51 protein-coding genes and 2 pseudogenes (2 of these 53 only partly in view) are annotated in these 57,671 nt (G+C 71.6%); 18 read left to right on the forward strand and 35 right to left on the reverse strand.

Annotated features, from left to right (window positions below; all coding sequences use genetic code 11):
- Both IW248_RS10415 and IW248_RS10420 read right to left on the reverse strand, forming a co-directional pair.
- Positions 1–778: the 5' portion of a cytochrome P450 gene (locus IW248_RS10415; RefSeq protein ID WP_196926793.1), read on the reverse strand. 434 nt of this gene lie to the left of the window's left edge; only the first 778 of its 1,212 coding nucleotides appear in the window; it begins with the start codon at positions 776–778; its stop codon lies off the left edge, out of view.
- Between the two features lie 67 nt (positions 779–845).
- Positions 846–2,123 (reverse strand): SGNH/GDSL hydrolase family protein, encoded by a 1,278-nt coding sequence (locus tag IW248_RS10420; RefSeq protein WP_196930125.1) that lies wholly within the window; start codon positions 2,121–2,123, stop codon positions 846–848.
- Positions 2,124–2,435: 312 nt separating this feature from the next.
- Between IW248_RS10420 and IW248_RS10425 the strand changes: the two genes are divergently transcribed.
- From IW248_RS10425 to IW248_RS10440, 4 genes are all read left to right on the forward strand, one after another.
- Positions 2,436–3,995, forward strand: a complete 1,560-nt coding sequence (locus tag IW248_RS10425; RefSeq protein WP_196926794.1) for an AMP-binding protein — start codon at positions 2,436–2,438, stop codon at positions 3,993–3,995.
- Positions 3,992–5,215, forward strand: a complete 1,224-nt coding sequence (locus tag IW248_RS10430) for an MFS transporter (RefSeq protein ID WP_196926795.1) — start codon at positions 3,992–3,994, stop codon at positions 5,213–5,215. The genes IW248_RS10425 and IW248_RS10430 overlap by 4 nt, the downstream gene beginning before the upstream one ends.
- A 182-nt stretch (positions 5,216–5,397) precedes the next feature.
- Positions 5,398–6,336 (forward strand): sialidase family protein, encoded by a 939-nt coding sequence (locus tag IW248_RS10435; RefSeq protein ID WP_196926796.1) that lies wholly within the window; start codon positions 5,398–5,400, stop codon positions 6,334–6,336.
- A 39-nt stretch (positions 6,337–6,375) separates the two neighbouring features.
- Positions 6,376–7,128: an SGNH/GDSL hydrolase family protein gene (locus IW248_RS10440; RefSeq protein WP_196926797.1), complete on the forward strand. Its 753-nt coding sequence runs from the start codon at positions 6,376–6,378 to the stop codon at positions 7,126–7,128.
- A gap of 34 nt (positions 7,129–7,162) precedes the next feature.
- Here IW248_RS10440 and IW248_RS10445 read toward each other — a convergent pair whose 3' ends face one another.
- The 22 genes and pseudogenes from IW248_RS10445 to IW248_RS10550 all read right to left on the reverse strand — a co-directional run bounded on the left by IW248_RS10445 (position 7,163) and on the right by IW248_RS10550 (position 27,560).
- Complete coding sequence (locus tag IW248_RS10445; protein WP_196926798.1) at positions 7,163–8,521, reverse strand: hypothetical protein; 1,359 nt, start codon at positions 8,519–8,521, stop codon at positions 7,163–7,165.
- The gene (locus IW248_RS10450; RefSeq protein WP_196926799.1) at positions 8,518–9,486 is read right to left on the reverse strand and encodes an alpha-ketoacid dehydrogenase subunit beta; all 969 of its coding nucleotides are present in this window, start codon (positions 9,484–9,486) and stop codon (positions 8,518–8,520) included. Before IW248_RS10450 ends, IW248_RS10445 begins: the two co-directional genes overlap by 4 nt.
- Before the next feature lies 1 nt (position 9,487).
- Entirely contained in the window at positions 9,488–10,459 is a 972-nt protein-coding gene (locus IW248_RS10455; protein WP_196926800.1) for a thiamine pyrophosphate-dependent dehydrogenase E1 component subunit alpha, read from the reverse strand.
- A complete protein-coding gene (locus IW248_RS10460; protein WP_196926801.1) occupies positions 10,456–11,247 on the reverse strand; it encodes a DUF3050 domain-containing protein in 792 nt (263 codons plus the stop codon). Before IW248_RS10460 ends, IW248_RS10455 begins: the two co-directional genes overlap by 4 nt.
- Before the next feature lies 1 nt (position 11,248).
- Positions 11,249–11,359, reverse strand: a pseudogene (locus tag IW248_RS10465) (phytanoyl-CoA dioxygenase family protein); the annotation flags it as partial.
- Positions 11,360–11,374: 15 nt separating this feature from the next.
- Positions 11,375–12,613: a beta-ketoacyl-[acyl-carrier-protein] synthase family protein gene (locus tag IW248_RS10470; protein WP_196926802.1), complete on the reverse strand. Its 1,239-nt coding sequence runs from the start codon at positions 12,611–12,613 to the stop codon at positions 11,375–11,377.
- A complete protein-coding gene (locus IW248_RS10475; RefSeq protein WP_196926803.1) occupies positions 12,610–14,226 on the reverse strand; it encodes a class I adenylate-forming enzyme family protein in 1,617 nt (538 codons plus the stop codon). The genes IW248_RS10470 and IW248_RS10475 overlap by 4 nt, the downstream gene beginning before the upstream one ends.
- Entirely contained in the window at positions 14,223–14,669 is a 447-nt protein-coding gene (locus IW248_RS10480; protein WP_307787899.1) for a beta-ketoacyl synthase chain length factor, read from the reverse strand. Before IW248_RS10480 ends, IW248_RS10475 begins: the two co-directional genes overlap by 4 nt.
- Positions 14,670–14,800: 131 nt before the next feature.
- The gene (locus IW248_RS10485) at positions 14,801–15,910 is read right to left on the reverse strand and encodes a beta-ketoacyl-[acyl-carrier-protein] synthase family protein (RefSeq protein ID WP_196926805.1); all 1,110 of its coding nucleotides are present in this window, start codon (positions 15,908–15,910) and stop codon (positions 14,801–14,803) included.
- The gene (locus IW248_RS10490) at positions 15,903–16,148 is read right to left on the reverse strand and encodes an acyl carrier protein (protein WP_196926806.1); all 246 of its coding nucleotides are present in this window, start codon (positions 16,146–16,148) and stop codon (positions 15,903–15,905) included. The genes IW248_RS10485 and IW248_RS10490 overlap by 8 nt, the downstream gene beginning before the upstream one ends.
- Positions 16,148–16,414, reverse strand: coding sequence for an acyl carrier protein (locus tag IW248_RS10495; protein WP_196926807.1), 267 nt, complete (start codon positions 16,412–16,414; stop codon positions 16,148–16,150). Before IW248_RS10495 ends, IW248_RS10490 begins: the two co-directional genes overlap by 1 nt.
- A 161-nt stretch (positions 16,415–16,575) precedes the next feature.
- Positions 16,576–17,925, reverse strand: coding sequence for a class I adenylate-forming enzyme family protein (locus IW248_RS10500; RefSeq protein ID WP_196926808.1), 1,350 nt, complete (start codon positions 17,923–17,925; stop codon positions 16,576–16,578).
- A gap of 312 nt (positions 17,926–18,237) precedes the next feature.
- Positions 18,238–19,065, reverse strand: a complete 828-nt coding sequence (locus IW248_RS10505) for a M55 family metallopeptidase (protein WP_196926809.1) — start codon at positions 19,063–19,065, stop codon at positions 18,238–18,240.
- 305 nt (positions 19,066–19,370) lie between these two features.
- The gene (locus IW248_RS10510) at positions 19,371–19,688 is read right to left on the reverse strand and encodes an antibiotic biosynthesis monooxygenase family protein (protein ID WP_124815314.1); all 318 of its coding nucleotides are present in this window, start codon (positions 19,686–19,688) and stop codon (positions 19,371–19,373) included.
- Positions 19,685–20,941 (reverse strand): beta-ketoacyl synthase N-terminal-like domain-containing protein, encoded by a 1,257-nt coding sequence (locus IW248_RS10515; protein ID WP_196926810.1) that lies wholly within the window; start codon positions 20,939–20,941, stop codon positions 19,685–19,687. Before IW248_RS10515 ends, IW248_RS10510 begins: the two co-directional genes overlap by 4 nt.
- A 76-nt stretch (positions 20,942–21,017) precedes the next feature.
- The gene (locus IW248_RS10520; protein ID WP_196926811.1) at positions 21,018–22,292 is read right to left on the reverse strand and encodes a beta-ketoacyl-[acyl-carrier-protein] synthase family protein; all 1,275 of its coding nucleotides are present in this window, start codon (positions 22,290–22,292) and stop codon (positions 21,018–21,020) included.
- A gap of 55 nt (positions 22,293–22,347) precedes the next feature.
- A complete protein-coding gene (locus IW248_RS10525; RefSeq protein ID WP_030492081.1) occupies positions 22,348–22,755 on the reverse strand; it encodes a cupin domain-containing protein in 408 nt (135 codons plus the stop codon).
- Positions 22,748–23,503, reverse strand: coding sequence for an SRPBCC family protein (locus IW248_RS10530; RefSeq protein ID WP_196926812.1), 756 nt, complete (start codon positions 23,501–23,503; stop codon positions 22,748–22,750). The genes IW248_RS10525 and IW248_RS10530 overlap by 8 nt, the downstream gene beginning before the upstream one ends.
- On the reverse strand, positions 23,500–24,930 hold the full coding sequence (locus IW248_RS10535; RefSeq protein ID WP_196926813.1) for an acetyl-CoA carboxylase biotin carboxylase subunit: 1,431 nt from the start codon (positions 24,928–24,930) through the stop codon (positions 23,500–23,502). The genes IW248_RS10530 and IW248_RS10535 overlap by 4 nt, the downstream gene beginning before the upstream one ends.
- A 19-nt stretch (positions 24,931–24,949) precedes the next feature.
- Complete coding sequence (gene accB / locus IW248_RS10540) at positions 24,950–25,468, reverse strand: acetyl-CoA carboxylase biotin carboxyl carrier protein (protein WP_196926814.1); 519 nt, start codon at positions 25,466–25,468, stop codon at positions 24,950–24,952.
- Entirely contained in the window at positions 25,465–27,225 is a 1,761-nt protein-coding gene (locus tag IW248_RS10545) for an acetyl-CoA carboxylase carboxyltransferase subunit alpha (protein WP_196926815.1), read from the reverse strand. The genes accB and IW248_RS10545 overlap by 4 nt, the downstream gene beginning before the upstream one ends.
- Complete coding sequence (locus tag IW248_RS10550) at positions 27,222–27,560, reverse strand: TcmI family type II polyketide cyclase (RefSeq protein WP_196926816.1); 339 nt, start codon at positions 27,558–27,560, stop codon at positions 27,222–27,224. The genes IW248_RS10545 and IW248_RS10550 overlap by 4 nt, the downstream gene beginning before the upstream one ends.
- 424 nt (positions 27,561–27,984) lie before the next feature.
- Between IW248_RS10550 and IW248_RS10555 the strand changes: the two genes are divergently transcribed.
- The 4 genes and pseudogenes from IW248_RS10555 to IW248_RS33970 all read left to right on the forward strand — a co-directional run.
- Entirely contained in the window at positions 27,985–28,782 is a 798-nt protein-coding gene (locus tag IW248_RS10555; RefSeq protein WP_196926817.1) for an AfsR/SARP family transcriptional regulator, read from the forward strand.
- A gap of 132 nt (positions 28,783–28,914) precedes the next feature.
- Entirely contained in the window at positions 28,915–29,325 is a 411-nt protein-coding gene (locus tag IW248_RS10560) for a TcmI family type II polyketide cyclase (RefSeq protein WP_231396260.1), read from the forward strand.
- Between the two features lies 1 nt (position 29,326).
- A complete protein-coding gene (locus tag IW248_RS10565; protein ID WP_196926818.1) occupies positions 29,327–30,676 on the forward strand; it encodes an FAD-dependent oxidoreductase in 1,350 nt (449 codons plus the stop codon).
- A gap of 1,218 nt (positions 30,677–31,894) precedes the next feature.
- Positions 31,895–32,179: pseudogene (locus IW248_RS33970) on the forward strand (helix-hairpin-helix domain-containing protein); the annotation flags it as partial.
- 195 nt (positions 32,180–32,374) lie between these two features.
- On the opposite strand, the gene IW248_RS10575 reads toward IW248_RS33970, so the two are convergent.
- On the reverse strand, positions 32,375–32,554 hold the full coding sequence (locus tag IW248_RS10575) for a hypothetical protein (RefSeq protein ID WP_196926820.1): 180 nt from the start codon (positions 32,552–32,554) through the stop codon (positions 32,375–32,377).
- Positions 32,555–32,746: 192 nt separating this feature from the next.
- Positions 32,747–33,721, reverse strand: coding sequence for a lysylphosphatidylglycerol synthase transmembrane domain-containing protein (locus IW248_RS10580; protein WP_231396261.1), 975 nt, complete (start codon positions 33,719–33,721; stop codon positions 32,747–32,749).
- A 543-nt stretch (positions 33,722–34,264) separates the two neighbouring features.
- Between IW248_RS10580 and IW248_RS10585 the strand changes: the two genes are divergently transcribed.
- Positions 34,265–35,227 (forward strand): phosphotransferase family protein, encoded by a 963-nt coding sequence (locus IW248_RS10585; protein WP_196926822.1) that lies wholly within the window; start codon positions 34,265–34,267, stop codon positions 35,225–35,227.
- A 588-nt stretch (positions 35,228–35,815) separates the two neighbouring features.
- Here IW248_RS10585 and IW248_RS10590 read toward each other — a convergent pair.
- A complete protein-coding gene (locus IW248_RS10590; RefSeq protein ID WP_196926823.1) occupies positions 35,816–36,532 on the reverse strand; it encodes an isocitrate lyase/PEP mutase family protein in 717 nt (238 codons plus the stop codon).
- 57 nt (positions 36,533–36,589) lie between these two features.
- On the opposite strand from IW248_RS10590, the gene IW248_RS10595 reads away from it, so the two are divergent.
- Positions 36,590–37,180 carry a TetR/AcrR family transcriptional regulator gene (locus IW248_RS10595; protein WP_196926824.1) on the forward strand — a complete coding sequence of 197 codons (591 nt, stop codon included), beginning with the start codon at positions 36,590–36,592 and terminating at the stop codon, positions 37,178–37,180.
- Between the two features lie 25 nt (positions 37,181–37,205).
- Here the strand turns inward: IW248_RS10595 and IW248_RS10600 are convergent, their stop codons facing one another.
- Positions 37,206–37,508, reverse strand: a complete 303-nt coding sequence (locus tag IW248_RS10600; protein ID WP_196926825.1) for a GNAT family N-acetyltransferase — start codon at positions 37,506–37,508, stop codon at positions 37,206–37,208.
- 147 nt (positions 37,509–37,655) lie between these two features.
- On the opposite strand from IW248_RS10600, the gene IW248_RS10605 reads away from it, so the two are divergent.
- From IW248_RS10605 to IW248_RS10615, 3 genes are all read left to right on the forward strand, one after another.
- Positions 37,656–38,351: a DUF1223 domain-containing protein gene (locus IW248_RS10605; RefSeq protein WP_196926826.1), complete on the forward strand. Its 696-nt coding sequence runs from the start codon at positions 37,656–37,658 to the stop codon at positions 38,349–38,351.
- Positions 38,352–38,391: 40 nt separating this feature from the next.
- Complete coding sequence (locus tag IW248_RS10610) at positions 38,392–38,790, forward strand: MmcQ/YjbR family DNA-binding protein (protein WP_196926827.1); 399 nt, start codon at positions 38,392–38,394, stop codon at positions 38,788–38,790.
- A 155-nt stretch (positions 38,791–38,945) separates the two neighbouring features.
- The gene (locus IW248_RS10615) at positions 38,946–41,813 is read left to right on the forward strand and encodes a glycosyl hydrolase (RefSeq protein ID WP_196926828.1); all 2,868 of its coding nucleotides are present in this window, start codon (positions 38,946–38,948) and stop codon (positions 41,811–41,813) included.
- 98 nt (positions 41,814–41,911) lie between these two features.
- Here the strand turns inward: IW248_RS10615 and IW248_RS10620 are convergent, their stop codons facing one another.
- Both IW248_RS10620 and IW248_RS10625 read right to left on the reverse strand, forming a co-directional pair.
- Positions 41,912–43,291 (reverse strand): endo-1,4-beta-xylanase, encoded by a 1,380-nt coding sequence (locus IW248_RS10620; RefSeq protein ID WP_231396263.1) that lies wholly within the window; start codon positions 43,289–43,291, stop codon positions 41,912–41,914.
- A 339-nt stretch (positions 43,292–43,630) separates the two neighbouring features.
- Positions 43,631–45,406, reverse strand: coding sequence for a family 43 glycosylhydrolase (locus tag IW248_RS10625; protein ID WP_196930127.1), 1,776 nt, complete (start codon positions 45,404–45,406; stop codon positions 43,631–43,633).
- Positions 45,407–46,114: 708 nt separating this feature from the next.
- Here IW248_RS10625 and IW248_RS10630 point away from each other — a divergent pair.
- The 3 genes from IW248_RS10630 to IW248_RS10640 all read left to right on the forward strand — a co-directional run bounded on the left by IW248_RS10630 (position 46,115) and on the right by IW248_RS10640 (position 50,587).
- Positions 46,115–48,451, forward strand: a complete 2,337-nt coding sequence (locus IW248_RS10630; protein WP_196926829.1) for a beta-L-arabinofuranosidase domain-containing protein — start codon at positions 46,115–46,117, stop codon at positions 48,449–48,451.
- A 161-nt stretch (positions 48,452–48,612) separates the two neighbouring features.
- Positions 48,613–49,557, forward strand: a complete 945-nt coding sequence (locus IW248_RS10635; protein WP_196926830.1) for an SMP-30/gluconolactonase/LRE family protein — start codon at positions 48,613–48,615, stop codon at positions 49,555–49,557.
- A gap of 133 nt (positions 49,558–49,690) precedes the next feature.
- Entirely contained in the window at positions 49,691–50,587 is an 897-nt protein-coding gene (locus tag IW248_RS10640) for an endonuclease/exonuclease/phosphatase family protein (protein WP_307787900.1), read from the forward strand.
- Positions 50,588–50,633: 46 nt separating this feature from the next.
- Here the strand turns inward: IW248_RS10640 and IW248_RS10645 are convergent, their stop codons facing one another.
- Both IW248_RS10645 and IW248_RS10650 read right to left on the reverse strand, forming a co-directional pair.
- Complete coding sequence (locus tag IW248_RS10645) at positions 50,634–51,518, reverse strand: MHYT domain-containing protein (RefSeq protein WP_196926831.1); 885 nt, start codon at positions 51,516–51,518, stop codon at positions 50,634–50,636.
- A gap of 166 nt (positions 51,519–51,684) precedes the next feature.
- On the reverse strand, positions 51,685–54,486 hold the full coding sequence (locus tag IW248_RS10650) for a DEAD/DEAH box helicase (protein ID WP_196926832.1): 2,802 nt from the start codon (positions 54,484–54,486) through the stop codon (positions 51,685–51,687).
- Positions 54,487–54,572: 86 nt separating this feature from the next.
- On the opposite strand from IW248_RS10650, the gene IW248_RS10655 reads away from it, so the two are divergent.
- The gene (locus IW248_RS10655; protein ID WP_124821657.1) at positions 54,573–55,343 is read left to right on the forward strand and encodes an HAD family hydrolase; all 771 of its coding nucleotides are present in this window, start codon (positions 54,573–54,575) and stop codon (positions 55,341–55,343) included.
- An 18-nt stretch (positions 55,344–55,361) separates the two neighbouring features.
- Here IW248_RS10655 and IW248_RS10660 read toward each other — a convergent pair whose 3' ends face one another.
- Both IW248_RS10660 and IW248_RS10665 read right to left on the reverse strand, forming a co-directional pair.
- On the reverse strand, positions 55,362–55,757 hold the full coding sequence (locus IW248_RS10660) for a hypothetical protein (protein WP_196926833.1): 396 nt from the start codon (positions 55,755–55,757) through the stop codon (positions 55,362–55,364).
- Positions 55,754–56,050, reverse strand: a complete 297-nt coding sequence (locus tag IW248_RS10665; protein ID WP_231396265.1) for a hypothetical protein — start codon at positions 56,048–56,050, stop codon at positions 55,754–55,756. Before IW248_RS10665 ends, IW248_RS10660 begins: the two co-directional genes overlap by 4 nt.
- Positions 56,051–56,342: 292 nt before the next feature.
- On the opposite strand from IW248_RS10665, the gene IW248_RS10670 reads away from it, so the two are divergent.
- On the forward strand, positions 56,343–57,260 hold the full coding sequence (locus IW248_RS10670; RefSeq protein WP_196926835.1) for an EamA family transporter: 918 nt from the start codon (positions 56,343–56,345) through the stop codon (positions 57,258–57,260).
- On the opposite strand, the gene IW248_RS10675 is transcribed toward IW248_RS10670, so the two are convergent.
- On the reverse strand, positions 57,223–57,671 hold the 3' portion of the coding sequence (locus IW248_RS10675; protein WP_307788369.1) for a diacylglycerol kinase. It continues 475 nt past the right edge of the window; the window shows 449 of its 924 coding nt (coding positions 476–924); the start codon falls outside the window, past its right edge; its stop codon occupies positions 57,223–57,225. The genes IW248_RS10670 and IW248_RS10675 overlap by 38 nt on opposite strands.

A 57,671-nucleotide genomic window follows, 5' to 3' on the forward strand; every position in this document is an offset into this window, starting at 1 on the left:
ACAGCAACGGCAGCCCATTGCTGAGCATGTAGACGGTGGTGACGAAGCTGGCGTTGAACAGCACGATCAGGTTGCTGACCAGCTCCTCCTCGGTCAGCTCCACCTCCCCGGAGTCCAGCGCCTCGACCAACCCGCTGAGCAGGTCGTTCCCGGGCACTCGACGGCGGTGTTCAAGCAGCTCCCGGTAGAAGACCCGCAACTCCCGCGCGGCGGCGTTGGCCGCGGCCAGCCGCTGCGGGGTCTTCCCCGCCACGTCCAGGAACTCGTCGATCCACTCCACCCGCTCGCGGTACCACGGCAGGTCGGCGGCCGGGATACCGATGAACTCGGCCATCACCAGGGCCGGGATCGGGTACGCGAAGTCGGCCACGAAGTCGACAACGCCCTCCCCGGCGTCCGCCATCCGGTCCAACAGCTCGTCGACCACCCGCAGGATCACCGGTTCCAGAGCGCCGAGCCGGCGCGGCGTGAAGGTGCGGGAGAAGACGTGCCGCATCCGGGTGTGGTCGGGCGGGTTGACGAACATCATCGAGGTTTGGAAGGTACGCAGGATCTCCTGCTCCTCCCAGCCCGGCGGCGGCTGTTTCGTCCACTCCGGATCACGCAGCAACTCGTCGACGAGGTCGTAGCCGACCGCGACGGCGGCCACCGTAGGGTGCTCGGCGCGCGCCGGCACCGCGCTGATCGGGCCGAGCCGGTGCAGCGCGGCGTACCACGGGTACGGATCCTGTCTGCCCTGATCGCTGTACAGGCCGGTGAGTATCTCCTCCACGTCCACGGCCAACTCCTCCCCAGGATGTCGGTGGCCGGGGACGACGGGGATCACCCGCCGTCCCCGACCGTTGTCACAGGTCGAGCAGCCGCAGCGGCACGGCGTTGGCCAGTGCCTGGTTGCCGGCGTCGTTCGGGTGGATGTGGTCTCCCGAGTCGTACGCGGGCAGCAGTTGGCTCGGCCGGGCCGGGTCGCGCAGCACCCGGTCGAAGTCGAGCAGCCCGTCGAACTCCCGACTGCCGCGCAGGTACGCGTTCACCGCCTGGCGGGTGGCCTCCTTCTGCGGCGTCCACACGCCCGGCGCCCCGTGCCCCTCGTACGGTGTCAGCGTGGCCACCAGGCTGGTCAGCCCGCGCTGCTGGAGCTGCTGGTTGATCTGCCGCAGGGTGCCGATGATCGCCTCGGGTGCGTCGTTCGACATCCAGATGTCGTTGATGCCCAGGTGGGTGACGACGGTACGCACCCCGGTCTGCCCGAAGACGTCCTCGTTGAGACGGGCCGCCGCGTTCGGGCCGAGCTGGTAGTAGCCGGGGTAGCTGCCGTCGCCCGGCTCGGTGCCCTCGTGGTTGAGCCGGTTGCCGGCCAGGCTCAGGTTGAGCACGCCCGGGGTGCGCTTGTCCGGCCGGTCGGCGAGCAACCGGTCGGAGAGCAGGTCGGGCCAGCGCCGGTTGGCGTTGACGGTGCTGCCGTTGCCGTCGCCGATGGAGTCGCTGAGCACGACCAGCGCGCCGGGGCTGCCCTTGCGTTGCACGTCGACGCCGGAGAGGAAGAACCAGCAGCAGGTGGGGCGGGTGGTGAACCCGGTGCCCTCGGCCGCCCCGGTCAGGTCCCCCGCGCCGATGAAGTTGGCCTGCTGCGACTGGCCGTGGAACGTGGTCGGGCCGGTCGGCGTCGGGAAGTGCACTGTGACCACCAGGTCACTGTCGTCCGCGACCGGGAAGGCCAACGGGTCGCTGAGCAGTTCCGCGCCCCGGTTCATCGTCGCCGTGGTGGTGCCGGTGAAGGTCAGCGGGCGCACCGACGCCGCGTCGATGTCGGAAAGGTCGTCGGGGGTCGCGGTGTTCGGCCGGGCGACGGTGGCGCGACCGACAGCCACCGCCTGCTCGCCGTAGAGGTTGCTCAGGCGTACCCGCAGCGCCGGGCCGCCCACCGAGACATGCACGATCATCCGGACGCTCTGGTCGTTGAGACCGGTGTTGGTCAACCCGACCGAGTTGCCCCGGGTGACCGCGGTGGCCCAGCTGCCCGCCCACTCGGCGCGGTCGGGTCGGCCGGCGGCGGTGCCGGACGGACCGGCGCTGGCGACGACGGCGGGCGCGCCGGCGACCAACAGCGCGGCCGCGGCGGCGATGACATGCCATCTCTTCGGGGTTGCCGTTGCCATGGAACCTCCATCGTGTGGCAGCCCAGGGCCGTCCGCTGACGGCGCCCGTCTGGACGATGGTCCAGAAACCTAGCCGCCGCCGCTGACGGGCGTCAATCAACCTGATCGACGCGATCAAATGTCCGGCGGGCCGCTCGGATCGCCCGTCGGCACGGTTCCGACCAGCCGTTTCCGGCCTAGGCTTCCAGGCGGCGGCGGTGCGGTCGCCCAAGCGCGCCACCGTCGCGTCGTCACCGGGAGCTGCCCGGGACCGCCGCTTTCTCGGATGGGGGCTGCCGGATGACTGACGGACCCGGGCACACCACTACCTACGTGGACAGGGTGTTGGACCTGTTCGCCGAGTTCGGCGACCGGGAGGCGTTGGTCGGCGCCGATCAGCGACTCACCTACACCGAGGCCGCCGCGCGGGTTCGGGCGATGGCCGCGACGTTGACCCGGCACGGCGTACGGCCCGGGTCGGCGGTGCTGGTGACCGTCGCGAACGCGGTGGAGGGGCCGCTGCTGCAACTCGCCCTGCACCTGCTCGGCTGCCGGACGATGTGGGTCGCCCCGGTGACCGCGCGCCGGGAGGTCGACGAGTTCATCCGGTTGGCCCGCCCGGACGCGCTGGTCTACGACGCCCGGGACCGGGCCGGTCTGGGCCCGGAGCTGGCTGCCGCGCTGCCCGGCACGCCGGTGTGCTGTCTGGGCGCGGGTGGCGCCGGCCCCGACCTCACCGCCGACACCGACGTGGCGGAGCTGCCGGTGTCAGTGCCGGCACCCGAGTCGTTCCTGCAGACCAGCGGCACCACCGGAAGCCCCAAGCTGGTGCACCACCGGGAGAGTTTCTACGCCCAGATCCTCGCCCTGGCCGCCGACTTCCGCGCCGCCGGGTTCCCCCTGCTGCGGCACCTGTCGCACTCGCCGATGTGGCTGGCCAGCGGGCAGATCACCACATTGTTCAACCTGTTCACCGGTGGGGTGCTGTTCCTGCGCGACGACTGGGACCCGGTGGCCTTCGTGGACACCGTGCAGCGGGAACGGATCAACTCGACCTTCGTCACCCCGCCGATGCTCTACGAGGTGTTGGACCACCCGGCGCTGGTCGGGGCGGACTTCTCCGCCATGTTCATGTTCAACGTGGGCGCCGGGCCCGCCGCGCCCGCCCGGCTGCGCCAGGCCATCGCGCGGTTCGGCCCGGTGCTGCGCATCGTGTACGGCCTCAGCGAGGCGGTCGTGATCACCGCGCTGCCCGGGTTGACCGACGATCCGGAGCACCCGGAGCGGTTGGGCTCCTGCGGGCGGCCCTACGGCGACGTCCGCATCGAGATCCGCGGCGACGACGGCACCGTGCTGCCGACCGGCCGCGACGGCGTGGTGTGGGTGCACACCCGGCTGAGCTTCGCCGGCTACCACGGCCAGCCGGAGCTGACCGCGCAGACGCTCGTGGACGGCTGGGTGCGGACCCGCGACATCGGACACCTCGACGACGACGGCTACCTCTACCTGGTCGACCGGGCAGACGACGCGATCCTCACGCAACGACGGAGCTGGCCGATCTTCTGCCGCCCCATCGAGGACGTGCTGGCCGGGCACCCGCGGGTACGGGCCGCCGCCGTGATCGGCGTGCCGGACGAGACGGCCGGTGAGGTCCCGTACGCGTACGTGGTGCTCGGGCCGGGCGCGACGGTCACCGGGGCGGAGCTGATCGACCTGGTGACCGTCGACCTCAACGAGATGTGGGCACCGGCCGCTGTGGAGTTCCTCGACCGGTTGCCGGTGAACCGGTCGATGAAGGTGGACAAGCGGGCGCTGCGCGAGCGGTACGCGGCCCGCCGGGCGGCGGCGGTCGGGGCGTGACCGCCCGCCGACAACTGGTCGTCCTGGTCAGCGCGGACCTGATCTCCAACCTGGGCACCCGCATCTCGGTGGTGACCATTCCGTGGTTGGTGCTGGTCACCACCGGCAGCCCCACCAAGATGGGCCTTGTCGCGTTCGCCGAGACCCTGCCGTACCTGCTGTCCAGCGCGTTGGGCACACCCTGGGCGGACCGGATCGGCCTGCGCCGTACCTCGATCCTCTGCGACGGGGGCAGCGCGGTGGTGATGGTCGTCGTGGCGCTGACCCCGTGGTTGGGCTTCGTCCCGCTGGTGGCGCTCGTCGCGGTGGCCGGCGCGCTGCGGGGCATCGGGGACCGGGTGAAGCACGTGATGTTCCGCCCGGTCGCGGAGGCCGCCGGGGTGCCACTGATCCGGCTGACCTCCGCGTACGACGGGCTCAGCCGGGTGGTGACCCTGTTCGGCGCCGCAGTGGGCGGCCTGCTGATCGCCGTCTTCGGGGTGACCGAGGCGATCCTCATCGACGCGGCCAGCTTCGGGGTCTGCGCGCTGCTCATCGGCGTTCTGGTCCGCCCTCCGGCCGTCCCGACGCGACCCGCCCAGCCGGAAAGTTACCTGCGCGCCCTGCGGGGTGGCTTCAGCTACCTGGGCCGGGACCGGCCGCTGCTCGGCATGCTCGCCGTCATCTCGGCGCTGAACATGGTGGCCAACGCCAGCGTGGCCGTCTACATCCCGGTCTGGGTCGCCCGGGAGCTGCCCGGCCCGAGCGGTCTCGGCCTCGTGCTGGCCGCATTCTCGGCGGGCGCGCTGCTGGGCAACCTGGTGTTCACCGCGCTCGGGCCTCGGCTGCCCCGGCGGCTGACGTTCCTGGTCGGCGCGCTGATCGCCGGCACACCCCGGCTGGTGGCGCTGGCGATCAGCGACGAACTGCCGGTGGTGCTCGTGGTGACGTTCCTGTCCGGAATCGGCATCGCGGCGGTCAACCCGCTGCTCGGGGTGGCGCTCTACGAGCGGGTGCCGCCGGAGTTGCAGACCCGGGTGATCGGCATCGCCGGTTCGTTGGCGTTCGTCGGGTTGCCGGTCGGCGCGCTGCTCGGCGGTTGGTCGGTGGACGCCCTGGGGCTCACCCCGGCCCTGCTGACCATGGCGGCCGCGTGCCTGCTGGTCACCGCGTACCCGCTGCTGGTCAGGACGTCAGGCCCGGAAGCGCCGGCCCGGCCCACCCCCGTCACCACACAGTGACCGGCCCAGCCTCCTCTGTGGGTGCCAACTCCCCGCCCCAGCGCGCCGACGACGCAGCGCCCACGACGCCAATCCGACAGCGCCCGCGCGTTGTTCGTCGGACGTTCGGCTGCTGGCCGCGTGGGCGTCGGCCGGGGACGGCTAGCGTCGACAGTCGTCACCGCACCTGGAGGCCGCCGCGTATGCCGTCGTCACCCACCCGCCGCCGCGCCGCCGAGGTCACCGCCGTGCGCCGGATCGGCGACAGCGCGCCGCACAGCGCGTTCACCGACCTCGTCCGGTACGCCGGGAGCTGGTTCTGCGCCTTCCGGGAGGCCCGGACCCACCTCAGCGACGACGGCGTGCTCCGGGTGCTGACGTCGACCGACGGCCGGTCCTGGACCTCCGCGGCCGTCATCGCGCAGGCCGGCGCCGACCTGCGCGACCCGCGCTTCGTGGCGCGACCCGACGGGCGGCTGCAACTACTGGCGGCGGCCGTCACCGGTGAGGCCACCAAGACGTTCCAGACGGTGACCTGGCTCTGCGCCGACGGCCACACCTGGGGCGATCCGGCCCCGGTGGGCGAGCCGGGCGTCTGGGTGTGGCGGGCGGCCTGGCACGACGACGCCATGTACGGCGTCGGCTACGCCACCCGGGAGCCGAGGTTCGCCCGGCTCTACCGCAGCACGGACGGGATCGACCTGCGGCCCTGGGTGCCGACGCTGTTCGAGGACGGGTACCCCAACGAGTCCGGTCTGGTCTTCGACCCGGACGGCACCGCCCGGTGCCTGCTGCGGCGGGACGGGGCCACCGCGAGCGCGCAGCTCGGCCGGGCCGTTCCGCCGTACCGGGACTGGACCTGGACCGACCTGGGTGTCCAGGTGGGCGGGCCGACGCTGCTCCGGCTGCCCGACGGGCTACTGCTGGCCGGGGTGCGCCTGCACGACGGCGAGGTCCGCACCGCGATCTGCGTCGTCGACCCGGACCGGGGCGAGCTGTCCGAGCTGGTCGCGCTGCCGTCCGGCGGCGACACCAGCTACCCCGGCCTGGTCTGGCACGACGACCTGCTGTGGGTCAGCTACTACTCCTCCCACGAGGGACAGACCCACGTCTACCTGGCCGAGGTCAGGCTGACCGTCTGAGCCTGGCCGGGGCGCCCGCCGGTCGGTTAGCGTGCCCGCATGCCATCGACGCTCACCGAATCGACGGACCCGTACTGTCTGCGCCCCGGGGAGGCCGCCGAACTGCTGCACGGGCACCCGTGGCGGCGGTTCGTGGCGCTCGGCGACAGCGTCGTGGAGGGCATGTGTGAGCCGACACCGGGCTACCCGGACGTGCAGTGGGTCGACCGGCTCGCCGCCGAGCTGACCGCCGTGCGCCCCGAGCTGGCGTACCGGAATCTGGGTCGACGCGGGCTGCGCGCGCACCAGGTGCGGGCCACCCAGCTCGCCCCGGCGCTGGCCTTCGCACCGGACCTGGCGCTTGTCGTCTGTGGCGGCAACGACGCCTTCCACAGGGCGTACGACGCGGAGGCGGTGGACGCCGAGCTGACCGCGATGATTACCGCGCTGCGCGACGTGGGCGCCGACGTGATCACCGTGGGCATGTTCGACGTCTCGCACAGCCCGGCGGTGCCCGAGCACATCCGGCCCGGCCTGGGCGAACGCATGCGCCGCCTGTCCGCCCACACGGCAAACCTCGCCGAACGCCTGAGCACAATCCACGTGCACCTGACCGACCATCCGCTGACGGCCGACCCCACCCTCTACAGCACCGACGGCCGCCACGGCAGCGCCCGCAGCGACGCCATAGCAACAGCCCAAACCCTCCGCACCCTCTCCCCCCACCGCCCCTCCCCCCACCCCGACCCCACCCCCTCCGGCCCCGTTGATCATGAAGTTATTGCCACGACACGCCGCGCCGGAGCGCAATAACTTCATGATCGACGGGGGTCAGAGCCCGGGCGGGTCAGTCGCGCAGGAGGATTCCGGTTAGGAGGACGCCGTGGGCCAGGTTGAGGATTCCGTCGCAGCCGGGGTAGCCGACGCGGGCCAGGCCGCCGGAGGCTTGGCGGCCGAACAGGTACGGGGCCAGGGAGTACGGGACGTCGGCGGTGACCGTGTCGCCGGTCTCGATCTGGACGAAGTCCATCGACACCCGGTCGGTCGGCAGGTACTCCTGCAGGATGGCGCCGCCCTGGTCGACGGCGGCCCGCACACCGTCGGCCCAGTCCGCCGCGCTCAGCTCCGGGCCGAGCAGCACACCGTGCCCGGCCGAACCGTCGGCCGGTTTCGTCACGAGCGTGGCCTGCTCGGCGATGGCCCGGTCGAGCACCGCCGCGGTCAACGGCACCGTGTACGGCACGTGTCGGCGGATCAGCGCCTGGTCGTCGGCGGGCAGGCCGTCCACGTCCTCCCACAGCCAGCCGAACGTGGTCTTGTTGCCGAGCAGCCAGGCCGCCGCCGACACGAACATCGGTAGGGTGCCGGCGGCGAGGGCCACTGCCACCGCGTCCAGGCCGGCGGTCGGGGTGACCCGGTTGGGCACGAACAGCCGGAACAGCGCGTGGACCGGCGCGCCGTCGACGACGAGGCGGTTGTCGGCGTCCACTGTGGCGGTGGACACCGGGGCGATGACCAGGTCGATGCCGAAGTCCCGGGCCCGGACGGCGAGGGGGTCGAGGATCCGGATGAACGTCTGCGGGTCGTCGAGGCCCGGGTAGTCGGCGTCGAAGTCCATCAGCAGCGCCACCCGGGCGCCCTCGGGCAGCCGCAGCTCCTCGCGGATCGCCACGAACCTCTGGTCGAGCAGGGACGGCGCGGCCCGCACCGGCAGGTCGTCGAGGATGCCCTGCTCCCGGTAGAGGCGCGCGAACCGCTGGATGACGGTGTCGGCGTCGAACCCGCCGCCGAGGCTGCTGTCGATGTTGTACTCGACGAACTTGGGCACCCCGGCAGAGAAGATCACATCCGGCCGGTACGCGGCCAGCAGCGCCTCGGTCAGCGGCTCGGCGTCGTCCAGCAGCCTGGTCTCCCCCGTCGGTACGCCGAGCAGCCGGCGCAGCTCGCCGGCGGTGCCGGCCCGACGACGGCAGGTGTCGAGGATGAGTTGGGCGAGCCGGTCGCAGACCTCGTTCAGTTCCCGCCAGGCGTCGGCGGTAAGGACCGGAGGGCGGGCCAACCGCCACTGCTTGTTGTAGGTGGCCCGGCCGTGGAAGACCTGCTCCCAGGCCGCCGCCCCGCTGGTCACCATGGCCCGGCGGGCCGGTTCCGGCAGGTCGGTCCAGGCCCGGTCGGCCGCCGGCCACGCGTAGTTCGGGTCGATCATGACGTGTCCTTCATGGTCAGGTGGATGGCGGTGGCGAGCTGGTCCCGTCCGGGCTGGACGGCCCGGTCCAGTGCCGGGGCGAACGGCAGCACCGCCCCGTCCGGTCGGGTGACGCGGCGGGGCGGGGCGAGCAGCCGGACCCGTTCCACCACGCTGGCGATGATCTCGGCGGCCATCCCGCAGGAGCGGTTGGCGTCGTCGAGCACCACGATTCGCCCGGTGCGGGTGACCGACTCGGTGAGGCCGTCGATGTCGAACGGGTACAGGGTGCGCGGGTCGAACACCTCCACCGAGACCTGGTCGGCCAACTCCTCGGCGACCGCGAGCGCATCGTGCACCAGGTGCCCGATCGCGACCACTGTGACGTCGTCGCCGAAGCGGTGGATCCGTCCCCGGCCCAGCGGCACCGGGGTCAGGTCGTCGACGTCGTCGCGCAGGTCCATCGCACCAGCGGGGGCGAAGACCACCACCGGGTCGTCGTGGCGGATCGCGGTGACCAGCAGCCCGTACGCGTCGGCCGGGGTGGCCGGCACGACGGTGACCACGCCGACGTGGGCGAAGAGGCTGTACGGGTGGTCGGAGTGCTGCCCGGCCCACCCGGTGCGCGAACCGGAGCCGGGCACCAGGTAGGTGACGGGAACACTGCACTGACCGCCGGTCATCAGCGGGAACTTGTGCGCGTGGTTGACGATCTGCTCGAAGACCAGGAACAGCAGCGACGGAATCTGGAACTCCACCACCGGCCGTAGCCCGGCCAGCGCCGCCCCGGTGGCGAAACTGGTGAACGCCTGCTCCGACAGGGGGGTGTCGCGGACCCGTTCGGTCCCGAACCGCTTGGCCAGCCCGGTGGTCACCAGCGACGCCCCGACCTGGACGTCCTCGCCGAGCAGGAACACCGCCTCGTCGCGCGCCAACTCGTCGGCGAGGGCCCGGGTCAGCGCCCGGCGGTACGACAGTCGGGGCACCTCAACCACCTCCGGTGCGGGCGGTCAGACCGCTGGCGTACAGGTAGGTCAACGCGTCGGCCGGGTCGGGTTCGGGGCTGGCCAGGGCGAACCGCACCGCCGCGTCGAGGGTCGCCTCGACCTCGGCGTCCACGGCTGCGCGGTCGGTGTCGGAGAGGCGTTCACCCTGGATGCGCACCGGGTCCCGGGCCCGACCACGGGTCACCTCGTCGGGCGGGCGGTAGTCGAGGCGTACCGCGTGTTCGAAGGTGTGGTGGGCGTCGAAGCGGTAGGTCCGGGCCTCGATCAGCTCGGGGCCGCCGCCGGCGCGCATCCGGTCGACGGCGGCGGCCGCGGCCACGCGTACCGTCTCGGGGTCCTGGCCGTCGACCTGGACGGCCGGGAGGTCGAACGCGGCGGCCCGGCCGGCGATGCTGCCCGCCACCGCGCCGGCGACCGGCATGGTGGTGGCGTAGCCGTTGTTCTCGCAGACGAACAGCACCGGCACCCGCCAGAGCGCGGCAAGGTTGAACGCCTCCAGCAGCATCCCCTCGTTGACCGCGCCGTCGCCGAAGAAGCTCACCCCGACGGTGTCGCGGCCCCGGCGGCGGTGGGCCCAGACCGCGCCCGTGATGATCGCCCCGGAGGCGCCGACGATCGCGTTGGCGCCGAGGACCCCGATGCTCAGGTCGGCGGCGTGCATCGAGCCGCCCCGGCCGGCGTTGAGGCCGGTGACCCTCCCGCACAGTTCGGCGAGCATCCGGGCCGGGTCGGCTCCGCGGGCCAGCACGTGCCCGTGGCCACGGTGGGTGCCGGCGAGCACGTCGTCGGCACCCAGCGCCGCGCAGACGCCGGCGGCGATCCCCTCCTGACCGAGGTACGGGTGGATGCCGCCGACGATCTGCCCGGCGTGGACCAGTTCCACCGCCCGTTCCTCGAACCGGCGGATCAGCCGGACCGTGCGGTAGAGCCGGACCGGGTCGGCGTCGGTCACGCAGGCCCCTTGATGGCGGCCAGGATGTCGTCCCAGAGCCGGGCCCTGGCAGCGAGGGCGGTGTTGACCGTGTCGGCGCACTCCTGCCACTTGGCGTCGTCGTCGCCGCACAGGTCGGCGAGCATCTGCATGGCCATCGGGGTGTGCTGTTCGCCGTCGACCTCGATGTGCCGCTCCAGGTAGTCGACAAAGGTGTGCAGCCGGTTGCTGTGCTCGTTGACCGAGACGACCTGGGTGAACATGTCCGGGATCAGGTCCTCCCGGCCGAACGCGAAGGCCGCGGCCTGGCAGTGCACCGGGGTGGACTCGATGATCTGCCAGGTGGTCGCGGCGAACCTCGCCGACGCCTCCGGCACCCCGGCCTCGGCGAGCGCCTCGGTGACCGGCCGGCCGGCGCGCAGCAGGTCGATGAGGGCGTTCACCGCCGTGGTGTCCGCGCCGGCCTCGGCCATGCCCTGCACGTACAGCTCGAAGTGGCTGATGTAGCCGCCGCCCAGCTCGTCGCTCTCCTCGACCATGACGATGTCGTTGATGAGGCGGCGGCTACCGGTCGGGCCGGTCGGGACCCACGGCACGGTGACGCAGGTCAGCTGCCGCTGCAGCGACTTCAGCAGGGACATGAAGTCCCAGACCGCGAAGACGTGGTGCTGCATGAAGGTGACAAGCGCCTCGTGGGTGTCGAGGTTGACGTAGAGCGGGTGCTTGACCACGGCGTCGCGCCGGTCGGTCACCGCCCGCTCCAACCGCTCGATGCCCGGGTGCGTCTTACCCCAGTCGTACCGTGACATGTCAGCCTCCCTGCTGGGCGCGGTGGCGCCAGATGATCGGGCAGTAGTCGGGGTCCGCGTGGTCCGGCCGCCCGTCGTGGGTGCGGCGGACCAGCACGTCGTGGTTGTACGCGGGGTGCGGCATCGATCACCCCCTCGGCTCGGCGACGCGGGCCAGCAGCAGGCTCACGTTCTGGCCGCCGAACCCGAACGAGTTGGTGACCGCGTACTCCAGGTCGGCCTTGCGGGGTGTGCCACGGATGTGGTCCGCCGGGCAGGCCGGATCCGGATCGTCCAGGTGGTACGTCGGCGGCAGCAGCCCTCGGCCGAGCGCCATCGCGGTGGCCGCCGCCTCCAGCACCCCGGAGGCGCCGAGCAGGTGCCCGCTGAGCGCCTTGGTGGAGCTGACCGGCACACCGCCGACGCCGAAGACGTTGGCCAGGGCGGTGGTTTCGGCGATGTCACCGAGCTTCGTGCCGGTGCCGTGCGCGTTGACGTAACCGACGGCCGCCGCCGGCACACCGGCGCTGCGCAGCGCCCGGCGGATGCTGGCCGCCGCGCCGGCGCCGTCCGGGCGGGGCGCGGTCGGGTGGTACGCGTCGGTCGTCGCTCCGAAGCCGGCCACCTCGGCGTACCCGGTGACGCCCCGTGCCGCGGCGTGCTCGGCGCGTTCGAGTACCAGCAGCGCGGCGCCCTCGGACAGGACGAACCCGCTGCGGGAGGTGTCGAACGGCCGGCTCGCCCGGCTCGGGTCGGTGCCGGCGCGCGCCAACGCCCGCGCGTTGCCGAAGGTGTCGGCGAAGGTCGGGAAGAGCGGCGCCTCGCTGGCCCCGCAGAGCACCACGTCGACCTCCCCGGTCGCGATGAGCCGCACCCCGTCGGCGATCGCCTGGGCACCGGAGGCGCAGGCGGTGCCGACCGACGAGCTGTAGCCCCGGATGCCGTGCGCGATGGCGATCCGCGCCGCCGGCATGTTCGGCAGGATCCCGGTGAGCAGGTACGGGCTGACGGCCGACCGACCCCGGGCCGCCCGGGCCAGCACCTGCGACTCCAGGGTGGCCATCCCCCCGACCCCGCCGACGATCACACCGATCCGGTCGGGGTCGACGTCGCGGCCCACCTCGATGCCGGCGTCGGCCAGGGCGTCGGCGGCGGCCAGCAGGGCGAGAACGACGACCCGGTCCAGCACCCGGGTCTCCGGCCCGGACATGACGGTCCGCGGGTTGATGTCGGGCAGCAGGCCGGCGACGTCCAGCGACTCCCTCGCCGGATGCCCCTCCGGTGGGCGGGTCAGCCCGGACCGGCCGGTGGTCAACGCGTCGAAGGTCTCCTCGACGCCCCGCCCGACCGGCGTGAACAGACCCATACCCGTGATGAAGGCGGTCATGAGTTCGCCTCGGTGAGGTAGCGCTCGCGCAGGACCACCTTGCGGACCTTGCCGGTCACGGTGACCGGGATGTCGGCGGAGCGCACCGGCACGACCCGGCGCAGCGTCGCGCCGACGTCCGGGCCGAGGGCGGCGCGGACCCGCTCGGTGCGGTCCTCGGCCTCGTCGGCGCCCGCGGTCAACTCCAGCAGCACGTCGGTGACCACCGCGCCGGCCTCGGCGACGATCACCACAGTGCAGTCGGTGACGTCCGGGCAGGCGGCGAGGATCCGTTCCTCGGACAGCGCTGTGTAGAAGTGCCGCCCGGCACCGGCGTCGACCGAGTCGACCGCCCGGTCCAGGTGGTAGTAGCGGCCGTCGGCGTCGGCGCGGACCAGGTCACCTGTGAGGTACCAACCGCGCTGGCGGAAGCGGTGGGTGGTGACCGAGTCGTTCCAGTAGCCCCGGAACAGCGACGGCGAGTCGATGCCCAGGAAGCCCACCTCGCCGACCGGCACCGGTTCGCCGTCGGCGTCGAGGACCGCGACCTTGGCGAACTGGTACGGGCGGCCGATGCAGCGGCCGTACCTGTCGGTGTCGGCGCGGTGGGTGATGTGGAACATCGAGTGCCCCATCTCGCTGGAACCCAGCCCGTCGATGAAGACCGAACCGGGCACCTTCGCCACCCCGTCCCGGGTGACCGTGTCGTGCCAACCGACCGCGACGAGGCGGCGGATGTGCGGTTCGTGCGAGGCGTCACCCGTGTTGAACCACAGCCGCACCGAGTCCAGGTCGTACCCGGACAGGTCGAAGCGGGCCAGCTCCACCCAGGTGACCGAGAAGCCGAACACCCCGTCGGGGCGCCAGCGTTGGATCGCGTCCAGCACCCGCTCGCCGCCCTGCTCGGACAGCAGGAACATCTGCGCGCGGTTGCCCAGCGCCTGGTTGACCATCAGCACCGTGGCGGTGTGTGGCGCGGGCAGCGCGTTGAGGATCCGGGTGGTGCCCTGCGCCTGCGGCATGGTGAGCAGGTGCCGGGTGGCCGCGAAGAGGCTGGCGTGCGAGTGCAGCACCGCCTTGGGCACCCCGGTCGTACCGGAGGTGTGGGTGATCACGATCGGGTCGTCCGGGTGGTGCCGGTAGTGCGCCGGGGCCGTGGCCGGGTCACCCGTGCCGGCCTGCGCGGGGGTGCCGAGCAGCGGTACGCCCAGGTCGTGCCCGGCCAGCAGCGCGGTGTGCGCGTCGTCGGCCAGCACACCGACGCCCCGCAGGCGGCGGATGTACTCGGCGGCGATCTCCGGGCGGAGTTTGCCGTTCATCAGCGCCGGGATCGCCCCGAGCCGGGCCAGCGCCAGGAAGCTGAGCACCATGTCGGCGGCGGCGGTGGCCCAGACGGCGACCGGGTCGCGGGGGCGTACCCCGCGCTCGTGCAGCCAGGCGGCGCGGGCGGCGACCCGCTCGTCGAGCCGCCCCAGCGTCAGTGGCGTCTCGGCGGGGTGCCCGTCGACGGCGGTGTCGAAGGTCAGGCCGGGCCCGTCCGGGTCGGCGCCGTGCGCCAGTACCCGGGCCAGCACGTTGCCCGCACCCAGCTCGGTGTCGGCGGCCAGTGTGCCGCGCAGTCCCCGTGTCCTCATGGTCGTGCTCCTCCCCCCAGCAGCACCGCGACCGCCTCGGTCGGCCGGTCGGGTGCCTGTTCGATCAGGATCAGCAACACCTCGTCGGCGTCACCGTCGTCGCGCAGCAGGTCGGCCTCGGCGACCCCGTCGGTGTACGGGTCGCCGGTCGGGCTGAGACAGACCACCGGGCCACGCAGGCCCCAGCGGGCCGCGAGGTGCCCGGCGACGCTGTTGGGCACGGACTGGAAGAAGAACAGCGGGCCGATCCGCCCGCCGGTCTCGACGGTGGCCCGTACGTGCTGGGCGCTGGCGAGGTCTCCGCTGGCGCTGACCAGCACGATCCCGGTCCGCACCCCGGCGGGCACTCCCTCCGGCCCGTACCCCCGACGCAGACACCGCTCGGCGACGGTCACCACCACGGGCGCGAAGTCCGAGTGCACGAACCCCGGCACCCTCGCCACCGCGCCGTCACCTTCAGGCCACCAGGCCCGCGCCCTCTCCCCCGGCGATCTTGCGGTTTCGGTCGTCGGTTTGGGCGCTTGGTCGGATTCGTCGGGACAGAAAGTGCAAGATCGTGGGGATTCGGGGGCGGTCATCGGACGCCGACCAGGAGAGCGGTGTTGGCGCCACCGAAGGCGGCGTTGAGGGTCAGGGCGTGGGTTGCCGTCGTCCTCTGGGGACGGTCGGTCACCACGTTCACCGGGCAGGACTCGTCGGGGCCCAGCCAGCCCGCGTTGACCGGCAGCTCACCGTGGCGCAGCGCAAGCGCGGTGACCACCAGTTCGAGGAGCCCGGACGCCTCCAGCGCGTGCCCGTGCACCGACTTCGTGGAGCTGACCGGGACCCTCGTGGCGTGCCCGTCGAGGGCCCGGCGCAGTGCGGCCGCCTCGGCGGCGTCGCTCTGCGCGGTCCCTGTGGCGTTGGCGTTGACGTAGCCGACGGCCTGCGGTGGCAGCCCGGCCCGGCGCAGCGCGCCGTCGACCGCGCGGGCCAGCCCGGTGCCACCGGGCTCCGGCTGGCAGGGATGGAACGCGTCACCGGACCGTCCCCAACCGGCCACGGTGGCCACCGGATCAACACCGCGTCGTCGGCCGGTGCTCGACTCCAGCACCACCGCGGCCACCCCGTCACCCAGCAGCAACCCCCGGCGGCCAGCGCTGAACGGGCGGACCGCACCGTCGACCGCGAGGGCGCGACCGGCGTCGAAGAGCGCGAACTGGTCCGGCTCCACCAGGTAGCCGGCCGCGACCACCACCCGTTCGACCTCTCCCCGGGTGATCTGGGCTGCGGCGTCGGCCACCGCCGTGCTCGCCGAGACGCAGGCGCTGGTGTAGACCCGGGTGTGACCCGAGAGCCCACATCGGGTGGCGAGCTGACCGGCGAGCACGGTCGGGGTCGGACCCGCACCCGGGGTCGGGCCGCCGTGCACGGCGAGCAGCAGGGCGCACCCCGTGCGCTGCGCGCGGTTCAGGCCGGCCGCCCGGCAGGCCGCGTCGATCGCGAAGGCCAGTTCGTCGGGGAGCGTGCCGACCTCGGGCAGGGTGGCCGCCACGGTGACCCGGCGGGCGGCGGTGTCGAATCGGCCCACCGGCCCGAACGCCGGCACACCGGCCAGCACACCGGCGAGCTGCGCGTCGGCGCCCCGCCCGAGGGCGCTGACGGCGTGCATGCCGGTGAGCTGGGCGACACGCGCCTCAATCATCTGCGGAGGCGGTCAGCGACGCCCGCAGCACCACCAGGGCGTCATCCACGGTACGGATGCGGGCCAGGTCGTCGTCGGCGAGGTCGAGCCGGCGTTCGTAGCGCTGTTCGACGAGGTGCACCAGCCAGGCAAGCTCCATCGAGCCGATTCGGTCGGACACCTCGGCAGCCGGTTTCGCGGCGAGTTCGGCGAGCATGGTCATCAGGTCAGCTCGCCCCAGATCGGGCTGACCGCCCATCAGGCTCTGTCGCTCGTCGCCTCGGTGACGCGATTGGCGACCATTGTGGTGAACTCCCCCACCGTCATCAGGGCCAACTGCTCCGACTCGTCGTCGGCGAACGTCAGGCCGAAACGGTCCTCGACCCGGACGGCCAGGTCGGCCAGTGCGAGAGACTCCAGGTCGACGCCGGAGGGGCCGAGTGTGGTGTCGTCGTCGAGCCCTTCGACGTCGTAGTTCATGTCGGCGAGCTGCTCGACGACGAAGGCGTGGACCTCGGCTCTCATGGATACCCTCTCTGCGTGGCTCAGCTGACGGCGTCCGGTCGGGACACCGCCTACGTGTGGGTCGGCCGGGACACCGGCGGTCAGCCGGATCCGGCCGCTGTGCTGCTCCGCCCGCTGCCGGCGCTCGCGCCTGTCGACGTCGAGGTGGCGCAGTGGCCCGCTCACGGGTTGACCGCCGAGCGCAGCACGTCGATCGAGCGGACCAGCTTGCCGGTGGTGGTGCGGGGCAGCTGGTCGAGCAGGTGCAGCGCCCGGGGGCGTTTGTAGCCGGCCAACCGTTCGGCAAGGAGCTTGTCCAGCGTGTCCTCCGACAGTGGGCCGTCGGGTTGGACGTACGCGGTGATGCCGTCGTCCCAGAGCACCACCGCGGCGGCCACCCCGGTCAGCCCGGCGACGGTGGCCTCCACCTCGGTCAGGTCGACCTTCATCCCACCGACGGAGACCTGCGAGTCGAGTCGACCGCGCACCGTGACCAGGCCGGTGTCCTCATCGACGGTGCCGGCGTCGCGGGTGTGCAGCCAACCGTCGGACCAGCGAGACGGGTCACTCAGCCCGACGTACGGCGACGCCGGGCAGGACACCCACAGCTCACCGCCGGACTCGCGGACCTCGATGCCGGGCGCCGGGGTGATCGACGGGCGGTGCGCCCCGTACAGGTCGGTGCCGATCACCCCGACCTCGGTCATCCCGTACATGTTGCCCAGGGGCACCCCGTACCGGTCGGTGAACGCCCGGGCGACGGCGGCCGGCACCAGTTCGCCGCCGGTGGTCATCCGTCGCAGCTGCGGCAGTGGACGGGCCGGTCGGGTGGAGGCGAGCAGTCCGATGTGGAACGGCACACCGAGCACGGTGGCGGGCGTGGTGTCGGCGGTGATCGCGGCCAGCACGGCGTCGCCGCTGAGCCGCTCCGGCGGAACCAGCTCGACCCCGGCGTGCAGCCCGTAGAGCAGGCCACCGACCAGGCCGAGCACGTGCACCATCGAGGGCAGCAGGATGATCCGCTCGCCGGGGAGCGCCACCCCGTCGATCCGGGTGTAGCGGTGCACCTCGGCGACCAGGTCCGCGGCGGTACGGCCGATCACCTTGGACGGGCCGGTGGAGCCGGAGCTGAGCTGGATCACGGCGTGGCCGCTGACCGCCGGACGGTCGGCGTACCGTGTGACTCCCTCGGTGACGTCGACGAAGATCTTCAGCGCGCCGCCACCGGTCCGCAACGGGGCGACCACCACCTGCGGGGTCAACCGGGCCAGCGCGCGATCCACCTCGTGGTCGGTGAGCCGGTGGTCGAGCAGGATCGCCTGCCCCCCGGCGCGCCAGGTGGCCAGCAGGTTCACCACGTACGCAAGTGAGGGTGGCAACCGCAGCGCCGCGGCGCCGCCGGGGCGCAGTCCGGCGGCGGTGAGGCGGTCCTGCGCGGCGGTGACCAACCGGTGCAGGGTGGCCCGGTCGATGGGTTCGGGCAGACGCAGACAAACGTCGGTCGGGTGGCCGGCGAACAGGACTTCGTCCACCCATCCGGGGGCTGTCGCCGTAAGATTTTCCGCCACCACTACCGTTCACCGCCCAGCATCAAAGAGGGCGAATCCGCCCATCACGTACGCTTGTCGGGGTGCTGCGGGGAACCATACGACGCCCACAGGGTCATTGCTAGATGCGAATGGATGGATCAAAAGAAGCGGCCGGCCGGATTGCCGACAGCCCGTTCGGCGGACAGGATCGGGCGGCCGATTCGGCAGAGCGTCACCGAGGCATGACGCCTCGTACAACCGTCGCGCGGCCCCAGCCGGACGGCCGATGGCATCATGGTCACCGGGTGGCGCGTGCTAGCTCGGTTTGATGCTGGCCAGTTGGACGAGCAGCTGCACCAGCCGGTACGCCTCGGCGAAATCGACGGCGTGGAAGGCGACCGTCCGGCCGCCGCCGACGCGGGTCACACCCGGCACCAGAGTTGCGAGGTCGACCATGTACGGGCCGTACAGGTCGACCTCGACGTCCAGCGGCCCGGCCAGCTTCGTCGGGGATACCGAGGCACGCCGGGCGATGGCCTCGGCGGCAGCGTGGCGCAGCCGCTCCCGTGCCTCCTGCGGATGTAGAGCCACCGCGGCGGCCTGACCCAGGGTCTGCTTGACGGCAACGGTGATCGCCGAGGGCACCAGCTCACTGAATTCCGTGCAGGCGGTGTCGTCTCCGCTGAGCAGGACGACCGGCGCGTCGAGGTGTCCCGCCATGGCGACGTTGAGGCCGATCTCGCCCAGCGATCGTCCGGCCACCCGCACGTCGAGGATGGCGTCACTTATCGTGTGGGCGAGGACGGCGGGCCCGGCACCGGCCCGAGCGTGATAGCCGACGAGCAGAACGGCGTCCGTGTGCTCGTCCAGCCCTGCGAGCATGCCCAGCGGGCGGGGTTTGCCTCGCACGAGGTAAGCACGCCGGTCAAGGTCCTCCGGCAGGATGTTCCGAAACGTTCCATGTGCGTCGGCGACCCACACCACCGCGTCGGGTTCGGCATCGAGAACCCCGGCGATCACCGCGTTCGCCTCGGCGGTCATCAACGCCCGGCCGCGCTCGTAGTCGTACCGGTCGGGATTCGTCTCGGCGGGATGCACGATCCCCGAGATGCCCTCCAGGTCCACCGAGATCAGCACCTTCATGGCTACCTGACCCTACGCGCACTTTCCCCAATGTCGACCCCGCGCGGCGCAGGGCAGAGCCCCACCCCGTCCCGCCGCGCCGCGCCGCGCCGATCTTGCACTTTCTGTCGCCGAGACGCGTTAAATGCCCTCTATGTCGCGACAGTAAGTGCAAGATCGCGGGGCGGGTCCGTCGATCATGGAGTTGTGTGCCTTGCTTGTCCCGGTGAGGGGCACTTTGTCACCCACCACAACTCCATGATCGACGGGGGCAGGGCAGGGCAGGGCAGGGCGGGGCGGGGCGGGGCGGGGCAGGGGCGGAACCGTCAGGGCAGGGCTGGTGTTTGGGCGTGGATGTGGAAGCGCAGCGAACGGGCGTCGGTGAAGCACTCCCGCATCGGGCGTACCAGCTCCCGATGCTCGGGACTGCGTTCCCAGTCTTCGAAGTCGGCAAGGCTCGCCCACTCGCTGGTGATCAACCACTGCTCCGGGTCGGTCGCCGACCGGCACACCTGGTCGACCAGGTGCCCCGGCACGCCGCCGGCGACCAGGTGCCGCACCTGTTCGTACGCGGCGAGGAACTGCTCGGTGCGCGGCGCCGGCACCCGTACCAGGAAGACCACCCGCGCTCGTTTGTCGCTCATGACGCCTCTCCCCTCATCGGCGCGGCCCCGCGCAGGACCAGCGCGCTGTTGAACCCGTCGAAGCCCCGCGCGCAGACCAACGCCAGCCGGCTGCGCGGCCGGCGGTGTTCCCGCAGGAAGTCCAGCTCGCAGCCCTCGGCCACCTCGTCCGGCCCCGCCGACGCGGGCAACGTGTCGTGGGCGAAGGCCAGCAGCGCGGTGGCCACGTCCAATGCCGAGCCGCCCTGGTACGCCCGACCGGTAAGCGGTTTCTGCGTGGTCACCGGGGGCGGCCGGTCGGCGAACACGGCGCGCAACGCCTCGGCCTCGCTGCGGTCGTAGCGGCGCACGCCGAGCGCGTCGGGCAGCACCACGTCGATTCCGGCCGCGGCGACGCCCGCCCGGTCCAGGGCCAGGCGCATCGCCCGCGCGTACTGGGCCGGGTCGCCGCTGCTCTCCGCCGTGGTGTGCGCGGCGTCGTGGGTGGAGCCCCAACCGCTCACCTCGCCGTAGACCCGGGCGCCCCGAGCCAGCGCGTGCCCCAGCTCCTCCACCACGAACACCGCTCCCCCCTCGGCCGGCAGGTAGCCGCTGGCCGTGGCGTCGAACGGCCGGTACGCCCGCTCCGGGTCGGCCACGTCGCTGAGCAACCCGGAGCGCAGCTGGCAGGCCAGCGCGTACGGGCTCAACGGGCACTCGGTGGCGCCGGCGATCACGACCGGGGTGCCCCGACGTACCGCGCGGGCGGCGTGCGCCAGGCTGTCCAGCCCGCCGGCCGCCTCCGCGACCAGCACCCCGCTCGGGCCCTTGAACTGGTGGTGGATGGAGAGCTGCCCGACGCTGGCCGCGTAGAACCAGGCGATCGACTGGTACGCCCCGACGGTCCGCGACGTGCCGCCCCACAGCCGTTGCAGCTCCCGCTGACCGAACAGGTTGCCCCCGGACGAGCTGGCCAGGGTCATCGCGTAGCCGTACGGGTCGGGGGCCCGGTCGGGCAGGCCGGCGTCGGCCAACGCCAGCCGGGTGGCGGCGAAGCCGAGGTGCGTCCACCTGTCGGTCTGCACCAGTTGTCGACTGTCGGCGTACGAGTCGGCGGTGAAGCCGGGCACCTCCCCGCCGAAGCGGGTCGGATAGCCGGACGGGTCGAACAACGTGATCGGCCCGGTCCGGCGGGTGCCGGCGAGGACCGTGCGCCAGTGCGCGTCCGCGCCGATGCCGCTCGGCGCGACCACGCCGATGCCGGTCACCACGGCACGAGCGACCTCGGCGCTCACGCCAGCACTCCGCTTCGCTCCGCGCCGGCGCGAGACGCCACGCTGCTGTGCCCGATGGTTCGCTCGCTACGCTCGCTCACGCCAGCACCGCGCCGAGCATCCGACGGAAGACCATCGCCGACTGGAAACCTCCGAACCCGCTGCCCACCGAGAGGGCAACGTCCACCGGGACCTCCCGCGCCTCATTGGGTACGTAGTCCAAATCGCACTCCGGGTCCCGGGTACTCCAGTTCGCCGTCGGCGGCACCACACCGAACTCGATGGCGAGGGCGCACGCGGCCATCTCGATGGACCCGATCGCGCCGAGCGAGTGCCCGACCATCGACTTGATCGAGCTGATCGGTATTTGGTACGCGGCCTGGCCCAGCGCCCTCTTGAACGCGGCCGTCTCGTGTCTGTCGTTCTGCCGGGTACCCGAGCCGTGCGCGCTGATGTAGGAGACCTGCTCGGGCAGGATCCTGCCCTGCTTGAGCGCGTCGGTGACGGCGAGGCCCATCTCCAGCCCGTCCGGGCGCAGCCCGGTCATGTGGTAGCCGTTGCTGCGGCTGGCGTAGCCGGCCACCTCGCAGTAGATGTGCGCCCCCCGCCGCCGGGCGTGCCCGGCCTCCTCCAGCACCAGCACCGCCCCGCCCTCGGCCAGCACGAACCCGTGCCGGTCGGCGTCGAACGGGCGGGAGGCGTGTGCCGGGTCGTCGTTGTCCGGGCTGGTCGCCTTGATCGCGTCGAACGACGCGACAGTGACCGGCGAGATCGGCGAGTCGGACGCGCCGGCCAGCATCACGTCCGCCTCACCGTCCACGATCATCTGGTGGGCGTACCCGATGGCGTCGATGCCGGAGGTGCAGCCGGTGGAAACCACCTGCGCCGGGCCGTGCAACCCGTGCCGGCAGGCCACGTCCGCCGCGAGGCTGCTGGGCACCAGCGCCTGATAGAGGTACGGGCCACCGCGCGCCCCGTCCACCAGCCAACGCCGGCCGTGCTCGCTCACTGTGACGTACTCCTGCTCCAACGCCATCGTTCCGCCGACCGCCGTGCCCAGCACCACCCCGGCCCGGTCCCGTTCCGCGTCGGTGAGCACCAACTGAGCGTCGGCCACCGCCTCGGCGGAGCAGGCCAGCGCGAACTGCACGTACCGGTCGGCCCGGCGTCGCTCGGCCTCGCTGAGCCCCGCCGCGACCGGGTCGAAGTCGCACTCCCCGGCGATCTGGGACCGGAACGCCGACGGGTCGAAGAAGCTGATCCGCCGGGTGGCGGTCCGCCCCTCGGTGATGGTCTTCCAGAAGCGGTCCCGGCTGGCGCCGCCCGGGGCGACCACCCCAATCCCGGTCACCACCGTGCGGCGCCCCGTCATCGCGCCACCTCTGTTCGCGACTGCGGGGCTCGCAAACCCGGCTCACTCCTCGCGCTCACGACGACCCGCCCCGCTGTTCGACAAGCTCGGTGTCGACGTGACCCAACTCGGGCCGGGGGGCGAGGGGGCCCAGGTGGAAGACCACCTCGGCCGGTTCGACGCCGGTGTTGCGCAGTCGGTGCCGCACGTTCACCGGTACGAACAGTCCCTCGCCGGCGGCCAGCAACGTCGGCTGGTCGTCCAGGTCGACGGTGATCGCACCCCGCACCAGGTACAGGAACTCCTCGCTGTACGGGTGGTAGTGCTCGGCGATCCGCTCCCCGGGCGCGAGCGTGGCCACCCCGAGGAAGCCCGAGGTGCTGCCGACGGTGCGGGGGCCGAGCAGCACCCGCAGCTCACCGCCGCGGCGGCGGTCGGCGGGTACGTCCCGGGCGGCGATCGGGCGGGTGCTCAGGTCACTCATCGTCGGCCCCCGTCGGCTCGCCGCTGGCCGTCGGGCTGCCCTGGTCGGCGCGCTGCCAGGCGGTCCGCTCCACCCGGTCCTTGATCACCGCGAGTTGGATCACGCTGTTGGTGTTGATCCGCTCGGTCATCGCGGCGTTGTCGACCGGCGCGGTCGGCCTCATCGCGAAGTCCTGCGTCCAGGTCATCCGGGTGCCGCCCGCCTCCTCGGTGTAGCGCCAGTGGATGCGCATGTACTCGAACGGCCCGGTCTCCACCCGGTGCGCCCGGACCTGCCTGCTCACCGGGTCGGCGGTGCGCTCGCTGACCCAACTCCAGGACACCCCGTTCTCGTCGGGGTACATGGTGAGCCGGAACCGCACCGTGTGACCCTCGCGGTGCAGGATCTCCACCACGGCGTACTCGGTGAACAGCTCGGTCCAGTTCGCCACGTCGTTGGTGACCTCCCAGACCAGTCCCAACGGCGCGTCGATGACCACGCTGTTCTCGGTGTGCCCGGGTGGGTCGGCACGGCGGGCGACCAGGTCGGCCACCGCCGGGATGCTCAGCTGCCCGGCCTGTTCAGGGATGGCCACCTGCCAGCGGTCGGCGACGACCGCGGAGAGTTCCAGCAGGGCGAGCGAGTCCATGCCCAGCTCCTCCAGCGACGCGGCGGGCGCCCGGGCCGCGGCGTCGGCGTCCAGCCCGCAGTGCGCCACCAGGATGTCGGTGATCTCGGCGGTCATCGGGCGACCATGGGTGACGGTCATCGGGTCCTCCTGTGGGTTGCGTCGGGATCGGCGGCGGGCGCGGTGCGGGGTGCGGGAGTGGACGTCGGCCCCCGCGCGGGCGCGGCGAGCAGACGGTCGACCAGGCCGGTGGTGTAGCGGCCCTTGCGGAATGCGGCGTCGTCGAGCACCCGTCGGACGAACGGGATGGTGGTGTGCACGCCCGGACCGGCGACGTCGAACTCGTCCAGGGCACGTTCCAGCCGGTTGAGGGCCAACTCCCGGTCGGGCGCCCAGACGATCACCTTGGCCAGCAGGGAGTCGTACCAGGGGCCGACCAGGTAACCGGCGCTGGCGTGGGTGTCCACCCGGGTGAACGGGCCGCCGGGTGGGGTGAACCGCTCCAGCCGGCCGGGGGTGGGGGCGAAGCCGCGCTCGGGGTCCTCGGTGTTGACCCGGCACTCCACCGCGACGCCGTGCAGGCGGATCTCCTCCTGCCGCCAGCGCAGTGGCACCCCGGCGGCGATGTGCAGTTGCTCGTGCACCAGGTCGATCCCGGTGACCATCTCGGTCACCGGATGCTCCACCTGGATCCGACAGTTGATCTCCAGGAAGTGGAACTTCTCCTCGGCGTCGACCAGGAACTCCAGCGTGCCGGCACCGACGAAGCCGACCTGGAGCGCGCCCCGCAGGGCGGTCTCGGCGATGGTGTCGAGGACGGCGGCGGGCAGCGACGGGGCGGGCGCCTCCTCGACCAGTTTCTGGTGCCGGCGCTGCACCGAACAGTCCCGGGTGCCCAGGTGCACCCCGTTCCCGTGGGCGTCGCAGAGCACCTGCACCTCGACGTGCCGCGCCTCGGTGAGGTAGCGCTCGACGTACACCCGGTCGTCGCCGAAGGCGGCCTGCGCCGCGGCCCGGGTGCGGGTGTACGCCCGGCGCAGCTCACCCGGGGTGTGCACCACTGTCATCCCCCGGCCCCCGCCCCCGGCGGCGGCCTTCACGATCACCGGGTAGCCGACGGCCTCGGCCACCTCGGCCGCCGCGGCGGCGGTCGGCACCGGCGCGACACTGCCCGGCGACAGCGGCAGGCCGGCACGGCTCATCAGTGCCCGTGCCGAGGACTTGTCGGCCAGCGCGGCCATCACCGCCGGCGGCGGGCCGATGAACGTCAGCCCGTTGTCGGCGCAGATCTCGGCGAAGTCGGCGTCCTCGGAGAGGAAGCCGTAGCCGGGGTGCACGGCCTGCGCGCCCACCTGCCGGGCGGCCTCCACGATGGCGGCGGCGTTGAGGTAGCTGCGCCGACTCGACGCCGGTCCGATCCGGACGGCCTGGTCGGCGAGGCGGACCACCGCCGAGTCGGCGTCGGCGGCGGAGTAGACCACAGCCGTTCGCATGCCGAGCTCCTTGCAGGCGCGCAGCACCCGCAGCGCGATCTCACCCCGATTGGCGATCAGCACGGTCTCGAACATGGTCAACCACCCCGCGCTGTCATGCCGGGTCCAGGTCGACGAGCGGTTGGTCGTACTCGACCGGCTGGCCGTCCTCGACGAGGATCGCTGCCACCCGTCCGGCCCGGTCGGCGGTCACCTCGTTCATCAGCTTCATCGCCTCGACGATGGCGACCGGCTGGCCCGGGCGGACCAGGTCGCCCACCGCGACGAACGGCCGCGCGCCCGGCTCCGGCGCCCGGTAGAAGGTGCCGACGATCGGTGCCCGCACCGCGGCGCGCCCGGGCACCGGCGGCCGGATCGCCGCGGGCGGGGCGCCGGGCGCCGACGCCGTCTGGGCCGGTACGGCAGGTACGTCCGGTCGGGTCACGTCTTCGGGGTGCCACTCGACCTCCAGCACCGCCGGCCCGCTGCGCAGTCGGATCCGGCGCACCGGCCCGGCCAGCTCGGCGATCAGGTGCTGGGCCTGCCGGCGTAGCGCGGCCAGCGCCTCCTCGCCACCCGCCCCGACGTCGTCGGCCGCGTCCACTGTCGACAACGACCCGTCGCCGGCGGTCATCGCAGGCCCGCCCGAGCGGCGGCGCGGTTCGCGCCGAACCGTCGGAAGCGTTGCCGGCGCAGGCGGACCAGCATGGCGGGCGGCACGTCCAGCAGCGGCAGGAGGTTGGCCAGCAGGGCGGCGCGCAGCCGGTCGGCGGTCTCCGCCGGGTCGTCGTGTGCCGCGCTCGACGGCTCCGAAACGACCTCGTCGACCACTCCGAGTCGGCACAGGTCGGGCGCGGTCAGTCGCAACGCGCGGGCAGCCTGCGGCGCCGCGGACCGGTCCGGCCAGAGTATCGCCGCACACCCCTCGGGGCTGATCACCGAGTAGACAGCGTTCTCCAGCATCAACACCCGGTCGGCCACCGCCAGCGCCAGCGCGCCGCCGCTGCCGCCCTCCCCGGTGATCACCGCGAGCACGGGGGTGGGCAGCACGGTGAGGGTGAGGATGTTCTCGGCGATGGCCGCCGCCTGCCCCTGCTCCTCGGCGCTCACCCCCGGGTCGGCGCCGGGGGTGTCCACGAGGGTGACCACGGGCAGACCGAGCCGGGCCGCGAGACGCATGAGCCGCAACGCCTTGCGGTGCCCGGCCGGGCTGGCCATGCCGAAGTTACGGGCGACCAACTCGGCGGTGGTGTGCCCCTTCTGGTGGCCGATGACCATCACGTGCCGGCCGGCCAGCCGCGCCACCCCACCCACGATGGCCGGGCAGTCCGCGCCGAGCCGATCGCCGTGCAGCTCCACGAACCCGTCGAAGACGGAGTCCAGGTAGTCCAGCGTGGTCGGTCGCCCGGGGTGCCGAGCCAGCCGGACGGTGTCCCACGCGTCGCGTACCGCAGGGGTGTCGCCCGCGGCCGGGGTTGACCCGTCGGCCACCGGGCCCGCTGGCCGCACCAGGGCCGCGCCGTCGTCGGCGAGGCGCTCGCGGCGCGGCGCCGGCTCCTGCCGGGGTACGGGCGGACGCGCCGGACGGCCGGCACGGGTCGCGGCGAGCAGCGCCACCAGCCGTCCACGCAGCGACCGGCGCTGCACCACCATGTCGACCTGCCCGTGCCGAAGCAGGAAGTCGGCGGTCTGGAAGCCCTCCGGCAGGGCCCGCCCGGTGATCTGGCGGATCACCCTGGGGCCGGCGAAGCCCATCCGCGCGCCGCTCTCGGCGAGCACCAGATCGGTGTTGGTGGCGAACGAGGCGGCCACCCCGCCGTAGGTCGGGTCGGTGAGGACGCTCACGGTGAGCAGCCCCGCCTCGCGCAGCGCGGCGATGGCCTGGCTGACGGTGGCCATCTGCATCAACGACAGCGCGCCCTCCTGCATCCGCGCCCCACCGGAGGCGGTGACCAGGACGAGTGGGGTGCGGTCGTCCAGCGCCCGTTCGGCCGCCCGGGTGATCAGCTCGCCCACCGCGCAACCCAGGCTGCCGCCGAGGAAGCGGAAATCCATCACCGCCAGGACCACCGGGTGCCCACCGATGGCAGCCGTGGCGCAGACGACCCCCTCGGCCAAGCCGGTGCTGGCCCGCGCGGCGGTGAGCCGGTGCGGGTACGGCAGCACGTCGACGAAGTCGATCGGGTCCGCCTCCGGCAGCCGGTCGGGTAGCAGGCGCAGCGAACCCGGGTCGACCAGTTGGCGCAGGCGTTCCGGCGCGCCGAGTCGGGCATGCTCCCCGCACTCCGGGCAGACGTCGAGGTTGCGGCGCAGCCGTTTGCGGTAGAGCAGGCTGGCGCAGCCCGTGCACCGTAACCAGAGTTGCTCCTCGCGCGGCGCGGTGGCCGTCACGACCGCCGCCCGGCGTCCGGGGCGTCGAACCGGTAGAAGCACCGCGCCATGGCGTCGCGCGGCGAGCGCCAGGTCGACAGGTACGGCGACACGTACGGACGCAGGCGGTCACTGACCCGGATGAACTCGGGGTGGCCACGAGCGGCCTCCACAGCGCCCTCCGCCGGCTGTGCGGTCTCGAGCAGGTGCACATAGAGGTCGTGCAGTCGGTACAGCGAGCGGTGCCGGACACCGACCAGGCGCGGCAGCTCCGTCACGTCCGACTCGGCGAAGATCTCGGCGACCCGCTCCTCGGCGGTCGGATCCACCTTCGCGACGATCAGCGATCGGTCCATACTGGGCCTCCCCCCACAGCGTCCGGCCGGCGACGGGTAGCCCCGGACGCGCTGGACGACTGCCGACACGATGCGCCGGTCCTCGTCACGGCGGCGTCACCGCGCCGGGCCGACCAGCGACGCATGGTGGTGACGCTGCGTTGACGCAACCTGTGTATCAGCTATGCGTCCGGTGTGCTCCGGGCGCTAATGTTTATGCAGTTCAGAACCGATCTCGGGTTGACTGTCGGCAATAGAAGGTCCACGCTGCCGTTGACTCAACGTGACCATTATTGATAATCTTCAGCGTGGTCAGCCTGGTGGCCTCGGCGGGCGGGGCCGCGCCTGGCCACGCCGCGATCGGCGGGGTCGACAGTGGCGTCACGGGCGACCGATCCGGGACACAGCAGACAGTCGGGACGAGCGTTCCGCAGGGGGTGCCGCCGTGGCCGCTGATCCGTCCGTGCCGACCGCCGGAGACCCGCCCGAGGAGGGTGTCTCACTGCACCTGCTCGGAGGCTTCCGACTCCTCCGCGAGGCGGTGCCGGTCGTGGTGCCGCGCGGGCTGCAACGGGTGATCGCGCTGATCGGGCTGCGCCCCGGCGCCACCCGCAGCCAGCTCGCCGGGCTGCTCTGGCCCGACGCGTCGGAGGAGCGGGCGCTGTCCTCCCTGCGCACCGCCCTGTGGCGGCTCCGCCAGGACCCGTGCTGCCCGATGACCGTGGCCAGCGACACCGTACGCCTCGGCCCGGCGGTCCGGCTCGACGTGGACGACCTGGTCGGCACCGCGGCCCGGGTCCGGGACGGCGACGACCCCCGCACCGCCGCCGGGGCGCTCGCCGCCGGACGACACGACCTCCTCCCCGGCTGGTACGACGACTGGGTGCTGCTGGACCGGGAACGCCTGCGCCAACTCCGCCTGCACATGCTGGAACAGGTGGCCGGGCACCACCTCACCGCGGGGCGGCACGGCGAGGCCCTCGAAGCCGCGCTGGAGGCGATGGCCGCCGAGCCGCTACGGGAGACACCACACCGGCTGGTGGTCCGCATCCACCTGGCCGAGGGCAACGCCTTCGAAGCCGTGCACGCCTTCTACGTCTACCGGGACCTGTTGCGCCGGGAACTGCGGCTGGAGCCGAGCCCCGCCATGAGCGCCCTGCTCGACGACACCCTCGCCCCGATTCGCCAGGCCAGTCGCGACGCCAGCACCGACCGGCCGTCACCGGCCGGCCGACGTACGTGACGGTGCCGCCGCCCGTCACCGGCCGGTCGGTGCACGTGACGGTGACGTGACAGGCGCTGCGGCACGGTGGGCGCACAGAGCACGTGGCACCGATCCCCGAGGGTCGGGCACGCCACCGGCGGAAGGGGTCCCATGAGTCGTCTACTGATCGTCAGCCGGATCATCCCGGGAGCGGAGGGGCGGGTCGCGCAGATCTTCGCCGAATCCGACGCCACCGAACTCCCCAGCCTGACCGGCGTCACGCACCGATCCCTGTACTGCCTGCACGACCTGTGCGTACACCTGCTGGAGACCTCGGACGACGTCGACCCGGACGCGCTCGCGGCGGCCCGCAACCACCCGCTCTTCCAACAGGTCAACGAACGACTCTCCGCGCACACGTCGCCGTACCTGCCGACCTGGCGCTCCCCCCGGGACGCGATCGCCGGCTGCTTCTACCGGTGGGACGCGCCCGACGTGCCCGCGGCGCGCCCAGCCAGCACCGACGTGCCCGCGGCGCGCCCAGCCAGCACCGAGGCACCCGCCGCACACCCGGCCGGCTGACATGTCCGCCGCACCACCGCACGTCCTGATCATCGGCGCGGGCACGGGCGGACTGTGCCTGGCGCACGGTCTGCGCCGCGCCGGGATCAGCGTCGCCGTCTACGAACGGCACGGCAACCGCGCCGAAGGGCTGCTCGGCTACCGGGTCGGCATCGGCCCCACCGGTAGCCGGGCGCTGCGGGAGTGCCTGCCCCCGGAGCTGTTCGCCACCTTCCTGGCCACGTGTGCCCGGCCGCCGCACTACTTCAACGTCGTCACCCAGAGGCTCCGCCAGACCGCGTCGTTCGGGCTGCGGCCGAGCGCCGACCCGGTGCGCACCGAACACTCGGTGGCCCGGATGGTGCTACGCCAGGTGCTGTTGACCGGCCTGGAGGACGTGGTGCACTTCGACAAGACCTTCACCCGGTACGAGCAGCACGACGACGGCACGGTCACCGCGCACTTCGCCGACGGCACCACCGCCACCGGCGACCTGCTGGTGGCGGCCGACGGCACCCATTCGGCCGTACGCCGCCAGTACCTGCCGCACGCCGTCACCCGCGACGCCGGGACGATCAACATCGCCACCCGGATCCCGCTGACCCCGTACACCCGTGGTCTCGTTCCCGAGCGGGTCCAGCAGGGCATCTCACTGATCTTCGGCGTCGGCGGGATGATGGGCGTGCTGCACGTGATGGAGTTCAAGTGGAACGCCGAACGGGCGATCAAGCCCGGCGTCAGCGCGGCCGACGCGGCCCTGCTCCAAGACTGGCCCGGCCTGGCCCACGACACCACCACCGACAACATCAACCTGATCATCTGGAGTGCGGCCAACCGGTTCCCCGCCGACGTCATGGAACGCCGCGGCGAGGACCTGGTGCAGGTCGCCCTGGACCTCACCTCGAACTGGCACCCGCACCTACGGGAACTGCTCACCCACGCGGACCCGGCCAGCGCCCTACCGATCAAAGTGTCCACGTCCGAGCCGGTGCCGCCCTGGAAGAGCAGCACCGTCACCATGCTCGGCGACGCCATCCACACCATGACCCCGGGTCGCGGCGTGGGCGCGAACACCGCGCTGCGCGACGCCCGCCTGCTCTGTGAACAGCTCAGCCGCGCCACCGCCGGCGACAAGACCCTGCTCCAGGCGGTCGCCGACTACGAGGCCGTGATGGCCCCGTACGGCTTCGCGCGAGTCGCCGAATCGTTGAATCGCAGCGGCACCAACGGCGACGACCGGATGTACCGGCCGGTGGTGGGTCGGCTCGCGTTGCTCGGAGCGCGCGGCTACTTCGGAGTGACCAGCCGGGTACCACGGCTCCGTCGCCGGTTCGTCGACGACTTCCACACCTACGAGGGCGACCGGGACTGAACCCCGCATCGCCCGACCCGGGCTCGGCGTCCCTCGCCGGGCCCGGGTCTCATCGTGTCTGGACCCCGCCGGGTACCGGTGTCATGTGGGTGCCGGTCTCATCGGGCCGGATTTGGGTGCGATTGGGCGACGCTGTGTCACACGGCAGGCACCGGCTGAGGTGGCCGGCCCACCCGCAACGCTGACGGCCGATCCTGCCTGTCGTCGGCAATACGCGTGTGCGAAGCTGCGGCGAGTTTTTCTCGTGACTTTTCCAACGATCTGAGAGGGAGGTTCGCCGTGGCGTGGTCTTTCGGACACTCGCTGATAGTGGTACTGGCACTGTTGCTGGGCCTGGCCGCCGGGTGGCTGCTGCGCGGCCGACGGGGTGTACAGGGCAATTCGATTGTGGATGGTGACCCCGTCGCCGGCCTGGCCGTGATCACCACGCCCACGCCGGCTGCCACCACCGACGAGGCCCGCCCCGCGGCCGCCGTCGACTCGGCGCCCACCGCGGTCGCCGACGAGCCGGCACCTGTCGACACGGTCAGCGCGCCCGCCGCGATGACCGAACCGGACGATCCCACCCCGGTGCCCGTGCCGGCGGACGCACCGAGCACGGTCGACCCGGCGGACATGGCACTGACCGAGGACCCGCCGCCCGTACCGGCCAGCGAGCAGTCCGACGTCACTGAACTGCGGCCGGAGCCGGCCGTGGAGTCGTCCCCCGAGCCGGTCACTGTCGACGAGCAGCCCGCCCCGGCGGCCGTGGTCGCTCCCCGCCAGCCCGCGGACGACCTGCCGACCGCCAACGCGGCACCGCTCGACCCGACGCCGGCCAACGATGCGGCGATCGACGACGCGCCGGCTGCCACCATCCCGGCCGACACCGCGCCCGCCGACGACGCCCCGGTTGAGACCGCGCCCGTCAACGCCACGCCGATCGACACGACGCCGGACGACGACGCGCCGGACTCCGTCGGCCTGGTCGACGACTCGGAGACCAAGGCCACGACTGTCGACGCCACGTCGGCAGACGCGTCGGCGACCGCAGACCCGTCCGACGCCGAGCCGGTGCGCGTCGATTCCGTGAACGCCGAGCCGGTGAACGCCGAGCCGGTTGACGCCGAGCCGGTTGACGCCGAGTCTGCGGTTGACGCCGCGGGCGCCGAGCGGTCGGTGGTGGCCACGCCTCCGCTACGGCCGACCACCGCCGCGACCCCTCCGGTCCGTTCGGCCGCCGACGCGGCGATCAGCAGCGTCGACGCCGACCCGACGGGCCCAGCCGACGACTTCCGCCGGATTCAGGGGATCGGACCGAAGATGGCGGCGGCGTTGCAGGACGCGGGTGTGCGGACGTACGGGCAACTCGGCGAGTTGGACGAGCCGGCGCTGCGCGACCTGATCCGGGCCGCAGGCCTGCGCGCCGCACCTGGGTTGGCCAGCTGGCCGCAGCAGGCACGCGTGCTCGCCGGCGCCGGCGAGGAGATGGCCGCGGTGCTGCCGAACGGCAACCAGGCCTGACCGTCCGCACTCGAGCCCGACCGCACTCGAGCCCCCGGCAGCCGTCCATCGCGACGGCGCGCCGGGGGCTCGGCCGTAGCTACCGAAACTCCCCCACCGCCCGCCGCCCCGGTGATCGACTCGATATTCAGGAAACCGCGCCAACCGTCTTTCTCCAGACTCGGGAGGTCTCGTGAGACACGGGGTGGGTTTTGCCTAGCGCATCCAGGTGACCAGATCGGTGGGTCGCCGCCGTTTGGCAAGGGGGGCGGTGGGCACTGCTGGGTCTTCGGCAGCGTGGCCGAGCGTCATGATGCCGGTGAGTGCCGTGTCGGTGGGTGGGCCGGCGACGGTGGTGTCGGCGTACGGGTTCCAGTGCAGAGGCGGGTACGCCAATGTGCAGAGGTCCGAGACGCGCAGCGCTCCATACGCCGCGACGGCGGCGGCCCCGGCGACCTACCTCCGCCACTCACGATGAGTAATCGGTGGACGTGAGATGACACCCGGATCGCGGCAGATCCGGAAGCGGCACGGCACGGCACGGCACGGCACGGCACGGCACGTGGAGCCTTACGGGTTCGTGAGTGGTCATGGCCGGATATCGGGGCCGTGACGTAGCGTCAACGCGGCGATGCCGCCTACCGGGATGATCAGCCAGCAGGAAAGCAGCCGGTAGAGCAGGACAGCGGCGGCGGCGGTGACGCCACCGACGCCTGCGGTGGTGAGCGCGCCAAGTAAGGCAAACTCGACGACGCCGACACCCCCAGGCGTGAGGGGCACCTGGCGAACGATCTGCACACTGAGGTAGATACTGGTCAACGTCATCGCGCCGATCGGTAGGTCCAGTGCGCGGGCCACGGCGATCAGACATGTCAGGTCTGCCAGCCATTTGACGACGGCATATGCGAGCGCAGTCGCCCAGTCACGCACCTTGAGTTCAGTACCCGCCTTCCATGCGTCCAGGGCCGAGTCCAGCCCGATCCACAGCCGTTGCCTTACGCCGCTGCCTGCGCCAAAGCGGCGCAGGGACAACCGACGGACATACCGACGTCCAATCATGATGGTCGCGGTGGTCAGCGCGGCCAGTCCGGCAACGACGGCCAAGGGCTGCCAGTTCTGCAGCGTCGTCGCACTGCCGACGACGATCGCAATACCGCCGCCGGCGTACAGCAAGGCGAGTCCGCCGATGGAAGCGAGCCCTGACACGACCACGCAGGCTGCGGCCACCTCACGCGTGGCGCCGGCACGCTGGTACTTGCTGATGGTGAACGCAGTGGCGACAGCGGGACCCGCAGGCATGCTGATGGAGATCGCGGTACCGGCCAGGACGATCGCGAATGCGTGACCGCGTCGCAGATGCGCTCCCAGGCTGTGGAGCAGACGCCGCTGTTGGAACGCGAAGGCGCCGACTGAGACGGACTGCAGCGACGCGGCGAGCAGGAGCCAGCCGTAGTCGGCGTCGCCGAGGGCGGCTAGGACCTCCCTAGGAGCCGGGAGGCCTCCACGCAGGCCGATCGCGGCGAAGCCGACTGCGACAGCCAGAGCGACGAGCAGACGCTTCAACCATCTGCGCGAGGTCGTGGACGTCGGGCTAGGGCCTCCGGATGTCGTTGCCAGTGCCGTAATCGGAGCACCGGCAATGACGGCGTGCAACGCTCTCGACTGCGTCGGAGGTTGCGGCAGGGGGGCGGGCACCTGTCGATCCTCGCAAACGACCCAGCTCCCGCATCTTTCGCCGTACCCAACGCCGCGCGCTCATCGACAGATCCGGGCACCGCCGTCCCGGCTTGCGGTGACTTAACGTAGTCGACGAATGCTCGCGGCCTGCCCTCGCGGACGTACCGACGTCAATGGCTGCCGTGTACTTCATGGCGTACGCGACTCTGCAGTTCGAGGCGTACGCGGACAGGTGGCTAGCGCGGCGAGATCGTCGGGTCGCGCGGGGCTGTAGAAGCCGCTGGAGGCGGGTTCGCGGTGATTGGAGACGTTCAGGTCCTGCCGGGATACTCGGTGCTGCTGGTGGATGATCCTGCTGTGCAGCGGCTGTCGGAGCTCTTCCGCGTAAACACTTCGCACGTGCCGCCCTCCGGATGATGAGGTGGCAGGGTGATCAACCACGATGAGGCGGCGGCTGTCCTGCCGTTGACGCTGGCCTGGGTGAGTCGGCACCTGGAGGTCGGCGAACGGATTGTCAGGACCGAGGCGCTGCGCGGTGGCATCACTGCCGAAATGCGGAGGCTGACCATCAGCATGCGGGACGGAAGCACCCGTGAGCTGGTGCTGCGGAGCTTCGTAGACCCTTTCTATGTGGGACACGCCGAGGACTGGCTGCATCGGGAGGCCGACGCCCTGTCCCTGCTCATGGGGACCGGCGTGCCGGCTCCTGAGCTGGTCGCGGTTGATTCGACCGCCGCGCATTGTGAGCATCCATCGCTGCTGATGACACATCTGGCCGGCCGGACGGTCCTCGATGACGAGGGATTGGCGACGCGCGTTCCTCTGCTGGCCCGTCAACTCGTGGCGATCCACGCGGTGCGGCCCTCCGAGCGGCCCCGAAAGTATGTGGCGTTGACGACCGCCGACACCGTCGCGACTCCGAAGGGTGCCGACGCGGCGGCGTGGGCCGCGGCGATCGACGTGATCCGCAGGCCCGCGCCGGCCTATGAGGGGCGATTCCTGCACCGGGACTTCCAACCGGGCAATGTGCTGTTCGACCTGCCTCCCCGAAGGGCGGCAGGTGCTCGGATCACCGGCGTCGTCGACTGGGCAGCGACCTCTTGGGGCCCGGCGGATCTCGATGTGGCGCACTGCTGCACCAATCTCGCGCTGCTGCACGGCCCGGCGTGGGGTCTGCGGTTCGCTCAGGCGTATGAGGAGGCCGGCGGGGTGCTGGCCGCGGCCGCGAGCGAGCGGCTGTACTGGCAGGTGCGGGACGCGCTGGCGTGCTCGGAGGAGGTGCAGGTGGTGGCGCAGCCATGGCGGGAGGCGGGGAGGACGGAGCTGACGACGCGAGCCGTGGAGGAACGGCTGGATGCCTATGTCACCGCCCTGATGGACGCGCTGGGCTGAGCCAAGGCGGCCCCGGAGAGGCCTGGACCTCATCGTCACCGCTTAACCAAGCGGAGAATCGAGGTTCGGCACGGCATGTCATGATCGGTGGGCGACCCGGGCGTGACGGGCTCACCTCAAGGACCTGGAGCCTTGCAGCGGGATGACGGAGCGGATCGCGGAATCGGCGGCCTGCCGACGCATCGCGGCGTTCTCCGCGGCGGGGGCGGCGATGACGGTCGCCGCAGCGTCGAGCTGGTCCTGCAACTCGCGGTATCGAGTTCGGCTGGCCGTCAGTCGCGGCGTAGACGGTCCAGTTCGTCGTCGCATTCTCTGGCCGTGGCTGCGGCTGGACTGTCGCTGACCCGGGCGTCCCAAGCCGACGCACAATACGGCGGCGGGACGGAGACACGTCGCCGCAAGATCGTGCTCGATCGTGGATGCAGTGGTGTCGAGCGCGGCGGATGCCACTACATCCAGGATGTTGCGCGATCTTGCGGCGGAAGCGGCTGCGCCCGACGAGCGCGCGGCTGCGCCCGACCGGAACTGGCTGTGCCCGACCCGGGAGTGGCCGCGGCTTGGCGGTGGGGCGCGGGGTGACGTTTGGCCTCAGGCGCGCAGCTCGGCCGCGAGGTCGCCGATCGCGCTCATCGCGTACCGCTGCATTCCCGGGCCGAAGGTGATGCGTGTCGCGCCCTGTCGGCCCAGCTCGGCGATGGACTCGCGGTCCGGTCCGGCGGCCATGTTGATCGGCCCGGAGATGCCCTCCCGCAGCTGCGGGAGCACCTGCGGCGGCGCCAGGATCGGGTAGACGCAGTCGGCACCGGCCGCCACGTAGAGGCGGGCGCGTTCCACCGCGTCGGCCAGGTCACCCGTCCCGATCAGGAACGTGTCGACGCGGGCGTTGATGAAGAGGGCGTCACCCGCCTCCGCGCGTACCTCGGCAAGCCAGTCCGCGTGCCGCTGCGGGTCCTTCAGGGCGCCGTGCCCGTCCGAGTCCTCCAGGTTGCAGCCCACGGCGCCGGCTTCCAACAGCCGCCCCACCAACTCGCGGGGGGCGAGACCGTAACCGCCCTCGACGTCGGCGGACACGGGAACGGACACGGCGCGGACGATGCGCCTGACCGCGGCGAACATCTCGTCCGGCGGGGTCGCGCCGTCGTCGTAGCCGAGCGAGGCGGCGACACCCGCGCTCGGGGTCGCGAGCGCCGGGTAGCCGGCGTCGGCGAGCACCCGGGCGCTGGCCGCGTCCCAGGGGCCCGGCAGGACGAGTGGGTCGCCGGCGGCGCGGTCGTGGTGGAGGGCACGGAAGGTGGAGGCTGTCATGATCGGTCCATCATACGTTTGGTGGACCGCGTGGTCAATAATTGCTAGGCTGGTCAGATGGCCAGGCCACGGCAGTTCGACGAGGAACAGGTGATCCGCGCCGTCCGGGACCAGTTCTGGGACGCCGGCTACGCGGCGACCTCACTGGAGGACCTGGTGCGCGTCAGTGGGCTGGGCAAGGGCAGCCTCTACGGCGCCTTCGGCGACAAACACCGACTGTTCCTGCGGGCGCTGCGGGAGTACACCGACACCAGCGGCGGCTACCTGCGCGAGATGCTGGCGTCCACTCCCCGCGCCCTGGACGCGCTGCGCGCGTTCGTCCTGGCCCCGGTGGACGACCCGGGTGGCGCCGCCGCCCGGCGCGGTTGCCTCATGGCCAACAGCACGTACGAGCTGGCCACCACCGACCCCGATGTTGTCGCCGAGGCGCGGCGCACCTACGAGACGACGACCGCCCTGGTCGCCGAATGCGTCCGGCGGGCCCAGGACGAGGGTGACCTGCCACGCGACGTCGACCCGGTCGAGACGGCGCGCGCGCTGCTCGCCGCGCAGCAGGGGCTGGTGTTCATGGGGCGGACCGGGCTGGACATCGACACTCTGACCGCGACGGCCCGCACCCTCGCCACGAGACTTCTACCGGACGCCTGACCCGGCACGACGCCGCAAGGCGCGTCTATTTGATCTTGCGAGTGGACCGGACCACGATGCTCTCGTACTCCGGGTGCTTGACCAGCCAGTCGGCGAGGAACGGGCAAATTGGCACGACCGTGCGCTTCTTGGCTCGCGCGTCGTCCATCACCGCACGCGCCAGCGTCGACCCGACGCCCCGGCCCTCGTACGCCGGACCAACCTCGGTGTGGGTGTAGGCGATGATCGAGCCGGTCAGCTGGTAGGTGACGAACCCGGCGACCGCGCCCGCCTCGTCGCGCGCCTCGAATCGCTCCCGCTCCGGCGCGTCTGTCACGGTGAACTGCACCCGACCATCCAACCACCCGACCCGGCAGCGCTGACTGCGAGGCCGGCAGGGGACGCGACCCACGCACATTGTCCCCGCCGGAAGGGGAACGCATCGCCGCCGGGATACGCGACGCGGCCGGGCACACCGTGGGAGGAGACACGCACCATGACGAATCCATCGACGGACGGCGGCTTCGCCGTCGTTGAGATGTTCACGTCCCAGGGCTGCAACAGTTGCCCTCCCGCGGAGGAGTTGCTGAGCGAGATCGAACGCGATGCCCGGGAACGGCGACAGAACGTCTTCACCCTCGGGTTCCACGTCGACTACTGGGACGACCTGGGGTGGCCCGACCAGTTCGCGGACGCCGCGTACACCGCGCGGCAGGAGGCGTACGCCCGCGCGTTCGGCACCAGAGGTCTGTACACCCCGCAGATGGTGGTCAACGGCACCGTCGAGTTCGTCGGCTCCGATCGACGACGGGCGGCAAGCGCGATCATGTCCGCCATGGCTTTGACCACCACTACACCACTGGCGCTCTCCGTCGACAATCTCGGTGCGGACCGGGTGATGCTGGGCTACCGGGTCGAAGGGCCGCCGCCGCGCGCGGTGTTGCACGTGGCGGTCGTGGAACGGGATCTGACCAGCGAGATCGCCCGGGGGGAGAACGCCGGGCGGACGCTGCGGCAGGACAACGTCGTACGCGCCTTCAGGTCGGTGGGCCTGGACGCCGAGCGGGGGCAGGTGGAGCTGGCGACACCATCCGGTCTCGATCCGCGGAGCGCCAGCGTGGTCGGCTATGTCCAGGAGAACGGCGACCGGGCGATCGTCGGCGCCACCGCGATCGAGCTGTCCACCGCGTAATCTCGGCACATGCGGATGGTGCGTGGTGCGAGGGGGCTCGGTGGCTGACGCGGACGACGTACGCCGGGTGGCGCTGGCGTTGCCGCACACGGTGGAGATCGCCAGTGACGGCTTCGACTTCCGGGTGGCCGGCAAGGGCTTCGTCTGGTCCTATCCGGAGCGGATACCTGGCAAGCCGCGGGTGATCCGGCTCGACATCGCGGTGCTGTTCGTCGGTGACGAGGCTGAGAAGCAGGCTCTCCTGCTCGGGGAGCCCGAGGTCTTCTTCACCACGTCCGGCTACGACGGCCTGCCCCTGGTGCTGTTGCGCCTGGCGGCGGTCGACCTGGACCGGCTGACCGAGTTGGTGACCGACGCGTGGCGGATGCGCGTGCCGGACGCCCTGTTGAGCGACCGCGAGGGCGAACCGTTGGGCGACCGTGCGGGCGTCGGCAAATAGCGACATCAGCACGCAACGGGCCGGACACATTGACGGGGATCTCGGTGCTCCATTACGGTGGCCGAGAGAGCGCTCTCTCACCTGACCTTCCCCCCAATTCAGACGCATCGCGCTGGACCCGGCAAGGGCCGCACCCGGCGCGCGATGGAGGCACGATGAAACCTCCCGTCCCCCACCGCCGATGGGCCCTGGCCGCCGCCACCGCGCTGGCCCTGGTCGTCGGCGGCCTCGCCATCCCCGTCACCCGCGCGGCCGAAGCCGCACCCGTCGGCGCCGGCAGCTACACGACCACCCCGGTCGGCCCGCTCCCCAGCGGCTGCGGCGCGATGTCCAGCAACCCCCGGCAGTTCGCCACCGCCAACGCGCCCGCCGGGCCGATACCCACAAACGACTGGTGGTCCTCGCTGCTGTGGAAGCGCACCGACTGTTCCTTCAGTGAGCCCCTGCACGCCCACCCGATCTCGTACGACACCTTCGGCGACGGGCTCGGCTTCTCCGCGAACTCCACGCCCGCCATCAGCGGCACCGCCACCGGTGTCGGCGAGTTCCACTACCCGTACGTGCAGGACATCCGGGTCGGTGTGGCCGGGCTCGCCGCGCCCCTGGTGAAGGTCGACGGCTGGACGGACTGGACGGTCAGCCCGCACTGGAGCGACGGCACGCGCACCATGCGCGCGACCATCGGCCACGGTCTGCCCTTCGCGTACTTCCAGACCACCGGCGGGAACGCGCAGATCAGCACCGCCGGCACCCCCGACGTCTGGTCCAACAGCGGCGCCACCATCGGCTTCCGGGTCAACGGCCACGACTACGTCGGGTACGCGCCCAGCGGCGCCAGCTGGACAGTGGCGTCCGGCCGGATCTCGTCCACCCTGGCCGGCCGCGGCTACTTCTCCGTCGCCCTGCTGCCGCCCACCTCCAGCGCGACGGAGCGCGCCGCGCTGGCCGCGACCTACGGTCAGTACGCGCACGCCCACGTGACCGGCACCCAGGTCTCGTACGCCTACAACCCCGCCACCAGCGGCCTGACCACCACGTACGCGTTCACGACCACCGCCCGGGAGGGCACCGCCACACAGACCGTGGTCAGCCTCTACCCGCACCAGTGGAAGTCGCTGAGCGGCTCCACCGCGATCACTCCGACCTACCCGTCGGCGCGGGGCCGGATGAAGGTGCTCACCGGCGTCAACCAGTTCCGCACCGCCATGAAGTTCCAGGGCATCCTGCCGGAGTTGCCGGCCGTCGGCGACGGCAGCGGCGGTGACCTGTCGACGCTCACCGGGCACCTGGCCGCCACCCGCGCCAACCCGATGGACCAACGCGGCAACGACACCTACTGGACCGGCAAGGGGCTCGGCCGGGCCGCGCGGATCGCCGAGATCGCCGACCAGGTCAACGACACCACGACCCGCGACAGCGCGCTGAACGCGATCCGCAGCACGCTCACCGACTGGTTCACCGCGTCCAGCGGCAAGACCAGCCGGGTCTTCTACTACGACAACAACTGGGGCACCCTGATCGGCTACCCGGCGTCGTACGGGTCCGACCAGGAGCTCAACGACCACCACTTCCACTACGGCTACTACATCGCGGCCGCCGCGACCCTGGCGAAGTTCGACCCGGCCTGGGCGGCCACCAGCCGCTACGGCGGCATGGTCGACCTGCTGATCCGGGACGCCAACAACTACCGCCGCGGCGACACCCAGTTCCCGTACCTGCGCGACTTCGACATCTACGCCGGGCACGACTGGGCGTCCGGGCACGGCTCGTTCGGCTCCGGCAACAACCAGGAGTCCTCGTCGGAGGGGATGAACTTCGCGAGTGCCCTGATCCAGTGGGGGCAGACGACGGGTAACACCGCCGTCCGCGACGCCGGCGTCTTCCTCTACACCACGCAGGCCGCGGCCATCCAGGAGTACTGGTTCGACGTCAGCGACCAGAACTTCCCCGCCGCGTTCGGGCACTCGACTGTCGGCATGGTCTGGGGCGACGGCGGCGCGTACGCCACCTGGTTCAGCGGCGAACCGGAGATGATCCAGGGCATCAACCTGCTCCCGGTCACCGGCGGTCACCTCTACCTGGGCAACAACCCGGCGTACGTGCGGACCAACTACGCCGAACTCGTCCGCAACAACGGCGGACAACCGACGGTGTGGCAGGACATCCTCTGGCAGTTCCAGGCCCTCGGCGACCCCGACGCGGCGCTGGCGAACCTCCGCGCGAACCCGGGCTACACCCCGGAGGAGGGCGAGAGTCGGGCACACACGTTCCACTGGATCCGTAACCTCGCCGCTCTCGGCAATGTCGACACGACGGTGACCGGCAACCACCCGCTGTCCGCGGTCTTCTCCCGCAACGGGGCCCGCACCTACGTGGCGTCGAACCCGACGGCGACGCCGATCACTGTGACGTTCTCCAACGGCACCACCCTCACCGTGGGAGCCGGCAAGACGGCCACCACCGGGGCGTACACCTGGAGCGGCGGCAACGCGGCCGGCGGTGTCCCACCGACGACGCCGACGGATCCCCCACCGACCACCGACCCGCCGCCGACCTCGGGTAGCCCGACCCGGTACCTGCTACCCGGGGGTGGGTTGGGCGCCGCTGGTAGCGCGGCCACGACGACTGTCGCGGCGGCGAACGGAAACCACGACGGTACGCCCACCAACGCCCAGGTCTTCACGGCGACCGGCCTCAATCTCGCCTACGGCGGAGGGCAGACCGCGTTCGACCTGTTCGTGGACGCCGGGTCGGCGGTCGGCAACGGCGTGCAGGTGCGGATCTCCTACGACCTCACCGGCAACGGCAGTTGGGAGCGGGTGGAGACGGGGCGCTACTTCGCCACCGACCCGGTCACCGGCTACGAGCACTACACCCAGAGCGCCGGCCTGTCCTCGGCCACCGGCACGCTGGGCGCGCTGAGCAACGGCACGGTCCGGGTGGAGGTCTGGTCGGCGATCGGCAACAACCCGACCACTGTGGGCATCGGCAACCAGTCGGTGCTGCGGCTCCCGTACTCCTGATCGACAGGCACGGCGCGACATGACGTCGGCCGGTGCGGAGGACCACGACGGGTCCTCCGCACCGGCCGACGTTTGTCGTTCAGTCGGTCATCGGGTGATCAGGAGGCGGTGCAGGTGGGCGTCACGCCGGAGGCGCTGCCGGTGCCCTGGAAGCCGAACTCGGTGACCTGCCCCGCGCCGAGCCGGCCGTTGTAGTTCACGTTGGCGAACCGCACCGTGCCGGTGGAGCCACTGGCCGTCGCGCTCCAGGTGTTGGTGACGCTGGCACCACTCGGGAGCGTGAAGCCGACGTTCCATCCGCTCGTCCCGGCGGAGCCGGCGGTCACCTTCACGGAGGCCACGAATCCACCGGTCCACGAGTTCAGTGACACCGATGCCGAACAACCAACCGTCGGCGGGTCCGTCGGCGGGTCGGTCGGCGGGTCGGTCGGGGGATCCGTCGGCGGGTCCGTCGGCGGGTCCGTGGGGATGCCGGGGCCGGCGTTGAGGGCGTTCAGGACGTTCGTGTACGCGGCCTTCTTGTTGCCGTTGCAGTCGAACAACAGAGCGTTGTCGGAGCCACGCCACGAGTCGCAGTCCCGCACACCCCACACGGTGATGCCGGTGCAGCGCGAGACGTTCATGCAGGCGCGGGTGACGGCGCCGTAGATGTTTGCCTGGTTGCCGCCGGTCATCACGTCCAGCTCGGTGATCTGCACATCCACACCGAGATCAGCGAAACGCTGCAGGTTGGCCTGGTAGTCACTGGCCAACGAGGTGCCCAGGTGCGACTGGAAGCCCACGCAGTCGATCGGCACGCCACGGGACTTGAAGTCCCGCACCATGTTGTAGATCCCCGTCGACTTCGCGTTGATCCCGTCGGTGTTGTAGTCGTTGTAACACAACTTCGCACCCGGATCCGCCGCCCGCGCCGCCCGGAACGCCGCCTCGATCCAGTCGTTACCCGTGCGCTGCAGGTTCGAGTCCCGACGCCCACCGCTACCACCGTCGGCGAACGCCTCGTTCACCACATCCCACGAATGGATCTTTCCGCGGAAGTGCGTCGCGACCTGGGTGACGTGGTTGATCATCGCGCTGCGCAACGTGCTGCCGGACATGTTCTGCGCCCAGCCCGGCTGCTGCTGGTACCACAACAACGCGTGGCCACGCACGCTCATGCCATTGGCCTGCGCGTGACTGACCAGACGATCACCACCGGTGTACCTGAACTGACCCTGCTGCGGCTCGGTGGCGTCCCACTTCATCTCGTTCTCAGCCACGACACTGTTGAACTCACGGTTCAGGACGGTCACGTACGCGCTGGTGGACAGCTTGCCCGTCGCGACAGCGGCGCCGAAGTAACGGCCCTTCTCGGCCGCGGAGGCTCGGAGGGTGGTACCGGCGTTGGCCGAGGTGGTCAGCGCCATCGTCATACCCGCGGCGAGGGCGCCGGTGACCGCGACGGTCACCGCCGCCCGCAGGACTCTTCTGTGTTTCATGCGGATTCCTTGTCTGTGGTGGTGCGGCGATGGAGGCGCAGCGCCGAATCTGCTGCCGCGACATCGGAGACGGCAGCGCCGGTCACCGTCGCGGCAGCAGTGCGGAAGTCCTGACCCGACGTCCGGCATGCCCTGGGCGGACGTCGGCATCCGAGGGGCCACAGCGGGTTCGCCCGGTGAACCACAGGTGCGGCCGCCCTCAAACATCGACTGTGAGCGATAACATGCCGTTCGTCAAGTCGTAACCAACAGTGCCGGGCACGGGGTCGCTCCGGTCGCACCGGCGGGGCACGTCGTCGTGCTGCCGGAGCCGTGCGAGCACGGCTCCGGCAGCGCCCGTCACTGGAACGAGACGTCGTCGACGAGGAGGCTGTCGGTGCCCTCCGCCGTCTCCACGTAGAAGGCGGCACTGGACAGCGTGCCGCTCCACGACACTGTCGTCGTGCCGGTGAGCTGGGTCCAACCGTTGACGTTCACTCCCACGGCCGGGGTCAGCTGCAGGTAGCTCGTGGTGCCGTTCGCGGTCAGCGACAGCGTCGCCTTCGCCGACGGGGTGCCGCTCTGTGCGCGTACCCAGACGTTTGTGGTGTAGCTCTTGCCGTTGGTGAGCTTGGTGGTCACGTCCTGGCTGGGGCCGTTCCACGCGCCGGTCCGACCGATGATCGACAGCGACCCGCTGCCGCCGTGCGCGACTGCTGTGTTCCTGGCGAGCGTTCCGCTGCCGTGCACACCCCAGCCCGTCGTGCCGTTCTCCACGTCGCCGTTGGTGATCAGGTTGGCGCTGCCGCCGCCGGTGCCGCTGAACTGCCACCAGTTGATGTTGAACAGGTTGCCGCTGCCACCGGCGAAGCGCAGGTAGAGATCATGGGTGCCGGTCGCCCCGCTCACCGCGCAGGTGGTGGTGGTCCACGTCTGCCAGCCGCCGGTGCCGCCCACGGTGCAGGTGCCCACGGTCGGGCCGCTGGCGCTGTCGAGGCGCACCTCGATCCGGCCACCGCTGGTGGCCGACGCGACCCGGGCGCTGAACGAGGTGGCACCCGCGCCGAACGCGACGCCCTTGACCTTGATGTTGTCGCCGTTCTCGATCCAGCCGACGTTCATCCCGCCCTCGGTGGACACCTCGGTCTCGATGCCCGAGCCCCACGCGATCGTCTCGGCCTCCTGCCGTGCGTACGGGTTCAGCGTGCCCACCTGCGGCGCACCCGTACCGGTCATCGTGATCGTCGGGAACATGCCGCTGCTGGTGTAGTTGAACTTCTCCACCGCCACCGAACGGGTGTAACCGCTACCACCGGGCAACGCCCCGTTGTGATAGAAGAAATACGATCCACCCTGGAAATCGATCACACCCGCGTGATTGGTGAAGCTGGCGCCCTGGCGCGGCATGATCGTTCCCCGGTACGTCCACGGCCCGGTCGGCCCCGTCGCCGTGGAGTACGCGATGAACTCCGAGCAACACTCCGCCGCGAACACGTTGTAGTACAGGCCGTTGCGCTTGAACACCCACGGCCCCTCCTCGTACAACGTCGGCCTACTCGCATTGCCGTTACGGGTGCCAAAACCCGCTGTCGTGAGTGGGATGCGTGTGGCGCTGCCGGAGAACGAGATCATGTCGGCGTTCAGCTTCACGTACCACAGGCCGGGGTTACCCCAGTACAGGTATGCCTGCCCGTCGTCGTCGATGAACGCGTGCGGGTCGATCTCGTTGTTGCCGACAAGTGGTCGACCGAGCGCGTCGCGGAACGGCCCGGTCGGGCTGTCCGCCACACCGACGCCGATGACCATCTGACCGTTGGAGCGCTGGCGCACCGGCACGTACCAGTAGAACTTCCCGTTACGTGCGATGACCTGCCCGGCCCACGCGTTGGCGTCGGCCCACGCGAAGGTCGCCAGACTCATCGGCGAACCGTGATCGGTCCAGTTCACCATGTCCGCGGACGAGTAGACCCGCCACTCACGCATGGTGAAGTTGGTGGAGCCGTCCTCGTCATGTCCCGTGTAGAGGTACACCCGACCGTTGTGCACCATCGGCGCCGGGTCGGCGGTGTAGATGTTCTGGACGATGGGGTTGTCGGCCTTGGCCGTGCCCGGGATCAGTGCGAGGACGCAGGCCATGCTCGCCAGCCAGGCGATGGCGCGCCTGGCCCGGTGGGTGGCCCGGGTTGTGGTTCGATCTTTCACCTTCACGATTACTCCCACAGAGAGTGCGCCGTGCGCGATGTCTGACTCGGCGAGCCACCGCTGTCCTGGCTGCCGCTCGAACGGAACCTGCCGTCCGCACGCCGAGCAGCACGACCGGCAGCCGTGTTAGCGCTAACAGAGTTTCCCGGGCGCCTCCTCCCCCATCTGACCTGGATTTTTGTGCGGCGCGGGATGTCCGTCGTAACCACATCGCAGCATTGATGTATTGACGTTGACATCCAAGATTTACGATGCACCGTACTGAGCGACCGGGCGGGCGTCAACGGGAGGGCACCCGCTCCGCACCCACCGTCATCCGTCACACACAGTCACATTTTGGTGGTCGTGAGCCGGGCAGGTGTCCGTTTCGGACCATAGCTGCCACCGGTGGCCCCGCACCCCGGGTCAGGTTGTCGCGGGATGAGTCAACGAGGCGCACCGGGGGTTGCGGGTGTGTTAACGACGAACTATGTTAGCGATCACATCGATGTGCCGCGATAAGCGCCTGGGTGGGCACCCGGCGTCCACGGCGACCGCGTTCCCCACCACCCACACCGCATCCGTTGTCGGCCCCGTTGCGGCCGACCGCCCCCGCCGCCATCGATGGCGGCCCCGACGTACCCGGCCACCTGGAGGTTCCCCATGCCACCCCCGCCCCTCAGCCGCCGCAACCTGCTTCAGGCCACCGGCGCCACAGTGGTGCTCTCCGCGACCGGCGCCGCCGTCACCCCCGGAAGCGCCTCCGCCGCCATCGTGCCCCCGGCCCGGGCCGACATCGGCGTCTCGGCGTACGCGTTCGACCTCGGTCAGGTGCGGCTGACCTCCGGCCGCTGGATGGACAACCAGTCGCGGACGCTCAACTACCTGCGGTTCGTCGACGTCGACCGGATGCTCTACAACTTCCGCGCCAACCACCGGCTGTCCACGAACGGCGCCGCCACCAACGGGGGCTGGGACGCGCCGAACTTCCCGTTCCGGACCCACATGCAGGGCCACTTCCTGAGCGCGTGGGCGTACGCGTACGCGGTCCTGGGCGACACCACCTGCCGGGACAAGGCGAACTACATGGTCGCCGAGTTGGCCAAGTGCCAGGCGAACAACGGTGCCGCCGGGTTCGGCTCGGGTTACCTCTCCGGCTTCCCGGAGTCCGACTTCACCGCCCTCGAGGCACGGACGCTGTCCAACGGCAATGTGCCCTACTACTGCATCCACAAGACCCTCGCCGGTCTGCTCGACGTCTGGCGCTACATCGGCAACACGCAGGCCCGCACCGTGCTGCTGTCGCTGGCGGGCTGGGTCGACACCCGGACGAGCCGACTGAGCTCCAGTCAGATGCAGTCGATGCTGGGCACCGAGTTCGGGGGCATGAACGACGTGCTCGCCGACATCTACCAGCAGACCGGTGACAGCCGGTGGCTCGCCACCGCACAGCGGTTCGACCACGCCGGCATCTTCGACCCGCTGGCCAACAACCAGGACCAGCTCAACGGCAAGCACGCCAACACGCAGGTGCCCAAGTGGATCGGCGCGGCCCGGGAGTTCAAGGCCACCGGGACCACCCGTTACCGGAACATCGCCAGCAACGCGTGGAACATCACCGTCGGCGCGCACACCTACGCCATCGGCGGCAACAGCCAGGCGGAGCACTTCCGGCCGCCCAACGCGATCGCCGGCTACCTCACCAACGACACCTGCGAGCAGTGCAACACGTACAACATGCTCAAACTGACCCGGGAGCTGTGGCTGCTCGACCCGAACCGGGCCGACTACTTCGACTACTACGAGCGCGCGCTGATGAACCACCTGATCGGCGGACAGAACTCGGCCGACAGCCGCGGCCACATCACCTACTTCACCCCGCTGCGGCCGGGTGGCCGTCGGGGTGTGGGCCCGGCCTGGGGTGGCGGCACCTGGAGCACCGACTACAACTCGTTCTGGTGCTGCCAGGGCACCGGCCTGGAGATCAACACGAGGTTGATGGACTCCATCTACTTCTACAACGGCACCACGCTGAGCGTGAACCTGTTCACGCCGTCGGTGCTGAACTGGACGCAGCGCGGCATCACTGTCACTCAGACCACCAGCTTCCCGGTCAGTGACACCACCACGCTGACCCTGAGCGGCTCGATGAGCGGCTCCTGGAGCATCCGGGTGCGGATCCCGTCCTGGACCAACGGCGCGACGATCTCCGTCAACGGCACTGTGGAGAACGTCACCACCACCCCGGGCAGCTACGCCACCGTCACGCGCACCTGGGCCGCAGGCGACACCATCACCGTGCGGCTGCCGATGCAGATCGCCGTCAAGGCCGCCAACGACAACGCCAACGTCGGCGCGGTCACCTACGGCCCCACGGTGCTGGCCGGCAACTACGGCAACACGGCCCTGAGCACCCTGCCCACCCTCACCGTCTCCTCGATCACCCGGACCAGCACCAGCTCGCTCGCGTTCACCGCCAGCGCCAACGGGTCCACCGTGAACCTCGCCCCCTTCTACGACGCCCACGGCTACAACTACACGGTCTACTGGAACACCACGGGTAGCGGTAGCGGCGGCGGCGGCAGCTACCGCCTTCAGAACGTCGGCACGGGCCTGGTTCTCGGTGTCCAGAACATGTCCACCGCCGACGGTGGTCTGGCCGTGCAGTGGAGCGACAGCGGGACCGCCGACCACAACTGGGTGGTCGTGACCGACGGCAACGCGGTCCGGTTCCGCAACGCCCACAGCGGCAAGGTGCTGGGTGTGGAGAACATGTCCACCGCCGACAACGCTCGCGTCCTGCAATGGGCGGACAACGGCACCGCGGACCACCGGTGGATCCTCGTGGACAACGGCGACGGGACCTACAAGATCCGCAACGTCAACAGCAACAAGCTGCTCGGCATCCTGAACGCGTCGACCGCCATGGGTGCGCAGGCCGTGCAGGATTCGGACAACGGCAGCGCGGACAACCGGTGGAGGCTGGTCCGCAACGCCTGACCTCCGTCCCGCCAAACGGGCTCACCGGCGCGGTCACCCGAAGACCGCGTCGGTGACGCCGGGCGGGCGCCCGCCAGGGTTCGTACAGTGGGGAGGGTCCTGGCCCCAGTGAACGCGGCGGACGTGTCGGCTCGTGCCGCCTTCCGCCCGGAAGGAGCACAGTGAACCGCCCCCTCCGCACCACGCTCGTCGGCGCGCTGACCACCGCCATGCTGGCCACCGTCGCCGTCGCGCCGGCACAGGCGCAGGCGCACCCCGCCGGGCAGCCGCCGGCCGTTCTCGACCTCCCCGACGGGTTCCAGCCCGAGGGCATCGCCACCGCCGGCCGGTACGCCTACTTCGGCTCCCGTGCGACAGGCGCCATCCAACGCGTCGACCTGGTCAGCGGCCGTGGCACGACGATCGGCGCGGCCACCGGCACCCCGTCGCTCGGTCTCAAGGTCGACCACCGTGGCCGGCTCTTCGTCTCCGGCGGCACGGCCGGCGACGCACGCGTGCTCGACACCCGCACCGGAGAGGTGCTGGCCCGCTACCAGTTCGCCACCGCCCCGACGTTCGTCAACGACGTCGTCCTGACCCGTGACGCCGCGTACTTCACCGACTCGAACCGGCCGGTGCTCTACCGGCTGCCACTCGGTCGCGGTGGGGCGCTGCCGCCCGCCGACGCCTTCACCACGATCACGCTCAGCGGCGCGTACGAGCAGGTCGGCACCGGCGTGAACCTCAACGGCATCGCCACCACACCCGACGGCCGGGCGCTGATCGTCGTCCAGTCCACCACCGGCACGCTGTACCGGGTCGACCCGGCGACCGGCCTGAGCACCGTCGTGGACGTGCCGGGCCACACCTTCACCAACGGCGACGGACTGCTCCTGCTCGGACGCACCCTCTACATCGTGCAGAACCGCCTCAACCAGATCGCTGTGGTCCGACTGAACCACGCCGGCACCGCGGGGACGCTCACCAGGACCATCACCGACCCGAACTTCGACGTGCCCACCACGGTCGCCACGGCGTTGGGCCGGCTCTACCTGCCCAACGCCCGGTTCACCACGCCGCCCACCCCCACCACGCCGTACACGGCTGTCGCGGTCCGCGCCCACTGAGGGACCCGAGGGGGTACGCGCCGCGCCTGTGCCCCCTCGGCCCGCCGCTCTGGATCGCGACAGCCGATCGGCCGCCAGTAGGATCACTGGCACCTCGGCGACGCCTGTCGCCTCGTGCACCCCCGGAGTCCGTGTGGCCGCCCGTTCGTACCGGTTTCTGCGCCGAACCGTGGTCGTGGGCTGCCTCGTCGCCGCCGCCGCGCTGCCAGCCGCACGCCCAGCCGCACCGCCGGCCGCACCGCCGGCCGCACCCAGCGACCCCGCGGTCGCCCCGCAGCCCACGGTCCTGCGGATGCTCCAGATGAACCTCTGCAACAGTGGCCGCGCCGGCTGCTACACCGGCCGGGCGATGGCCAGGGCCGCCGAGGTGATCACCGCCCAGGCACCCGATGTGGTCACTCTCAACGAGATCTGCGCGGGCAACCTGACCGCCCTGCGGCGCGTCTTCCAGGCCGTCCACCCCGGCCGGACCGTCGTGGGCGCGTTCCAGGCCGCCGGCGACCGCCCGAGCGGGGACGACACGCGCTGCAGCAACGGCCAACGGTTCGGCATCGGGTTGCTGACCCATGTGCAGACGCCGAGCCCCCCTGCCAGGGTGTACGCCGGAACCCACCCGACGCAGGACCTCGCGGACCCCGAGGAACGAGCCTGGCTCTGCGTCGACGTCGACGGCGCCCTGCTCGCCTGCACCACGCACCTGTCGGCCACCGGCGGCTACCGCGTCGCGCTCGCCCAGTGCGACCACCTGCTCGGCACCATCCTGCCGACGATCAGCCGCGACGCCGGGTACGAGCCCACCGTGCTGGGCGGCGACCTCAACCTGCTCGCCGGCCACGACCCCGACGTGCGGTCCTGCACACCGCGGGGCCATCAGCGGGTCGACGACGGCGGACTGCAACACATCATGGCGACCCCCGACATCAAGCTCTGCTGTCGCAGAACGGTGCCCATGAACGGGGCGACCGACCACCCCGGGCTGTTGGTCACCCTCACCATCGACGGCAGCCGACCGGGCCGGCGGCCGGCCTGATCCGCCACCGCGCCGTGCGCGGAGGGGGCGGGCCGGCCGCACGCCATCAGCGCGGCGGCGTGTCCCGGCGAGACGGGAACGGCGTACCCGGCTGACCGAGGGTGGAGCGGGCGCGCAACCCGACCGGGTCGGGAGCAGCGGTCGGCGTCGCGGGCGCCGGTTCCGAGAGCCGCCGCCCGTCCAGGTACGCGGTGGCGGCCCGGTCGTCGTCGGTCGGGGCGGCGAGCAGCGCGTAGAGCAGACCGACCACCCCGAATACCACCGCCAGCACGATCGGCACCAGCAGGGTGCTCACCCCGGCGCCCGTCACCTCACCCGTCCGCTCGTGGCGGTGCACCGACAGGGCGCTCATGCCGGTGAAGTGCATCCCGTTGACCGCGACCCCCATGACCAGCGCGGAGGCGAAGATCGCCAAGCCCCGCCGGACAGTCATCGCGAGCCACAGTGCGACGGTGGACGCCACCACGGCGATGACCACCGAGAGCACGACCCGGACCGTGTCGTAGTCGAGGCTGCCGTTGAGGCGCATGGCGGCCATTCCGGTGTAGTGCATGGAGGCCACGCCGGCACCGGTGAAGACACCGCCGGCGATCAGTCGTACCGGATTCAGCCGGCCGGTGCCCACGATGGCCAGGCCGATACCGACCGCCACCACGGCGATGGCCGTGCTGGCCGCGGTCAACGGCACGTCGTAGCGGATCCGGGTGTTCTCGACGGCGAAGCCGAGCATGGCCATGAAGTGCATCGCCCAGATGGCGGTGCCGCCCAGCGCCCAGGCCGACAGCAGGCCCCACCACGCCCGCTGACCGTTCGTCCGAGCCGTGCGGATGCGCCCCGCGCAGACCAGACCGAGAATCGAACCGAGCACGGACAGCGCATAGCTCAGCGCGGGTGTGATCCACCCGTACTCAAAGTGATTGATCTCCGCCACGGCGGCTTTCTCCCCATTCGTTACCGACGCGTCAACAAGACGCCTCGGCAATGATCAGGGGTGCCGTGATCAGGCGCAACAGTGCCCCCCGAGCCATCCGAGGGGTGCTATTGCGGTAACCGTCCGCTGCGTCGATTTCACCGACGATAATGACTGAGCGTAATTGTCAGGCCGACGTGTGGTATGCGAGAACGCCCCGATTGACGGCCGCTATAGCCTGTCGAGCCGTCGATCGCAGCTCCGTTGTGGCACCACCCGAGTCGGCAATCTGACCGAGCAGGTCGACGACCTGTCGGGCCCACCGGACGAAGTCACCGGCGGGCATCTCACCATCGATCTCGTGCCCGCTGCCGAGCACCTTGGCCAACGCCTCGCCCCGCGCCCACCGGTAGACGGGCCAGGCGAAACCGAGATCCGGCTCCCGGGTCGCGGTCAGCCCCCGCGCCGCCTCGTCGGCCTCGATCTCCCCCCACAGCTTCAGCGTCTCGTCCACCGCGTCGGCCACCGGGCCACGCGGCAGCGACGCCCGCTCGTCGACATCACGGCGCGCCTCGAACACCACCACGGACACCGCGGCGGCCAACTCGGCCGGGGACAGCCCGTTCCACACCCCCCGGCGCAGGCACTCCGCGACCAGCAGGTCCGCCTCGGTCCAGATCCGGCCCAGCATCCGACCGGCGTCGGTGACCGCGCCGTCGCGGGCGAGGTAACCCCTATCGGTCAGCAACGCCACGATCCGGTCGAACGTCCGGGCGAGGGACCCCGTACGACCACTGACGCGCTCGCGCAGCTCCTCGGTGTCGCGCTCCAGCCGCCGACGTCGCTCCGCCCAGCGGGCGTGCTCCTCCCGCTCGGGGCAGGCGTGGCAGGGGTGGTGGCGCAGCTCGGTGCGCAGCTGGGTGATCTGGTGGTCCTCGCCGGTCACCTGCCGGGAACGGCCCCCGCGCCGGCCGCCGTGCCGGTCCAGGCCGGTGCCGCTGACCTCGGCGGCGAGATCCCGCCGGGCGGCCGGGGACCGGTGGTTGAAGTGCTTGGGCACCCGGACCCGGGCCAGCACCTCGGCCGGAGTGGTGAAGTCGCCGGGGCTGACCCGCCCCGCCCAACGGTCCTGGGTGAGCACCAGCGGCCGAGGCTCACCGAACCCGCCGGTCGCCGGGTCCAACACCACGGCCAGGCCGGCCCGCCGACCCGACGGCACCCGGATCACGTCGCCGACCCGCAGCCGCTCCAACGAGGCCACCGCGGCGGCCTTGCGCTGGGTCTGCCCCTGCCGGGCGATCGCCTTCTCCCGGTCGGCGATCGCCACCCGCAGCGCGAAGTACTCGTCGAAGTCGCCGTGGTGGCAGGCGGCCTCCACGCCGTACGCCTCGATGGTCTCGGTGTTGCGCTGCACCTGCCGGGCCAGACCGACCACCGACCGGTCCGCCTGGAACTGGGCGAACGAGGACTCCAGCAGGGCCCGGGCCGGCTCCGCGCCGACCGTGCCGACCAGGTTCACTGCCATGTTGTACGACGGCCGGAAGCTGGAGCGCAGCGGGTAGGTGCGGGTGGACGCGAGCCCGGCCACCTGCCGTGGGTCGGTCTCCGGGGACCACACCACGACGGCGTGCCCCTCCACGTCGATGCCACGGCGGCCGGCGCGCCCGGTGAGCTGCGTGTACTCCCCCGGGGTCAGGTCGACGTGCGCCTCGCCGTTGTACTTGACCAGCCGTTCCAGCACCACGCAGCGGGCCGGCATGTTGATGCCCAACGCCAGCGTCTCGGTGGCGAAGACGGCCTTGACCAGGCCCCGGACGAACAGCTCCTCGACGATCTCCTTGAACACCGGCAGCATGCCGGCGTGGTGGGCGGCCAGGCCGCGTTCCAGGCCGTCCAGCCACTCCCAGTAGCCCAGGACCGACAGGTCCTCGCCGGGAATGGCGGTGACCCGGGACTCGACGACCCGGCGGATCTCGGCCCGCTCCTCCGCCGAGGTGAGCCGCAGCCCGGCGGCGAGACACTGCTGCACCGCGGCGGCGCAACCGGCCCGGCTGAAGATGAACAGGATCGCCGGCAGCAGACCCTCCCGGTCCAGCCGGTCGACGATGTCCGGGCGCAACGGGCCACGCCAGCGCGGGCCACGCCGGCCGGCGCCGGGCCCCGCGCTGCGGCCCTCGCCCAACTCCAGCCGCCGCGCGGTCTCCCGGGTGTAGCGCAGCAACTCCGGGTGCACATCGTGCTTGCGGGCGGCGTCGGCGTCGTGGAACAGGTCGAACATCCGCTTGTTCACCAGCATGTGCTGCCACAACGGCACCGGCCGGTGCTCGCTGACCACCACTGCGGTCTCGCCGCGCACGGTGACCAGCCAGTCGGCGAACTCCTCGGCGTTGGAGACTGTCGCCGACAACGAGATCAGGGTGACCGAGGCGGGCAGGTGAATGATCACCTCTTCCCACACCCCACCGCGGAACCGGTCGGCCAGGTAGTGCACCTCGTCCATCACCACGTACGCGAGGCCCTGGAGGGTGCTGGAGCCCGCGTAGAGCATGTTGCGCAGCACCTCGGTGGTCATCACCACCACCGGCGCGTCGCCGTTGATCGCGTTGTCGCCGGTCAGCAGGCCGACCTGCTCGGCGCCGTACCGGGCAACGAGGTCGTGGTACTTCTGGTTGGACAACGCCTTGATCGGCGTGGTGTAGAAGCACTTGCGCCGGGCCGGCGGGTTCGTCGCGTCGGCGGCGGGCACCGGATCGTTGGGCCGCCCGCGCAACGCCAGGTGGACGGCGAACTCCCCGACCACCGTCTTACCGGCGCCGGTCGGCGCGCAGACCAGCACACCGCTGCCCCGCTCCAGCGACTGACACGCCTCCCGCTGGAAGTCGTCGAGGTCGAACCCCAGCTCAAGGGCGAACTCGTCCAGCGCCGGAAACTGTGCTGCTTGTGCGGCCTTGCGGCGCGCCGCTGCGTACCGCTCGGCGGGGCTCGACATGGCACCAAGATTAGTGCGTGCCGAGTCGCGCCACCCCACAAGGCCGTCCGGAGGCGCGGTCGGGGGCGGTCGGTAGGGTGCACGGCGTGCCGGACCATGCCGAACCGCCCCAGACCAGTCCGCCGGGCACCGCCGAGGCGCCCGCCGCCCGCCGGGCGTCCCGACGCCCTGTCAAGGCGGTGCTCTTCGACTTCCACGGCACCCTGGCCCAGGTGGAGGATTCCCAACGGTGGGTGCTGGAGGCCGCGGCGGCGTGCGGCGTCACCCTGGACCGGGTCCGCGCCACCTCGCTGGCCGACCGACTGCTGACCGCCGGCCGCGCCGGCGGGCCACTGCCGGCGCGGGTGCCACCCCGACTGGCCGAACTGTGGGCCGACCGGGACCTCTACCAACACGCCCACCGGGGCGCGTACACCGGGCTGGCCGAGACCGTCGACGCCGGTATCGACGGCTTCGCCGACGCGCTCTACGAGCGCCTGCTGACCGCCGAGGGCTGGCTACCGTACGCCGACGCCGCCCCCACGCTGACCGCTCTGCGCGACGCCGGGGTGCCGGTGGCGGTGGTCAGCAACATCGGCTTCGACCTGCGGCCACACTTCGACGCCTGGGGGCTGACCGACCTGGTCGGCGCCTTCGTGCTCTCGTACGAGGTGGGGCGCTGCAAACCCGACCCGGCGATCTTCTGGCGTGCCTGCGGGATGCTGGGCGTCGACCCGGAACAGACCCTGATGGTCGGCGACACCCCGGCGGACGCGGGCGCGGTTGCCGCCGGCTGCTCGGCGCTGGTGCTCCCGGCCGCCGAGCCGGGCCGGGAGAACGGGCTGGGCGCGGTGCTCGACCTCGCCCTGCCGGCCTGAACCCGCCGCGCTGTGCCGTCAGCCGGGAATGTGAATCACCGGTAGCTCGTCGCCGTACCGGGCCTCCCCGGTGAGGATCGAGGCGTCGTGTTCGAGGACGGCCATCGCCGTGGTGGCCAGGTCAGCACGTCCCGTCACCGTCCGCCAGAAGCTGAGTTCGTGCCAGGAGTGACCCTCGGTCGAGAGCACCGCACAGGCGTCCAGGTCCAGCAGCCGGTGCAGAGTCGCTCGTTCCTTCGGGTCGTTGACGATCGCCAGGGCCTCCGCCGCGGTCACGGCGGTGACGCCGAACCTGTTGCGGTCCTGGATGACCTCGTGCAGCGGCTCCCCGACATGCACCGACCCCGCCAGGTACGCCAGCAGTGCCGACCGGTCCAGCACGAGCCGCACCGGTCGGTCGTCCTCGGGGCTCACGCGGCCGGTTGTTCGGGCGTTCCGGCGGCGGCGTCCAGCGCGTGCTGGCGGACCCGCTCGCGAAGGGCGCTACGGCGCTCCGGCGACCAGTCGGCCTCCACGGCGGCCCGGCGGGCGCGTGCCTCGGCCACGCCCTGCTCGGTGATCGGGATGCCCTGGTGAGCCAGCTCCGCGTCCAGGGCGTCCAGCCGCATCCGGTCACGGACGGCCTGGGTGATGTAGGCGCTGGCGTTGGACTCCCGCTCCAGGCGCTCAGCCACGTCAGGTGGCACGGAGATCGATAGTTTCCGCATCGCGCTCGTCATACCAGGAACCGTACGCCGGTAGCACCGCGGGTGGCGAACATCTACGGCCGTGTTGGCTGTGCGGTCTCGCGGCGCACGGCCACAGCGGTCGGAACCTCGCGGCGCCACCCCGGATACCCCGGTGCCGAGCGGCGAGACACCGCCGCTCGGCACCGGGGCCAGGGCTATCAGCCGGTTCGAGCGGCAGCGAAGCCGACCCGGGCCACGAACCGAGCGGGAAGACGCGCCTTTCGGCAGGTGGACGCCGCCGCGAGGTGGCCGGACCTGAGCGCCTACCGTCGTGGCCGTGACCGAGATCCTGCTGCCCACGACGGCACCGTCCGACACGCCACCGGCTCGGCGGGGTGGCGTCGCCTCCGTGGGACTGGTGCTCGGCGGGGCCCTGTCGGTGCAGTTCGGCTCCGCCGTGGCCGCGTTGCTCTTCCCGCGTACCGGGGTGGCCGGAGCGGTGACCCTGCGGCTGACCATCTCGGCGGTGCTGCTGCTGGCCGTGTGCCGGCCCCGACTGCGCGGACACGACCGGTCGGCCTGGCTCGCGGCCGGCGGGTTCGGGCTGGCGCTGGCCGGCATGAACTCGCTGTTCTACCAGGCCATCGAACGCATCCCGCTGGGCCCGGCGGTGACACTTGAGGTGCTCGGCCCCCTCGCCCTGTCGGTGTTCTCCGCCCGACGACTGGCCAGCTGGGGCTGGGCGGGGCTGGCACTGGCCGGGGTGGCGCTGCTCGGGCAGGGCGGCTTCGACCGGCTGAACCCCGTCGGGGTGGCCTTCGCGTTCGGCGCGGGCGCCATGTGGGCCGCGTACATCGTGCTGAGCGCCCGGGTCGGCGGCCGCTTTCCCGGCGCGGACGGGCTGGCCCTGGCGCTGACCCTCGCCGCGCTCGTCACACTGCCGCTGGGCATCATCGACGGCGGCGCGGTGCTGCTCGACCCGCCGGTGCTGGCGCTCGGCGCCGCCCTCGCGGTGCTCGCCTCCGGGCTGCCCTACACCCTGGAGCTGCTGGCGCTACGGCGGATGCCCACCGCCACGTTCGCGGTGCTGATGAGCCTCGGCCCGGCCGTCGCCACGCTCGCCGGCTGGCTGGTGCTGCGGCAGGAGCTGACAGTGCTGGAGTGCGCCGCCATCGTGCTGGTCATCGCGGCGAGCATCGGCGCGGTACGTGTCAACGCAGCAACCGCAGGGCGCCCGGAACTGCGCTGATCGTCACCGGCAACTCCAGGGAGCGTTCCCCGTCGGCGTACGAGGTGATGCCCTCGGCGGCCAACTCCACAGTGCGGGCCCGGAAGCTGTACACCATCGGGTGCCTGACATGGGTGCCCTCGTAGATACGCGGCTTCACCCGGACCAGGGTCCGCCGATCGACCGGACCCGCCACCACCACGTCGAGCAGCCCGTCGGTCGGATCCGCGTCGGGGCAGATCCGCATTCCACCGCCGTACGTGGGACAGTTGCCCACCGCCACGAGCACAGCGTCCATGTCCTGCGGCACCCCGTCGAGGCGCAGCGTGTAGCGGCGTGGGCGCATCCGGGCCAGCTCGACCAGGATCGCCAGTTCGTACCGGCTCGGGCCGCGTGGCCAGCGCATCCGGTTGGCCCGCTCGTTGACGATCG

The organism is Micromonospora ureilytica, assembly GCF_015751765.1.
GTDB lineage: Bacteria > Actinomycetota > Actinomycetes > Mycobacteriales > Micromonosporaceae > Micromonospora > Micromonospora ureilytica.

Bases quoted from the DNA above. Each gene is read 5' to 3' on its own strand.
- IW248_RS10425 (WP_196926794.1), top strand. From the start codon at position 2,436: ATGACTGACGGACCCGGGCACACCACTACCTACGTGGACAGGGTGTTG.
- IW248_RS10435 (WP_196926796.1), top strand. From the start codon at position 5,398: ATGCCGTCGTCACCCACCCGCCGCCGCGCCGCCGAGGTCACCGCCGTG.
- IW248_RS10440 (WP_196926797.1), top strand. From the start codon at position 6,376: ATGCCATCGACGCTCACCGAATCGACGGACCCGTACTGTCTGCGCCCC.
- IW248_RS10445 (WP_196926798.1), bottom strand. From the start codon at position 8,521: ATGATCGACCCGAACTACGCGTGGCCGGCGGCCGACCGGGCCTGGACC.
- IW248_RS10460 (WP_196926801.1), bottom strand. From the start codon at position 11,247: ATGTCACGGTACGACTGGGGTAAGACGCACCCGGGCATCGAGCGGTTG.
- IW248_RS10470 (WP_196926802.1), bottom strand. From the start codon at position 12,613: ATGACCGCCTTCATCACGGGTATGGGTCTGTTCACGCCGGTCGGGCGG.
- IW248_RS10475 (WP_196926803.1), bottom strand. From the start codon at position 14,226: ATGAGGACACGGGGACTGCGCGGCACACTGGCCGCCGACACCGAGCTG.
- IW248_RS10485 (WP_196926805.1), bottom strand. From the start codon at position 15,910: ATGATTGAGGCGCGTGTCGCCCAGCTCACCGGCATGCACGCCGTCAGC.
- IW248_RS10490 (WP_196926806.1), bottom strand. From the start codon at position 16,148: ATGGGCGGTCAGCCCGATCTGGGGCGAGCTGACCTGATGACCATGCTC.
- IW248_RS10495 (WP_196926807.1), bottom strand. From the start codon at position 16,414: ATGAGAGCCGAGGTCCACGCCTTCGTCGTCGAGCAGCTCGCCGACATG.
- IW248_RS10505 (WP_196926809.1), bottom strand. From the start codon at position 19,065: ATGAAGGTGCTGATCTCGGTGGACCTGGAGGGCATCTCGGGGATCGTG.
- IW248_RS10510 (WP_124815314.1), bottom strand. From the start codon at position 19,688: ATGAGCGACAAACGAGCGCGGGTGGTCTTCCTGGTACGGGTGCCGGCG.
- IW248_RS10520 (WP_196926811.1), bottom strand. From the start codon at position 22,292: ATGACGGGGCGCCGCACGGTGGTGACCGGGATTGGGGTGGTCGCCCCG.
- IW248_RS10525 (WP_030492081.1), bottom strand. From the start codon at position 22,755: ATGAGTGACCTGAGCACCCGCCCGATCGCCGCCCGGGACGTACCCGCC.
- IW248_RS10530 (WP_196926812.1), bottom strand. From the start codon at position 23,503: ATGACCGTCACCCATGGTCGCCCGATGACCGCCGAGATCACCGACATC.
- IW248_RS10535 (WP_196926813.1), bottom strand. From the start codon at position 24,930: ATGTTCGAGACCGTGCTGATCGCCAATCGGGGTGAGATCGCGCTGCGG.
- accB (WP_196926814.1), bottom strand. From the start codon at position 25,468: ATGACCGCCGGCGACGGGTCGTTGTCGACAGTGGACGCGGCCGACGAC.
- IW248_RS10550 (WP_196926816.1), bottom strand. From the start codon at position 27,560: ATGGACCGATCGCTGATCGTCGCGAAGGTGGATCCGACCGCCGAGGAG.
- IW248_RS10560 (WP_231396260.1), top strand. From the start codon at position 28,915: ATGAGTCGTCTACTGATCGTCAGCCGGATCATCCCGGGAGCGGAGGGG.
- IW248_RS10565 (WP_196926818.1), top strand. From the start codon at position 29,327: ATGTCCGCCGCACCACCGCACGTCCTGATCATCGGCGCGGGCACGGGC.
- IW248_RS10590 (WP_196926823.1), bottom strand. From the start codon at position 36,532: ATGACAGCCTCCACCTTCCGTGCCCTCCACCACGACCGCGCCGCCGGC.
- IW248_RS10595 (WP_196926824.1), top strand. From the start codon at position 36,590: ATGGCCAGGCCACGGCAGTTCGACGAGGAACAGGTGATCCGCGCCGTC.
- IW248_RS10605 (WP_196926826.1), top strand. From the start codon at position 37,656: ATGACGAATCCATCGACGGACGGCGGCTTCGCCGTCGTTGAGATGTTC.
- IW248_RS10615 (WP_196926828.1), top strand. From the start codon at position 38,946: ATGAAACCTCCCGTCCCCCACCGCCGATGGGCCCTGGCCGCCGCCACC.
- IW248_RS10620 (WP_231396263.1), bottom strand. From the start codon at position 43,291: ATGAAACACAGAAGAGTCCTGCGGGCGGCGGTGACCGTCGCGGTCACC.
- IW248_RS10625 (WP_196930127.1), bottom strand. From the start codon at position 45,406: ATGGCCTGCGTCCTCGCACTGATCCCGGGCACGGCCAAGGCCGACAAC.
- IW248_RS10630 (WP_196926829.1), top strand. From the start codon at position 46,115: ATGCCACCCCCGCCCCTCAGCCGCCGCAACCTGCTTCAGGCCACCGGC.
- IW248_RS10650 (WP_196926832.1), bottom strand. From the start codon at position 54,486: ATGTCGAGCCCCGCCGAGCGGTACGCAGCGGCGCGCCGCAAGGCCGCA.
- IW248_RS10665 (WP_231396265.1), bottom strand. From the start codon at position 56,050: ATGCGGAAACTATCGATCTCCGTGCCACCTGACGTGGCTGAGCGCCTG.